Annotated in this window: 39 protein-coding genes and 1 tRNA gene (1 of these 40 running past the window's edge); 21 read left to right on the top strand and 19 right to left on the bottom strand. The window is 60.0% G+C overall.

Translation table 11 applies throughout. The features are described 5' to 3' along the window. Nucleotides 1-1,326, top strand: the 3' end of a protein-coding gene (locus BV106_RS17635; protein WP_038166895.1) for a M56 family metallopeptidase. 1,749 nt of this gene lie to the left of the window's left edge; 1,326 of the gene's 3,075 nt are visible here — the last part of the coding sequence; its start codon lies beyond the left edge, outside the window; it ends in the stop codon at nucleotides 1,324-1,326. A 24-nt stretch (nucleotides 1,327-1,350) separates the two neighbouring features. Here the strand turns inward: BV106_RS17635 and BV106_RS17630 are convergent, their stop codons facing one another. Beyond that, on the bottom strand, nucleotides 1,351-2,037 hold the full coding sequence (locus BV106_RS17630; protein ID WP_038166894.1) for a hypothetical protein: 687 nt from the start codon (nucleotides 2,035-2,037) through the stop codon (nucleotides 1,351-1,353). 309 nt (nucleotides 2,038-2,346) lie between these two features. Next, a complete protein-coding gene (gene cls, locus BV106_RS17625; protein WP_038166893.1) occupies nucleotides 2,347-3,804 on the bottom strand; it encodes a cardiolipin synthase in 1,458 nt (485 codons plus the stop codon). Between the two features lie 176 nt (nucleotides 3,805-3,980). On the opposite strand from cls, the gene trpA reads away from it, so the two are divergent. The 9 genes from trpA (at nucleotide 3,981) to BV106_RS17580 (ending at nucleotide 11,491) form a co-directional block, all read left to right on the top strand. After that, the gene (trpA, locus tag BV106_RS17620) at nucleotides 3,981-4,781 is read left to right on the top strand and encodes a tryptophan synthase subunit alpha (protein WP_038166892.1); all 801 of its coding nucleotides are present in this window, start codon (nucleotides 3,981-3,983) and stop codon (nucleotides 4,779-4,781) included. Between the two features lie 19 nt (nucleotides 4,782-4,800). Next, nucleotides 4,801-5,625: a diaminopimelate epimerase gene (dapF, locus tag BV106_RS17615; RefSeq protein ID WP_038166890.1), complete on the top strand. Its 825-nt coding sequence runs from the start codon at nucleotides 4,801-4,803 to the stop codon at nucleotides 5,623-5,625. A gap of 108 nt (nucleotides 5,626-5,733) precedes the next feature. Then, complete coding sequence (dapA, locus tag BV106_RS17610; RefSeq protein ID WP_038166888.1) at nucleotides 5,734-6,618, top strand: 4-hydroxy-tetrahydrodipicolinate synthase; 885 nt, start codon at nucleotides 5,734-5,736, stop codon at nucleotides 6,616-6,618. Between the two features lie 22 nt (nucleotides 6,619-6,640). Next, nucleotides 6,641-7,381, top strand: a complete 741-nt coding sequence (gene dapB, locus BV106_RS17605; RefSeq protein WP_038166885.1) for a 4-hydroxy-tetrahydrodipicolinate reductase — start codon at nucleotides 6,641-6,643, stop codon at nucleotides 7,379-7,381. A gap of 47 nt (nucleotides 7,382-7,428) precedes the next feature. After that, nucleotides 7,429-7,953 (top strand): 2-amino-4-hydroxy-6-hydroxymethyldihydropteridine diphosphokinase, encoded by a 525-nt coding sequence (folK, locus tag BV106_RS17600; RefSeq protein WP_038166883.1) that lies wholly within the window; start codon nucleotides 7,429-7,431, stop codon nucleotides 7,951-7,953. Between the two features lie 59 nt (nucleotides 7,954-8,012). Beyond that, complete coding sequence (panB, locus tag BV106_RS17595; RefSeq protein ID WP_038166882.1) at nucleotides 8,013-8,786, top strand: 3-methyl-2-oxobutanoate hydroxymethyltransferase; 774 nt, start codon at nucleotides 8,013-8,015, stop codon at nucleotides 8,784-8,786. Between the two features lie 393 nt (nucleotides 8,787-9,179). Further along, nucleotides 9,180-9,848 carry a hypothetical protein gene (locus tag BV106_RS17590; RefSeq protein WP_265595799.1) on the top strand — a complete coding sequence of 223 codons (669 nt, stop codon included), beginning with the start codon at nucleotides 9,180-9,182 and terminating at the stop codon, nucleotides 9,846-9,848. A 167-nt stretch (nucleotides 9,849-10,015) separates the two neighbouring features. Then, nucleotides 10,016-10,444 (top strand): hypothetical protein, encoded by a 429-nt coding sequence (locus BV106_RS17585; RefSeq protein ID WP_265595798.1) that lies wholly within the window; start codon nucleotides 10,016-10,018, stop codon nucleotides 10,442-10,444. A gap of 18 nt (nucleotides 10,445-10,462) precedes the next feature. Next, entirely contained in the window at nucleotides 10,463-11,491 is a 1,029-nt protein-coding gene (locus BV106_RS17580; protein WP_038166877.1) for a DUF4105 domain-containing protein, read from the top strand. A gap of 360 nt (nucleotides 11,492-11,851) precedes the next feature. Here the strand turns inward: BV106_RS17580 and BV106_RS17575 are convergent, their stop codons facing one another. Beyond that, nucleotides 11,852-12,496 (bottom strand): DUF6580 family putative transport protein, encoded by a 645-nt coding sequence (locus BV106_RS17575; protein ID WP_038166875.1) that lies wholly within the window; start codon nucleotides 12,494-12,496, stop codon nucleotides 11,852-11,854. A 134-nt stretch (nucleotides 12,497-12,630) separates the two neighbouring features. On the opposite strand from BV106_RS17575, the gene BV106_RS17570 reads away from it, so the two are divergent. Continuing rightward, the gene (locus BV106_RS17570; protein WP_038166872.1) at nucleotides 12,631-13,392 is read left to right on the top strand and encodes a PEP-CTERM sorting domain-containing protein; all 762 of its coding nucleotides are present in this window, start codon (nucleotides 12,631-12,633) and stop codon (nucleotides 13,390-13,392) included. 24 nt (nucleotides 13,393-13,416) lie between these two features. Continuing rightward, nucleotides 13,417-14,187, top strand: coding sequence for a prepilin-type N-terminal cleavage/methylation domain-containing protein (locus BV106_RS17565; RefSeq protein ID WP_038166870.1), 771 nt, complete (start codon nucleotides 13,417-13,419; stop codon nucleotides 14,185-14,187). Nucleotides 14,188-14,229: 42 nt separating this feature from the next. Here BV106_RS17565 and BV106_RS17560 read toward each other — a convergent pair whose 3' ends face one another. Then, the gene (locus BV106_RS17560; protein ID WP_081891870.1) at nucleotides 14,230-15,201 is read right to left on the bottom strand and encodes a polymer-forming cytoskeletal protein; all 972 of its coding nucleotides are present in this window, start codon (nucleotides 15,199-15,201) and stop codon (nucleotides 14,230-14,232) included. Nucleotides 15,202-15,390: 189 nt separating this feature from the next. Between BV106_RS17560 and BV106_RS17555 the strand changes: the two genes are divergently transcribed. Beyond that, a complete protein-coding gene (locus BV106_RS17555) occupies nucleotides 15,391-16,104 on the top strand; it encodes a hypothetical protein (protein WP_038166868.1) in 714 nt (237 codons plus the stop codon). Between the two features lie 86 nt (nucleotides 16,105-16,190). Here the strand turns inward: BV106_RS17555 and BV106_RS17550 are convergent, their stop codons facing one another. The 4 genes from BV106_RS17550 to BV106_RS17530 all read right to left on the bottom strand — a co-directional run bounded on the left by BV106_RS17550 (nucleotide 16,191) and on the right by BV106_RS17530 (nucleotide 18,499). Further along, on the bottom strand, nucleotides 16,191-16,445 hold the full coding sequence (locus BV106_RS17550; protein ID WP_038166867.1) for a hypothetical protein: 255 nt from the start codon (nucleotides 16,443-16,445) through the stop codon (nucleotides 16,191-16,193). A 248-nt stretch (nucleotides 16,446-16,693) separates the two neighbouring features. Beyond that, complete coding sequence (locus tag BV106_RS17545; protein ID WP_081891869.1) at nucleotides 16,694-17,422, bottom strand: hypothetical protein; 729 nt, start codon at nucleotides 17,420-17,422, stop codon at nucleotides 16,694-16,696. Between the two features lie 161 nt (nucleotides 17,423-17,583). Then, nucleotides 17,584-17,660, bottom strand: a tRNA-Asp gene (locus tag BV106_RS17535). A 194-nt stretch (nucleotides 17,661-17,854) separates the two neighbouring features. Next, nucleotides 17,855-18,499 carry a hypothetical protein gene (locus tag BV106_RS17530; protein WP_265595797.1) on the bottom strand — a complete coding sequence of 215 codons (645 nt, stop codon included), beginning with the start codon at nucleotides 18,497-18,499 and terminating at the stop codon, nucleotides 17,855-17,857. A 248-nt stretch (nucleotides 18,500-18,747) separates the two neighbouring features. On the opposite strand from BV106_RS17530, the gene BV106_RS17525 reads away from it, so the two are divergent. Beyond that, the gene (locus BV106_RS17525; RefSeq protein ID WP_038166863.1) at nucleotides 18,748-19,428 is read left to right on the top strand and encodes a class I SAM-dependent methyltransferase; all 681 of its coding nucleotides are present in this window, start codon (nucleotides 18,748-18,750) and stop codon (nucleotides 19,426-19,428) included. A 550-nt stretch (nucleotides 19,429-19,978) separates the two neighbouring features. Here BV106_RS17525 and BV106_RS17520 read toward each other — a convergent pair. After that, nucleotides 19,979-23,896 (bottom strand): PVC-type heme-binding CxxCH protein, encoded by a 3,918-nt coding sequence (locus BV106_RS17520; protein ID WP_063767951.1) that lies wholly within the window; start codon nucleotides 23,894-23,896, stop codon nucleotides 19,979-19,981. A 195-nt stretch (nucleotides 23,897-24,091) separates the two neighbouring features. On the opposite strand from BV106_RS17520, the gene BV106_RS17515 reads away from it, so the two are divergent. From BV106_RS17515 to BV106_RS17505, 3 genes are all read left to right on the top strand, one after another. Further along, nucleotides 24,092-24,865 carry a hypothetical protein gene (locus BV106_RS17515; RefSeq protein ID WP_038166861.1) on the top strand — a complete coding sequence of 258 codons (774 nt, stop codon included), beginning with the start codon at nucleotides 24,092-24,094 and terminating at the stop codon, nucleotides 24,863-24,865. A gap of 163 nt (nucleotides 24,866-25,028) precedes the next feature. Continuing rightward, nucleotides 25,029-26,051: a hypothetical protein gene (locus BV106_RS17510; RefSeq protein ID WP_265595796.1), complete on the top strand. Its 1,023-nt coding sequence runs from the start codon at nucleotides 25,029-25,031 to the stop codon at nucleotides 26,049-26,051. A gap of 8 nt (nucleotides 26,052-26,059) precedes the next feature. Next, nucleotides 26,060-26,581 (top strand): hypothetical protein, encoded by a 522-nt coding sequence (locus BV106_RS17505; RefSeq protein ID WP_038166858.1) that lies wholly within the window; start codon nucleotides 26,060-26,062, stop codon nucleotides 26,579-26,581. Nucleotides 26,582-26,652: 71 nt separating this feature from the next. Here the strand turns inward: BV106_RS17505 and BV106_RS17500 are convergent, their stop codons facing one another. Both BV106_RS17500 and BV106_RS17495 read right to left on the bottom strand, forming a co-directional pair. Next, a complete protein-coding gene (locus BV106_RS17500; protein ID WP_038166851.1) occupies nucleotides 26,653-28,155 on the bottom strand; it encodes a hypothetical protein in 1,503 nt (500 codons plus the stop codon). 83 nt (nucleotides 28,156-28,238) lie between these two features. Further along, entirely contained in the window at nucleotides 28,239-29,561 is a 1,323-nt protein-coding gene (locus BV106_RS17495) for an SBBP repeat-containing protein (protein WP_038166850.1), read from the bottom strand. A 208-nt stretch (nucleotides 29,562-29,769) separates the two neighbouring features. On the opposite strand from BV106_RS17495, the gene BV106_RS17490 reads away from it, so the two are divergent. Further along, the gene (locus tag BV106_RS17490) at nucleotides 29,770-30,144 is read left to right on the top strand and encodes a nuclear transport factor 2 family protein (RefSeq protein ID WP_051945993.1); all 375 of its coding nucleotides are present in this window, start codon (nucleotides 29,770-29,772) and stop codon (nucleotides 30,142-30,144) included. 89 nt (nucleotides 30,145-30,233) lie between these two features. Here BV106_RS17490 and BV106_RS17485 read toward each other — a convergent pair whose 3' ends face one another. Then, nucleotides 30,234-31,832 carry an aldehyde dehydrogenase (NADP(+)) gene (locus BV106_RS17485; RefSeq protein WP_038166849.1) on the bottom strand — a complete coding sequence of 533 codons (1,599 nt, stop codon included), beginning with the start codon at nucleotides 31,830-31,832 and terminating at the stop codon, nucleotides 30,234-30,236. 174 nt (nucleotides 31,833-32,006) lie between these two features. Between BV106_RS17485 and BV106_RS17480 the strand changes: the two genes are divergently transcribed. Both BV106_RS17480 and BV106_RS17475 read left to right on the top strand, forming a co-directional pair. Continuing rightward, nucleotides 32,007-33,011 (top strand): diacylglycerol kinase family protein, encoded by a 1,005-nt coding sequence (locus BV106_RS17480; protein WP_038166848.1) that lies wholly within the window; start codon nucleotides 32,007-32,009, stop codon nucleotides 33,009-33,011. Next, nucleotides 32,989-33,900, top strand: coding sequence for a metallophosphoesterase (locus BV106_RS17475; protein ID WP_038166846.1), 912 nt, complete (start codon nucleotides 32,989-32,991; stop codon nucleotides 33,898-33,900). Before BV106_RS17480 ends, BV106_RS17475 begins: the two co-directional genes overlap by 23 nt. A 987-nt stretch (nucleotides 33,901-34,887) precedes the next feature. On the opposite strand, the gene BV106_RS17470 is transcribed toward BV106_RS17475, so the two are convergent. The 5 genes from BV106_RS17470 to BV106_RS17450 form a co-directional block, all read right to left on the bottom strand. After that, nucleotides 34,888-35,154 carry a hypothetical protein gene (locus tag BV106_RS17470; protein ID WP_038166843.1) on the bottom strand — a complete coding sequence of 89 codons (267 nt, stop codon included), beginning with the start codon at nucleotides 35,152-35,154 and terminating at the stop codon, nucleotides 34,888-34,890. 78 nt (nucleotides 35,155-35,232) lie between these two features. Then, nucleotides 35,233-35,970, bottom strand: a complete 738-nt coding sequence (locus BV106_RS17465; protein ID WP_038166841.1) for a TlyA family RNA methyltransferase — start codon at nucleotides 35,968-35,970, stop codon at nucleotides 35,233-35,235. A 53-nt stretch (nucleotides 35,971-36,023) separates the two neighbouring features. Beyond that, complete coding sequence (locus BV106_RS38640; protein ID WP_038166839.1) at nucleotides 36,024-36,719, bottom strand: hypothetical protein; 696 nt, start codon at nucleotides 36,717-36,719, stop codon at nucleotides 36,024-36,026. 132 nt (nucleotides 36,720-36,851) lie between these two features. Continuing rightward, a complete protein-coding gene (purB, locus tag BV106_RS17455; RefSeq protein ID WP_038166837.1) occupies nucleotides 36,852-38,279 on the bottom strand; it encodes an adenylosuccinate lyase in 1,428 nt (475 codons plus the stop codon). 989 nt (nucleotides 38,280-39,268) lie between these two features. Further along, on the bottom strand, nucleotides 39,269-40,141 hold the full coding sequence (locus tag BV106_RS17450) for a hypothetical protein (protein WP_038166835.1): 873 nt from the start codon (nucleotides 40,139-40,141) through the stop codon (nucleotides 39,269-39,271). Nucleotides 40,142-40,324: 183 nt separating this feature from the next. On the opposite strand from BV106_RS17450, the gene BV106_RS17445 reads away from it, so the two are divergent. Next, nucleotides 40,325-42,847: a PSD1 and planctomycete cytochrome C domain-containing protein gene (locus BV106_RS17445; RefSeq protein WP_051945995.1), complete on the top strand. Its 2,523-nt coding sequence runs from the start codon at nucleotides 40,325-40,327 to the stop codon at nucleotides 42,845-42,847. Nucleotides 42,848-42,871: 24 nt separating this feature from the next. Here BV106_RS17445 and BV106_RS17440 read toward each other — a convergent pair whose 3' ends face one another. Together BV106_RS17440 and BV106_RS17435 are read right to left on the bottom strand one after the other, a co-directional pair. Next, nucleotides 42,872-50,221, bottom strand: a complete 7,350-nt coding sequence (locus BV106_RS17440; protein ID WP_265595795.1) for an autotransporter-associated beta strand repeat-containing protein — start codon at nucleotides 50,219-50,221, stop codon at nucleotides 42,872-42,874. A 283-nt stretch (nucleotides 50,222-50,504) separates the two neighbouring features. Next, on the bottom strand, nucleotides 50,505-57,620 hold the full coding sequence (locus tag BV106_RS17435; RefSeq protein WP_265595794.1) for an autotransporter-associated beta strand repeat-containing protein: 7,116 nt from the start codon (nucleotides 57,618-57,620) through the stop codon (nucleotides 50,505-50,507). Between the last annotated feature and the right edge of the window lie 51 nt (nucleotides 57,621-57,671).

The raw sequence follows: 57,671 nt of genomic DNA, 5'->3' as shown, positions 1-57,671 counted from the left end.
TCGATGTCATACGGCTCACGAACCTTCCTCGCCAGCATGAGCAGTCAGCCATCAGGCAACGATGGGCATTTGAAGCTGGACCTCTGGTCCCCCAACCGGAATTTCCTCGCACTCATCGATGCTCCTGGATATGCCACCGCGATTGCCAGGGTGGTACCCAGGCGCCCTCTCGAACCCGTTCGCCTCTTCCCTGAACTGAGGCTTGGAGGGGTCGTTCATGATCCAAAGAAGCTTCTCTCCAGAAGCGGGAATCCGCCGATTGTTCGGTATTACCTGGATTCGAACAGCGGCAACTCCTGGAATCTGGCCAACTTCAACATGGCGTTTGAAACTGAAGGACGTCTCCAAGGAACCGACGTCCATTTCTCGATTGGCCAGCTCAACCCAGGGGAGATTGAATTCAATTGCGATGGGCGGGAATGGAAGACGCAAGTCACAGGCAACAAGTCCGACCTGCACCTCTATCTCTCAAAAAACGGCCTCACCACGGCAGGCCCCGACCAAACCCCGCCCGCCCCTCCCCAGGAACGAACGGTGAGATTCCGGCTGCATGCACCGCCAGATCAGCCGCCGGCTCAAGGAAACTTCGTCGTCCGGGTGAGAGGGCTGGAACACCCGTTGCCGATCAACAACGGCGAAGCGACAGGGCGTTTTCAAGTGGGCGACTACATCGCCTTCCTGCGTCACGGGATCGCTGGCTACACACGTCAGGAGAGTCTGAAGGATGTCAAACTCACCCATGGCGAGGGGGATGTGGAGCTGGACATCCACCTGATCCCCTCCGGTGGCATCACGGGACAACTGGCCTCCGCCGCGGCCAGCATCGACTATCGAAGAACAACGGGAACGATTCTACGCCTCGATGACGAGGGTAAACGCGCCATCAGCCTGGAGCATGACATCCGACTCCCATCCGGCTCTGATAAGTATGCGGTGACGGGACTGCCTCTGCATACGAGCTACCGCATCCTCTTCCGCTCCGGCTGCCGTCTGGTGGAATCACCTTGGCTCAAGCTCGACGAGAGCAATCCCCTTCCCGAAGCTCCTCTTACCTTCCCCAAAGGGCAGACCATCTCCGGCAAGGTCCTCGAAGCCGATGGCACTCCGGCGTCGCAGGCCAGCCTCACCCTGGTGTATCACCTGAGGGAGTGGAGCTACTGGTACACCACCTTTGCCTGCGCCCAGGATGGAAGCTTCCATCTGGAAGGCATGAACTTCGATGTGGAAGGCTCCTACTCCATTCACATCAACAACCCAGATGGGAAGAAGGTTGGCACCATCCCGATCTCATCTTCTGACCGCTCTGTGGTTGTGAAACGCCTCTGACAACTCGCCCCACGCAGGAGAGCATCAAGGCACCTCACCCGGAGCACTGCCGCCTGCGCCAGAGGGCGATGGTGCTGCCCCCTCCGTCTTGTAATCGCTCGACATGACTCGCACCTGCCCCGTACCCGGTTGTAACTCCACCCTGAGGATGCTGGCAAAGCCTTGATTGCCTTCCTGGAAGTTCATCCCCGAGTCGATCCCTGGAGTCATCGGCACCGACTGGTCTAAATCCACATAGTAGCCGCCGCTCACATCGAACTGGTAGCGCTTCACATCCATCTGCACTCCCGCGGCCCCATCGTTGAGCACACTCAGGCGCGGGGTGAGCGTAGAGTAGTTGAACACGCCGGGCTCCACTTCGTAGGGGTCCGTCACCAAGGTCGATCCCGCATCCACCAGTTGATCAATTTGAGCCATGCGTTGACCAAAGACTCCAGGCATACCCGGAATGGGCACCGCAGGCTTGGTCTCCGCCGTCGCCGGAGCCACCTCCACGGTCGGCTTCAGTAGATCCTCCAGGTCGTCATCCACGCTCTTGGGTGCCGCAAAGGGAGCGCGGGCAGTGGGGACCACCACTGGAGCCGACTGAGCCAACTCCATGGGCTCGCCAGCCAGCCCCTCAAGCCCCAATGAGGGACGACGAGCGCCCCCGTACCAGCCGATGGCCAGGGCTACCAGGAACGCCAGGACAACCAGAAGTGCCGTTCTCACAGAATCAACGTGCGGGTTGTGCAGCCATTGTGCAATGCTTTTCGGAGGAGCGTCATCTCCCGGAATTGAATGCCCAGACGGTGAGGAAGTTGCGGAGAATTGTACGAGGAGCGCGAGCGAGTGCCCCACTTCAGAGCGCTCCGGGAGGCCAGCAAATCCTCGACACTTCCCACAAACCCCTCCGCTCCCGAACCGACGGGGACCGTAGGACTACCCCGCAGCATCGCCACACGCATTTGCGTCCAATCACCCTATTCCCATCTTGTTAATCCTTCAGAAATCTTGTTAATCCTGTCTCAAGAAGGGCCCTCACAGGAACGGCATGAACAACCGCGCAAAGCCATCCCGCAGGCGCTCAGCCAGGGTGGCATTGCGCAGCGCCGCGAGGGACTCCAGGGTACCGTTCCGCACCTTCTTCTCAAACTCCCGGTCCAGCTCCTGAGCCAGCAAGTCATCGAAGCACGCGAGGTTGAACTCAAAGTTCAGCCGCAGGCTGCGGGGGTCCCAGTTCGTGGAGCCAACAAGTGACCACAGCCCGTCCACCGTCATGAACTTGGAGTGGTCGAAGTGCCCGTCCGCCTCGTAGATCTTCACGCCCTTCTCCAGCATCTCCGGGTACAAAGTGCGTGCCGCCCAGCGCACAAAGGGGATGTTGTTGCGTTTTGGCGTGAGCACCTTCACATCCACCCCACGCAATGCCGCAAGGTTCAAGGCCCAGATGAGAGCAGGCGGCGGGAGGAAGTACGGCGTCATGATCCGCACCGAGTGCCGAGCCTCCGAGAGGGCGGCAAAGATGGTCTTGGGCATGAGTTCGAGGTCTTCATCTGGACCGTCCGGCACCCCGATGGCCGCCACTTCACCCGCAGGTTCCAGAGTAGGGTACCAGAGGGGACCGGAGAGCACCTCACCGGAGCAGAAAGCCCAGTCCTCGGCAAACACGCGCTGGAGCTGTTGCACCACCGGGCCCTCCACCTTGAAGTGCATGTCCTGCACCGGGTGGCTGGGGTCAGCCTCCAGCATGTTGCCCTGGCGGATGTTCATGCCCCCGGTGAACCCGGTGGTCCCGTCCACCACCATCACTTTGCGGTGATTCCGCAGGTTCATGGTGAGAATGCGCAGGACGAAACGGATGGGCATGAAGCGCTTGGCCTTTATGCCCCGCCCCCGCAGCAGGTGGGTGATGGGCGGCCAGGAGTAGCGGGTGCCTGCATCATCCACCAGCACCCGCACTTCCACCCCGCGGTCCTTGGCCTTCACCAACTCCTCCACGAACTTCATGCCGATGCCGTGGGCTTCGAAAATGTAAGAGCACAGGGAGACCGACTTCTTGGCCCCGCGAATGGCCTCCAGCATCGCCGGCATGGCCTCCTCCCCATTGCGCAGCACCGTGACGTGATTCCCCACCGTGAAGCCAAACCGGGAGATCATGCCCAGCGAGGTGGAAAGAGCTCGCAGTTCCTTCAGTTCCGGCACGGTCTGCCAGGGATTCACCGGGCAGGCCTCGCCCACCGCCGCGAGTTCCAGGCTGTGGCGATACTTGGCACCTCGGCGTCGCAGGCGGTTGATCCCAAAAAGCGCGTAGAAGCATGCCCCCAGGAAGGGGACGAAGGCAATGAGCACCGCCCAAAAAGCCGCACTCCGGTGATCCCGGTTCCGCAGCAGCACGTGACTGAGGGCGTACCCCACCACCACCAAGTTCAATGCAATGACAGACAGGTGCCAGACGGGCTTCACCACCGGCAGGATCTCAGAAAGGAATGATATCATGCTCGTCGCGCAACCACTGGGGCACCGATAGTCCCGAATGATCCGCGATGCAATGCCGCGAACACCAACACGCCCCCCCTTCCCACAAGTGTTGGCCCCATCCTGCCAAAAAACCCCGGAACGAGCGACATTGCGCTTTGCACCGTGGGCGGCTTCGGACTATCCGTCCCGCCCTCATGAATCGGATTGACCAATGTTTTGCCGGCCTGCGCGCTGCCGGAAAGAAAGGTTTTGTGGCCTACATCGCCGCAGGAGACCCGGACCTGCCCACCACCCGGGAGATTGTGCTGACTCTGGCCCGCTGCGGAGCCGATGTGATCGAGCTGGGCGTGCCCTTCAGCGACCCCCAGGCCGATGGTATTGTGAACCAGATGGCGGCCGAGCGCGCCCTGAAGGCGGGCACCACCCTGCCCAAGGTGCTGGCGTTCATCAAGGAACTCCGCCAGGAGACTGAGGTGCCTCTGGTGCTCTTTACCTACCTGAACCCCGTTTACACCTACGGATTTGAGGCCTTCCACCGGGACGCAGCAGCTGCCGGGGCGGATGGCGTGCTCATCCTGGACCTCCCGCCAGATGAAGCGCCGCTGAATGACGAATTGAAAGTCGGAGACGGCCTCAGGCGCATCCGCCTCATCGCGCCCACCACCCCGGAGTCGCGCATCAAGTTCATCACCGAGCAGGCAGAGGGCTTCATCTACTACGTCTCCCGTGAAGGCGTGACGGGAGCCCAGTCCTCCCTGGCCACGGGCATCTCCGACCAGCTCCAGAAGATCCAGTCCGCCACCCATACCCCTATCGCGGTAGGGTTCGGCATTTCCACCCCCATTCAGGCCAGCACCGTGGCCAAGATGGCGGACGGCGTGGTCGTGGGCAGCGCCATCGTGAAGCTGATCGAGCAGCACGGCACTCAATCTGACCTGTCCGACCGGCTCACGGCGTTCGTTAAACCTCTTGTGGACGCAGTGAAAGCCGTCTAGCTTCTCCGCCCCTTATCCCATGGCCAATCTTCTCAGCTTCTGGAAAATGAACGGCGCGGGCAATGACTTCGTCATGCTCGACAACCGCGATTTGTCCCTGCAACTCTCCGGTAAATCCATCGCCCAGCTCTGCGATCGTCATCGCGGCGTGGGTGCAGACGGCCTGCTGGCCGTGGAGCCAGCCACCGATGGCGGCGACTTCCGCATGCGCTACTACAATGCGGACGGCGGTGAGGCAGAGATGTGTGGCAACGGCGCCCGGTGCTTTGCCCGCTTCGTGAACAAGCTGCACGACAACTGCCTGACTACAGTGAAGTTCGAGACCCAGGCTGGGATGATCTCCGCGGAGTTCTTCGGCGATCAGGTGGAAATCAACATGAGCCAGCCCCACAGCCTGAAGCTGAATCAGGCGCTGGTGGTGGATGGCACCCCAATGGAAGTGCACAGCGTGAACACCGGCGTCCCGCACGCCGTCGTGTTTGTGGAGGATGTGAATGCCCTCTCCACGGCCGAAATCCGCCGCTTGGGCGCCGGCCTGCGCTACCACGAGGCCTTCGCGCCGAAGGGCACCAACGCCAATTTTGCCACCGTCGTCTCCCCCGGCTCCATTGTGATCCGCACCTACGAGCGCGGCGTGGAAGACGAGACCCTGGCCTGCGGCACCGGCATGGTGGCCTGCGCGCTCATTCATCATGAGCTGCATGGCGCATCCGCTCCCGTCTCCGTGAAGGTGAAGGGTGGCGACACCCTGAAGGTCGGCTTCAACCAGGCTGGCGACGTCTATTCTGACGTCACCCTGCACGGCCCCGCCGACTTCGTCTTCCAGGGCAAACTCGAAGTTTAATCGCCCTCTGGGAGCACCCTTTGCCGGCCCTCACAGCCGCAGGTGACTTGGCTCCCCCTTTCCTCTTTTCAGTTCTCAGTTCTCATCATCATTAACACCTAAAACGTCATGTTCGCCGGTACCCACACCGCCATTGTCACCCCTTTTCGCAACGGCCAGATCGATGAAGCCGCCCTGCGAAAGTTGGTGGACTACCAGTTTGCCGGCGGCGTGCAGGGTGTCGTGCCCTGCGGGACCACGGGTGAATCCCCCACGCTGGACTATGATGAGCATGAGCGCGTCATCCAGTTGACCGTGGAGTACACCGCAGGCCGTGGCATCGTCATGGCTGGCACTGGCAGCAACTCCACGCGTGAAGCCGTGGAAATGACCCAGGAAGCCGAGGCCGCGGGCGCCAATGCCGCCCTGCTGGTCGCGCCCTATTACAACAAGCCCACTCAGGAGGGGCTCTTCCGCCACTTCAAGGCCATCGCAGACAACACCAAGCTGCCGATCATGCTGTACAGCATCCCCGGCCGCTGTGGCATCGAGATCGGCGTGGACACGGTCGTGCGACTTGCCGAGGCCTGCCCAAACATTCGCGCCATGAAGGAAGCGGGTGGTAACGCCGATCGCGTGAGCCAGATGAAGATGCTTCTGCCGGCGGACTTTGAGATTCTCTCCGGTGACGACTCCCTCACCCTGCCCTTCATGAGCGTGGGTGGCGTGGGCGTGGTCAGCGTGGCTGGCAACCTCATCCCGGCAGAGATGAACAAGATGGTGCAGGCCGCTCTGGCTGGCCGATGGGCCGAAGCTCAGAGCATCCATGCGCAGTTCAACCCCCTGTTCTCCGCTTTCCTGAAGCTTTCCACGAACCCGATCCCCATCAAGACGGCGCTAGCCCTCAAAGGCATCTGCGATGCCGAGCTGCGTCTGCCGATGTGTGAGCTGGGAGAAGCCCAGGTCAAAGAATTGCGCCAGACCATGATCAGCGTGGGCATCCTCGCAGAGTAACCTTCACTGCAAACCGACCATCATGGCTCAGCTCAAGATTCTCGTCACCGGTGCCAAAGGCCGCATGGGCCAGGCTGTCATTCATTCCGTGGAAAGCGATGCCGACTGTGCAGTCGGCGCGACCGTGGACATGGGTGACTCCCTGGATGAAGCCCTCTCCAAGTGCGATGCAGTGATCGACTTCACCTCCCACCACTTCAGCAATGAGCTGGTGGCCGCCTGCGTGAAGAATAGGAAACCCTTCGTCATGGGCACCACCGGCCACACCGCCGAGGAACTCGAGACCATCCGCGAAGCGTCCAAGACGCTGCCTGTGGTGCTGGCGCCTAACTTCAGCGTGGGCGTGAACACGCTCTTCTGGCTGACTCGTCAGGCAGTCCGCATCCTCGGCGAGCCCTTCGACCTCGAAGTGGTGGAAATGCACCACCGCATGAAGACGGACTCCCCGAGCGGCACCGCCCGCCGTCTGGTGGAGATCCTGTGTGAGGAAACCGACGTCAGCTACGAAACGGACACCCGCCACGGCCGCAAGGGCGATGTGGGTGCCCGCACGAAGAAGGAAATCGGCGTTCACGCCCTGCGCGGTGGCGATGTGGTCGGTGATCACACCGTCGTCTTCGCCAACGTGGGCGAGCGTGTGGAACTCACGCACAAGGCCTCCAGCCGCGACACCTTCTCCAACGGAGCCGTGCGCGCCGCCAAGTGGCTCGTGAGCCAGCCCGCTGGCATCTATGACATGCAGGACGTGCTGGGGCTAAAATAGCTTCAGGCCTGCCTTATTACCCTACCCACCTTCGCAACCGGGAGTCGATGAAATACGGCATCGCTCTCGGTTCGAATTTGGGAGACCGGCTTAAGAATCTTCGCCAGGCCGTCGCCTCTCTTTTGCAGAGGGTTCCCGGGAGTCGAGTGATCGCCACCTCGGCGGTTTATGAAACAGATCCCGTGGATTGCCCTCCTGGTTCGCCGGGATTTCTGAATGCAGTGATCGAGCTGGAAGCAGAGCTCCAGCCTCTGGACCTGCTGCGGTTCACCCGGGCCATCGAGGCTGCACTCGGCCGCCCGAATGAGCACGAGCACCATGCGCCACGCACCGTGGACCTGGATCTCCTCTATGCGGATGCCGCCGAGGTGAATCACCCGGACCTCACCCTTCCCCACCCGCGCATGACCCAGCGGCGATTTGTCTTGCAGCCTCTGGCAGACATCCGCGCGGACCTGCGCTTACCCGGTGAAGACCGGTCAGTGCAGGAGATCCTCGCTAGCCTGCCCATCTCGGACGAGCCCCCACCTCGCGTGTATGCATTGGACTGGCTCGACCTCGGCAGTCCGTGAGATCATTTCCGTCGTATCGTAAGTTTCGCTCGACGCACCCTTCCTCTCCTCCTCTTGCAATGGCCGTCTCCCCCGCCCTCCTCGCCCAGCAGCTCAGCGACCGGAAAGCCGCCGGTGAAAAGCTCGCCGTCCTCACCGCTTATGACTACCCCACCGCCCGGCTGCTTGATGAAGCCGGCGTGGATCTCATCCTCGTAGGAGACTCTCTGGGCATGGTCGTGCTGGGTCTGCCAGACACCACGGGCGTGACCATGCAGATGATGCTGCACCATGCCGCCGCCGTCCGCCGCGGCGTACAGCGCGCCACCGTCATCGTGGACCTCCCCTCCGGCAGCTATGGCATGCCAGATATGGCAGTACACAACGCCCGCCGCCTCGTGGAAGCAGGTGCCGATGCCGTGAAGCTTGAGGGTGGCGTGGATGAAGCGGATCAGGTTCGAGCCATCACAGAAGCCGGCATCGCCTACATCGGGCACATCGGCATGCTGCCCCAGAGCGTGAAGCAGGAAGGCGGCTACAAGAAAAAGGGCAAGACCGACGTCGATGCCAACCGCCTGGTGGACGACGCCCTCGCTCTGCAAGAAGCAGGCGCAGCAGGCATCGTCCTGGAGAGTATGGTCCCCGCCGTGGCAGAACGCATCAGCCAAGCCATCAAGATCCCCACCATCGGCATCGGTGCCGGCCCGAACTGCGACGGCCAGGTGCTCGTGACCCCGGACCTCCTTGGTGCCTTTCCGTGGTTCAAGCCTCCGTTTGCCACCGCGCTGGCGAATGAGGCCATGGAGACCACTCGCGCCGCGCGAGAGTGGATCGCGGGTGTGAAGGGAGTGTGAGGAGTCGATTCCGCGAACCGGAACTGCACCAACGGAGCATGGAGTGTCGCAGGCTTCAAACGCATCCAAGCCCGTTACCATGTCCTCCACCTGATCCCGCTTGCGGGATTTTAGGAGTGCGTGCGAGAATCGCCGCTTTGGCTACGCCTTGTGAGGAGATCAAACCCCTTCCCTTCACCCGAGTCCAGCGCCCAACGCCTCCGCTTACAGTCAATCGGCGACCAGTTTGACACAGGCCTCTCCAAAGCGGTGATCCTCACCGCAGTCCCAAAGATGCTTCGCATCCAGGTGTTGGATGCGGCTCCTTGAAAGCCCCCGCCCTCGCCAGCAACAAAACAGTCGACAGGCCGCGTGGAGAAACTCTAAGTTGGGCGGAGCACCCACCCTGCCCCTATGAATTCACTCTCCACCCGTGCATTCTGGTCCGCGCTCGCTCTTTGTAGCTTGTCCTTCGGGGGCAAGGCTGTTGCTCAAGAGACATTGCCCGCCAAACTGGAGAAGGCGGAAAACGCCTACTACCAGGATCAGGACATCGCGAAGAAGAACTATCGCAAGGCGCTCGCTGCTGCGTTGGACGACGCCGTGCGGGCAGAGGTCTATCTCCTGGACTTTGAGACCGTCTCTTTGCCCAAGAAGAGCAATGACCCTTTTGAGAAGACGCCACCTCTCCCGGCAGACACCTTCGTTATCGCCCCCTATGACGCGACATCGAAGATCTTGAAGCAGCGGATCATCAAGGGTGCCGAACTCGCCAAGCTGTTGCCCCATCTGAAGCAGACGGTGGGAGTGGAAGAAAACACCTCCGGAGCAATGTGCCACTTTCCGATCCACGGGATCCGTGTTTGGGACAAAGACTACCGCATTCTGTTTGAGAGCTCGTTCTGCTACAAGTGCTCCAATTTTTTCATCACCTATCCAAACTATCGGGACGGCTCTCCCCAGTGGACAGGACTCTCTCAGAAGGAGTTTGAGCAAGTGATGACAGAACTGATGCCCATTCCGCAGGCAGAATTGGACCGCTTTGAGGCGAAGTTCGGAGGCGGGGAGAAGCAGAAACGATGATGCTGGAGTGGGATGCCGTTTGCCCACTGAAGCTTCTCCTAGCGCAGCAACCGAAGCGACCGCCCTGCCGCTTGCACCGCCAGACGGTCAGCCCCCCCCCACAAACCGTTCGACAGACGCCATGGCAAAACCGTAAGTTGTCGCCAGACATCATCCGCCCATCCATCATGGACTACCCGACCCACACCCTCTTGCAGGTGGCCGAGCAGGCCAGGAGTGACGTGAACGAGATTACCGGTTACGTGTACCTTTGCGCAATCGTGCTGGCCCTGGTGCCCCCCATCCCTTTGACGTGGAAGGGCATCTTCTGGAGGACAGTGTTCGTCACGGTGGTTGTTTGGAATATGCTTAGCGTCTTCCGCGGATACGAAGTCCACTGGGCCCGGACCATTCTCGATATTGAACAGAGGAACCCAAGCTACGACGGTGTGGGCGGAAACGTGGGCATCATGCTGTTCGGCTGGATCATCCCCTTCATCGAGTGCTTCGGCGTACTGCTGCTCGTCAAGCTCGCGACGCTGGCCCTTCAAAAACTTCGCAGCAAGCCGGCAACGGCTGCCCCATCTCCCCAACAGGCCATGAACTCCCAGGCCTGATCCCCCACCCACTCCATCATGCAAATTCTTCTGTGGCCCTTCAAACTGGTGCTCCGCCTGGCGCTTTCGTTGGTCCTGCTCGGCCTGGTAGCTTGGACTTTTGGAGCCCTGTACTACGACATGCCCTTCCTCAATCAGGCCGCGGCCTGGTTCTGGCTTGGCTCCGCCGCCACCATGCTGCTCTTCATCCGCCAGGCCTGGCGGAAGTCACTCTTCATCGGACTGGCCTTTGTGGGCGTCTTGAGTTGGTGGTTGAAACTCCAGCCCCAAGCGAACCGCGAATGGCAGCCTGACGTGGCCCAGCTCCCGTGGGCCGAGGTGGCTGGCGATGAGGTGACGATCTACAACGTGCGAAACTTTGACTACCGCACGACCACCGACTTCACCCCGACCTGGGAAACCCGCAAAGTGCGACTCTCCCAACTCACCGGCATTGACCTCTTTATCAACTATTGGGGGTCGCCATGGATGGCCCATCCCATTGCCAGCTTTCAGTTCAAGGATGCGCCGCCCATTTGCTTTTCCATCGAGACTCGCAAGGAAGTGGGAGAGAAGTACTCGGCCATTGGGGGCTTCTACCGGCAGTATGAGCTGATCTGCATTGCGGCGGATGAACGCGACATCGTGAGGCTGCGCACCAATTATCGCCCCGGAGAAGACTCCTATCTTTACCGAATCCCCGTCTCACCCGAGCGAGCTCGGGAACGGTTCATGGAATACGTCGCCACCATGAACGGACTGCGGGACCAGCCGCGCTGGTACAACGCTGCCACGACGAACTGCACCACCGCCATCCGAACCCAACGCCCCGCCTCAGAAAGAGCTCCCTGGGACTGGCGCATCCTGGTGAATGGCAAGGCGGACGAGATGCTCTACGAAAGAAGGGCGTTCATCACCGATGGGCTCTCTTTCCCCGAACTCCGGGAAAAAGCCCACATCAACGCCGCAGCTCAAGCCGCCGACAAGTCACCGGACTTCTGGAAACTCATCCGCGAAGGCAGACCGGGATTTGGAGCAACACCGACAGGGAACGCTCCCCCTCCTTGACCGGTTCGCGGCGTCGCCCCAAGGAGCGGCGGTTTGTGCTTGCACAACCGCCGATGCGTAGCGGAGCGCGTGACCTACAATCTCCCATCGCCGGATGCCACCTCACCGCGGATCGATGAATAGCGAGCGATCTTCCTCCGGCCCCGTCCGGCGGTTGTGCAAGCACAAACCGCCGCTCCTTGTGAGCTCACCGGCTTTTGACGCTGTTTGCGGACCGCATTCACGCCGATGGCGTGATACACACTATCCAGGGTAAGGCGAGGCACGAGCCGCCTGCCTGCAGTCAGAACTCCGAGACGAGGTCTACAAACCGTGCCTACCTCGCTGATGAGCCCTTCACCCAAGAGCTAGGAATTGGTGCTACACCGCCATCGCGGCCTGGGACTGACGCCCCCAACCGATCACCGGCATGACGCGCAGCTTTCTCACCACCGCTTCGAAATTGTAAACCACCACGATCGCCGTGGCCCCCAGCAAATCGGCGATCAGAGAATTGCGGAAGAACATCAGCGTCGGCGGCAATCCTTCCTTGCCAGTCGTCAGAGCCTGCACCCAGCCCGCCCAGGTCTTCGCGTAGTAGGACTCCACGGCCCAAGACAGGGAATTCGTCACGAGATAGAAAACGACACTGCAAAGCAAGGTGCCCAGCACGGTGTCCACCATCCCCGCCTTGCCCCGCAGGCGGGAGCCCCACCATGCGGCCAGCACATACAGGCCATAGCTGAGCAGCACCGCCTCACGACCATGTGCCGTGGACCACCACTGTGAGCCCATGCTGACCCAGTCCACCAAAATCAAGAGTCCCGCCCAGCTCCACCAGGGCAGCGATCGCGGAAAAGCGATGGCCCCGGCAAAGGCAAAAGCCATGAGCGGGCTCAAATTCCCCAAGTTGGCGGCGACGATCCCCTGCTGATAAAGCACCCGCCAGACCAAGGCCGCAACCATCAGCACGAGCGGCAGCCAAACGTAGGCAGAGAGACCTTGGGAACGAGCAGGTTGGGACATGCGGGAATGAAGCCCGAAGTGGGCAGATGAACAAGGGCAATGTTGTCTAAATAGGATGTAGACAATCATCCTGAAGGAAGCAATGTGGCTGTCTAAGTTCAATCTAGACGCATCTGCCCCGACCAGTAACAATCATGCTCCGCCATCTGCTCGCCACCGCCCTCCTCTCAATAGTCTCCCTCAGCGGCATTTTGCTTCCGACACGGACCGAAGCGGCGGTGATGGTGCATTTTTTGGTGATTGAAGGGGATTTCGACACGAACAGCACGGCACTTGAGTCGTTCAAATTCCGCTTCGAGTACGACACCGCACAGACCCCTGCCCTTCAGACCGGTCAGGACTTGCTCAATGTGCTTTTCGGCGTCCGCGGATCCACGCCCACGGTGCTCAATGGAAAGACATTCTTCAGTTCCACAAACGGTAGCTACGGTGCGACCTATGAGTACTTCTCCAGCTTTGACGCCTACATCGTGTCGCAATTCACCATCAATGGAGTCACCTTTCCTGGTTCCCCTCTGTTTACCAACGGCAAGTACTGGAACTACCAAGTAGCCGGGGGAAGCGGCGATTTCTACGAAGGTAACTATCCATTTTTGGATGAAAACAACAACCCGGCTTGGACTAGCGCCTGGGATGGCATCAGCACACGCAACCTGAGCAACGGAAGCTTCGATGCCTTTACTTTTGGGACCGGAGCAAATTCGGATATCGCTGCCAACCTTCCCACCGCGGCGAACTTTTCCAATCTCACCGCCCTCTTCACCACTGCAAACGGCATCACAGTCTATGGAAGCGCCGTACCAGAGCCGGGACGCAGCATGCTTCTGGCAGCTGGATGTGTGCTGCTGGTTTTCCGACGGAGACGCAGCAAGCTCCTGGAAAAACCTTCTGTATAGAGTCGGGCAGGCAACCATCGGTCCATGCTTCACCTTCCCCTCCAGACCAAGTCACTTAGATCATCTGCAGCATTCACGCTGGTCGAGCTGCTTGTGACCACGGTGATTATCGCCATTCTCATCACCCTAACGATCTCTGGCCAAAAGATGTACCGCGGACTGGCGACGCGCGCCACCTGCTCAGCTAATCTTAGACAACTGGGCACAGCCGTGAACATGTATGTGAGTGACAACCACGGCTACTTTCCGGCCTACGTGCAAGAAGGAAGCAATGGCGACCGGACATGGTTTTTTGGGAAAGAGAGTGGGAGCGGATCGGAGGGTGATCGCGACCTTGATCGCGAGTCCGGCCCCCTATATCCCTATATCCAGGAGGTCGGGAAAATTGAAGTTTGTCCGGCGTTTAACTATGAGGCGGCCGTGTGGAAACCCAAGTTCAAGGGGGCGAGTTATGGGTATGGTTACAACTGGATGCTAGGAGGACGATTTGGAGGAGCTCCGATGAACGTCAGCCAGCTGAAAAGCGGAGCCCAAGTGATCCTTTTCGGTGATTGCGGCCAGGTGAACACCTTCCAGGCACCTGCCAGCCCTTCGAAGCCCATGCTCGAAGAGTTCTACCTGATCAACGAGACAGACAAGACCATCCATTTCCGGCACAATGGCACAGCCAACATGCTTTTTGTAGACGGCCACATCGAGGTCTTCAAACCGTTCGAGGGTTCACTGGACAAGCGCATCAAGACGGAAGTGATCGGGCGCATCACGAAACGTGGCAGCACCATGTACCTGAAGTAGGTCGCGTTGATCCCGTCGTTCGCCTTCGAGCGTCGACTTGCGTCAATGCACCCGGAACATCACCTGCCCGCACTTCGCACGCAGCTTGACATTGGGTGACCGGTTGGCGCACCGCCACGCCACGGAGGGCGACTCCTGAGCGAGTGATTCGGGAGCACTTTGCAAGATGCGGGTTTCACCATTCAAGATGGCGCCGGGTCTCACCATCACCGAACGGGCGGCGACGGTGCCTTCGACGACACTGCCCGGATTGAGCAGCAAACAGCCCTCGCAGACAAAGTTTCCCACGGCATGCCCGTGAACGATGACATCCCGCGCATGCACTTCGCGCAGGAAATAGACCTCGCAGTTGCGATGGATTTCAATGCGCCGGGCGGCCACCACCTCGGCCACGATGTCACTGGTGCGATAACTGAGATCGGGCAGGGCCGAGACCTTCCCAGGAGACTGGGGCCGCGGTTCTGGCAGCAACTCCAAGCGCCTCATGCAGGCAGGGCAAGTAGGCGTTCCATAGTCCCCCAACGTGCCGGTCTCATAAAAGAAAGTGCTGTGCGTTTCCGGCAATTCATTGAGCCGGGCCGCCAGGATGTCAGCATCCACCGTTTCAATTTGGTATTGCCTCGCCAAGTGGAGGGCGGAGGTGGAGAAGCCTCCAGGAGCCAGAAACACACCGCGGGTGCCGCGATGCTTCTCTTTCTTCAGCGCCTGCGCAAACTGCTCCACGCTGGCCACTGTCGCCTGCCACTGATTCCACTCCGCCAATCGCACCCGGTACCGCTGTGCTTGGCCACCCTTGCCCCGAGTCATCGAAAAATCCGCCGCCCCATCCAGTCGCACGGTCGTGGAGCCCAACTCGAATCCGCCAAAAAGCGCCATGGCGCGGGCCAACTCCACCACACGACACCAGTCCAGCGACAGAAGCAGATCGGCAGTCCAGCGTGCAGACATCTCCTCGCTCCCGGTCAAGACCGGGTCGAACCCGCCGAGCATTGCCTTGTAAAGCCTTTGGGACATCTAGCGAGAGCAGTAAACTCTTCTCAAAAACAAGACACAAAGTTAACACACCTCCCGGATTTGTCTATGATGACTCTGCCCATTCCTTGATCTCCGCAGGAGTCGTACCCGGGGAGCATACTTCAAGGCTATGCTCACGCTGCCGTACAGGTCTTTTCCCAGACCAAGCTTGGAAGATGACCGTGGCACATGCTTCAGATTCTCAAGGCGGCCGATCGGTTGCGCCACCATCTAGGCGGGGTCCATGTCTGCACCACCTTGATTCCCAAACCTGAATTGGGCTCGCCTCCCGGGGTTCTAGTGGGTATTACCGACGCCATCCTCATGCCTGGCGAGTATTTCGAGGATTCCCCTCCGCCGCCCGCCACCCATACGGTTCTGACCTTTATGCTTGAGGGCATCGCACAGCGCTCCCCGTGCCAGGGCTCTCAATCACGTCTGACGCCAGGCTCCAGCCAGATAGAGCCATCCCTCGACGGAAATCACCCAACCGGCACCGCACAGCGATGGCACAATCCGTCGCCGGACAAGCTCAGCCGGCTCCTGCAGTTCTGGATCAGCCGTTGCCCTCCAGCGGGAAAGCTCAAGCCAACGGCACAGACGGCCCCCTTAGGGAATGGCGTCGATGGACCAAGACTGCTGGCCTGCCCCAAGGGTAGTGCCACTCACTTGCGCGCCCCCCTGGGCATGGCGCTCTGGCAGGCAACGCTGCACCACGGTCAGCGGTGGCGGAGGACTCTAGGGAATGGGCACCATGCCTGGGTCACTGTGACCGCAGGGGAAGTCTGGTGCTGTGGGAAGCTGCTCTCTGCTGGAGACGCGGCGCTGGCCCATGAAGAACCGTGCTTGAGACTTCAAGCCAGGCGTCCCGCACAATTGTTTGTGCTGGAGTTCGATGTCTAACATCCGGCCGGGGCGGGGGCGCCACAGGCCAGAAGCCGGGCTGGAGGTTGAGTCCTCCAGCCCAACGGGGCTTTTTTAGAGGCGGATCAGCCTTTTCTGGATTTGGCCCAGCGCGCCTTTTGGGCGGCAGCGATGCGGGCACGACCTTCAGGCGAGATGTTGCGCGCCTTCCGGCCGCCTTCAGCCTTGACGGCCTTGGGCTTGCGGCCACGGGTGACGACAGGAGCGGGGGGTCCGCCGCCGAGCAACTCGGAGAGCTGGGTCTCGAGTTCTTTGATTTTCTCGGCGATTGCGACCGCCTTCTTAAGTTGTTCCACGGTTGGTTGCTTGGATGAGCTCATACAATTGTTACTCTAGTTGCCATGACAAAAAACGCACTACTTACCCTATATAGGACTCCCCCTTAGCCTGCAATCACGTGGAGATACAAGAAGTTTGTGCAGGGATGATAAAGACCAGATGGAAATAAGAACACCACCCAGACGACAAACTTGGGAGGTTATGCCCCTTGAAATTCTCATGAGGGCAGCGAATCCGGCGGGGCTAGGGTGGCGAGGCGGGACAGGCAGGCAGCATCTGGACTTACCCATCAGGCTGCGCGGCGTCCGGATTCTTCCCTAAGGTGGATCACCCCCGGCACCTGCCCAGCACGAACCACATTGATAAATCCGCCCCCACCTTGCACCGCCTCGACCGGGGCCAGACACTTCAGCCAATCCATCGTGCGCCGCCCTTCTTCGTAAGTGGAGTCCCGGTGCTTGGCCACAATGCCCGGCTGCCCTGCGATACGCGCCTGAGCCAGCAGCTCCTGAGGAGTGCCAGTGAGATCACCTGCGGGGACCACGCCCACTGGGGCGGTGGCGAGCAGAGCGACCATGCGTTGTTTCCTGACATGGAGAGGCAGACCCTGAATATAACACCCATCGAGTTCCAGCAGATCAAATACCACCAAACGCACCGCCGCAGGCCGTTGCCCCTTCCCTGACATCTCGATCGGACAGCCACACACGCGGCCTTCTTCGTCCAATGCCACCAGCAGGCCATCCATCAGCACCTGATCGCAAGGGAGAGCCTGCAATGAGTTGATGATCTCCGGAAACTCCGATCCCAAGGACAGGTGGTTCCGGGAAACCAGCCAGGCATCCCCGTCTGACTTCAGCGCCGTGACTCGAAATCCCTGCCACTTCATTTCGTAGATCCAATCTGGACCGGCAGGCAGTTCTGTGACCTGACGACAACACATGACATCCAGCGAGGTCATCCGTTCCGGAAGAACCGGGACGTGACTAGCCCGGAGGAGATCAGTGGGAGGTTGCATGCCGGTAAATCGCCGTCGCCCTGGAAACTGCGCTTCAAAAACTTCCCGTCGCACGCAGATGAGACAACGTGAGCCTCGGATTCGAGGAAATACTCAGTGGAGTACCGGGTTTGTATCGTTCCGGTTTGGGGCATCTTTGTTAGCCCCTGATTTGCGAAGATTGGCGGAACGGACGGGACTCGAACCCGCAACCTCTGCCGTGACAGGGCAGCGCTCTAACCAATTGAGCTACCGCTCCAACCTTCGCCCCGTTCGTTGCCGTTCGGGAAGGTCATGAGAGTACATGCATCCCAGAAATGTGCAAACTCTAAATGCATCTTTTTCGACTTTTTTTCATCCCCCCTCTTTCATCTCTATAGGCCTGAACGAAAACACCTTCGGGCAGATGGCGATCCGCGTCCGAAGGTGTCTCAAGCACTATGGAAGTAAGAGCTACTCGACTTCGACTTTCACATCATCAAAGAGGATCGGCGTGTTGGAGAATGGGGTGCCCCAGATGGAGCATTTGCCCTGCCCTTTGAGCGTGGTGTCTTCCACCATGAACTGTGCTTCTGCAGGCTCTGCTTCGGTGGCAGGCCACACCTTGCCAGTTACTGTCCATTTGCCTTCTGCGACTTTCTTCGCTTCCAGCTTCATCTTCAGCCAGGCGTCACTTGTCCACGTGTAGGGAATGGACTTCACCACTTCCTCCTGTTTGATCAATTGAAGTTCCTTCTTCGCAGGAAACACCGTCAGCCGATAACCGCTCTGCCCATGCACGCCGATGGCAAAGCGGGGAAAGCTGCGCCCTTGTTTGCTCGCGAACACCTTGGCCTCGATGCTGGCGCTGCCGCGGGCAGAGTCACCCAGCAGCGCGTTGGCTTCCACCAGTTCGCCAACGCCGATCTGAATGCCCTTGTTGCCGTCCTTGGCAGCGATGCTGAACTTGCCTTCCACAACAAACACCTCGGCGGGAGGCTCGCCTTCCTCCCAGGCTTCGCTGTCGAAGGAGAACTTCTTGGGTTCAGCAGAAAGGGTCAGAGGCAGCAAGAGCGCCGCGAGGAGAGCAGAGGTGCGTGAGGTCCAGTGGTGTTTCATGGCGAAGATCAGTGAAGAAAGTAGCAGAGAATCCTTGGAGAATGCAAAAGCCAGTGCAGGCCTCGTGTCCGGGCGGATCCAGATGATGGCGGGAATGGGGACGAGAGAAACGCGTGAAGAAGCCTGGACCTTGCGGGCCAGACCTACTCCAGGAGAGGACACCCCCTTTACATGCTCATTTGGACATATTGCATCGTGTTTTCGCTGCAAAGTTGACCTACCGCCGGTATGCCCTTCATGTTCCCCGCATGCGATCACGTCTGGTTGAACCTGAGATTCTGGATTCCCTGCCCCATGATCATCCCGATGCGCTGGTCAGTCGTGGAGACATCCGTTTTCTAAACACCATCATGGGCAGCTTCCGCTGGATCCGGAAGGAACTGGGACAAAACGCCCGGCCTGGGGAGAAGGCCGTGGAGTTGGGCGCGGGAGACGGTGGCCTGGTCCGCTACGTGGCCCAATCGCATCCCGAACTGGCCAAACGCTGGGCCGGACTGGACTTCGCCCCCGCCCCGCCCCCCGGCCACCTCCCCGAAGGCACCGGCTGGCTGCAAGGAGACTTTCTTGCGGAAGGCCCCGCCGCCGATGCCCTGCGAGGGGCAGACGTCGTGGTGGCCAATCTGATCCTGCACCATTTCCAGGATGATCAGCTCGCCCTTCTCGGCCGCCGGTTGCACCGCGCCCGCCTCCTGGTCATCAGCGAGCCCGCCCGACATCCCTCCCACCTCTGGAAAGGACGCCTGCTGAATGCCATCCTGGGTTTCAACTATGTGACCATGTTCGACATGGCCCGCAGCATTCAGGCAGGTTTCAGAGTAGGTGAGCTGCCCAAGCTCCTGCGTCTGGATGAAAAGATCTGGACCGTGCGGGAGAGCATGTCCCAGCTGGGCGCGTATCGGTTGGTGGCGGAAAGGGCGCTAAGTTCCTAGTTCTTGGTTCTTGGTTCTTGGTTCTTGGTTCGTCGTGAAGTTTGAAGTTTGAAGTTTGAAGTTTCCTCCACTCTCAACGAAAGCAATCAATCAAAGACGCCGCCACCCGTGCATCTCACGTTTCCTGAACCCGGAGAGTTCACCATGCTTAGCCATGGGTCGACCGAGCTATGCGAGGGCTACCCACGAAAAGCTGACTGCATGCTACCGCGGAGCGGTAGGCCCATCGGGTGACCAGCGTTGCTGGCGGAGCCTATCGGGAAGACTGCTATAGGGCTAGCAACGCCATGGGCTTACCGCTCCGCAGTAAACTTCTCTTGGACGGAAATCCATGGGCAGTCCTCGCTATACTCGGCCGACCCATGGCTATTCATGGTGAACCCTCCGGGTTCCTGGAGATTGATCGTTACATGCTATTCGTCGGTTCCCAGTTGCAAGTGTGGTTGTCATTCACAGTTGGCACAATTCTGCAATCCTACTTCCTAGAACCCTATATCGACACACACCACTCCACCACTCCACCACTCCACTGGTTTACCGAATTACTGAATCACCGAACCACCGACAACCTTCCCCACATGATCACCCAATGCCCAGGGAAGGTGCAGACATAATCATACGTGCCAGGCTCGGCTGGCGCGTTGATCTGAAGGCGCTCCTTCTGGCCAGGCTCGAGCATCTTGCTGCTGGCAAAGATCCCCTTCCCTTCCGGAACATACATCTGCCCTTTCTTGTCCGGCACGGCGGGCATGGTCTGGGCGGCGGTGCCGATGGCGGTGCGGGAGTCACCGGGGGCAAAGACGATGTTGTGCGGCATGATGTCGTTGTTCTCAAAGATGACCTCAAACGGCTTGCCCGCCTGCACAACCAGCTCCGTGGTGTCGTACCGCATCTGCTCGCGTACGGTCTTGATGACAAAGACACTGACGCCCAGATCCTGCAGGGCTTTGCGTGCCGTGCCCGCATCCGCTTCTGGCAGCAATGAGGCGAGCTCCTTGCCGAGCTGCACCACCTCGACATACGCCTGTTGCGTCCGCTGGTTCACCGGGACGCTGCTGGCATACTTCAAGATGGACTCCACCACGCGCGGTGCCTGATCCTTCTCCCACGCTGCGCGAGGCAAGGCCAGGACGGCCCGCGCCGCACTGTCCCGATACTGCCCCTTCACCAGCACCTCGCTCAGCAACCCAAAGTTCCGCGGGGCGGCCGCATCACCGGTGAGAGGAGCCGCCGCCAGGGCCGCTTTCCGCACCGGGGCGGGCAGCAGCTCACTCGGCAGGGCTTGCTCGATGAACGGCTGAAACTTCTCCCGCAACGCCACGTCCGGCACGAGGTGAATGCTTTCCAGCAGCACCGCCAGCGTCTCGTGATTGTCCTGGCGGCTGGACCATACCTCCGCAGGGTTCTGCGTCATGGCCACATACGCGGCCATCCCGGCGATGCGGGCACTGCGCACCCCGTGATCCTTGAACGCCAGACGCGTGATCAGATCGCTGGCCTTCTTCAGCTTCTCCGGCGGACTCCCGGCGAGCATCTTGCCCAGCTCGGCCGATGCAGGGGTATCTTTCTCCTGATCGTCCAGCCGTTTGATGGCCGCGGCCAGCTCCACCTCCCGCGTCGTCTTGTGGAGTTTTGCCAGCTCCACCGCCGCTTGATCGCGGGTTCCCACGTCCAGTCCTTTGCGCTCGAGCTGCGCGGCGAAGACTGCCTCCACGGGTGGAGCCGCCTTCAGCTCCTCATTGGTCATCTTCTCCAGCACATACGGCAGCGCCTTCGGGTTCGCGGCAATATCGATGTCCTTGGGCGAGGGCTTCAGAGCCCGCATGGTCTCGCCCAGGGTGTATTCGAGGTAATAATCCATCGGGTGCTGCAGAATCGCGAGGGCGACGTTGGCCGCCTGTTTCTCGCCTGGGAAGAAGCTCGCCGCACGCACCGCCTCCAGCCGCACCAGCGGGTGTTCATCATTGGCCTGCTCCTCCAGTAGTGCGATCGCATCCGGCAAGCGATCCCGCCAGTAGCACAACACCCGGGTGGCGGCGGCGCGAGCCTCAGGCTGCGGGGAACGCAGCGTCTGCTTCAACAGCGGCTCATTCACTACATTGAGCCACTGGTGCACCCACAGTGCTTCCAGCCAGAAGCGCTCCTTGTCGGGCGAAGTCTCATCCACCCCATCCGCCCAGAGTTCCAGCGCTTGCAGCACCTCCTGCTGTGGCCGCAGGCTCAGTTCCTGCTTCACGCGCTCCCGCGTGCGGATCTCCGGCTCCTCCAGCAGTTTCACCAGCTCCTTCACACTGGCCTCGGCCAGATTGGCCACTTTCAAGAGCGGCCGACTGGGATACGTGATGCGCCAGATGCGGGCGTGCTTCTTGTCCCGCAGCGGGTCTCTCAGGGAGTACTGCATATGCCCCACCAGGGCATCTTGCCAGTCGATCAGGTAGAGGGCACCATCCGGGCCGAACTGGAGGTCCACCGGGCGGAAGTTCGGGTCCGAGGAAAACAACAGCGGCTCGATCTCCTTGCCCTCGTATCCACTGCCCACGGGCTTTACCTCATGCTGCAGGATGCCCTGTACACCGATGCAGTTGTTCAGCAGGAACCGGCCCTGGGCCTCATCCGGGAAGTGGCGGCTGCTGACAAACTCGCAGCCGCTGGTGGGGCGCACGCGCTTGGGAAAGAACTGCTGCATGCTGCTGTGCTTGTCCGGGTACGGCAGATGACCGGAAAACGCCGTGGCGAAGTAGTTGGCCCCACCGGAGGCATCGCTGATGAACGTCTGCCCCCACTTGTCGAACGAGATACCATGAGGGTTCGCGTAGTTGTAGCTGACGAAAACGTCCAGTTTCTGGCTAAGCGGTTCGTAGCGATAACTCCCCGCATTCTTGCACCTCACCGGGCCATAGGGGGTCTCTACCTGCGTGTGGTGGAAGGTGCCCTCCTGGAAGTAGAGATCCCCTCCTGGGCCATAAGTGAAGCAGTTGATCACATGATGCGAGTCGGCTGAGTCAAAGCCACTCAAGATGACTTCGCGAGAATCCACTTTGTCATCGCCGTTGGTGTCCTTGAGGAAGAGCACCTCCCGCTGGTTGTTCACAATGACCCCGCCATTCGCCAGTTCCAGCCCGATCGGACACTGCAAACCGCCAGCGAAGGTGTTGCAATAGTCCGCCTTCCCATCGTGGTCGCTGTCGTCCAGGATGAGCACCTTGTCATTCATCTCATCCCCCGGCCGCCATTGCGGATAACTGGGCATGGTGGGCACATACATGCGGCCGCGGGAGTCAAACGCCATCGACACGGCGTTCCCCAGCTCAGGAAACTGCTCTTCACTGGCATAGAGATTGACGGCATAGCCCGGGGCCAGTTTGAAGGACTTCAACGTCCCGGCGCTTGGCAGGATGTCCGCGCTCTCCCCTTCTGCGGTCTTGCTGGTCTGTCCGGTGTTGGCTCCTGCATCCTTCTTGCGATTCACCCCAAAGGATGTCTGCACCTTGAGGAAAGGCGGCACGTTGGCATCGTCCGCCTTGCCACTCACTTGCTGGCCCTGGGCCCGTTTCCAAATGCGAGCGTCCCGGTTCGCGCACATCACATCCAGCACCTCCCGCTCCCGCTGCATCACATCGCGATTGGTCTGGTCGCCATCGGCAAATTTCAGGCCCGCACGGCCGCCGTACACATAGTAGCTGTCCACAATACGATAGCGGTGGTACCAGTGCCAGGACTTGTCCTCCACCTCCTGGCGCAGGGCATCCTGCACCGGCCCGGGCGCACCCGCATTGCCAAAGAGCGACTTGTCCAGGATGGGAGCGAAGGCCTCGTCCCCCTGCGCCGTGAAATGCACCCCATTGAGGGTGTAGTGCCCCTTGCCTGATGCGTAGAGCTCCCGCGTGGACGCGAAGACATCGGCAAAGGTCACCCCTGCCTTGTCCGCCACTTCTTTCATCGCCTGGGTGTAGAGCTCAATGTTGCGATTGTTCGCCACACCGTCAGGCAGGTTGGGATTGTTCAGATTCTCATGGGCTACGGGTGAGACGAGGGCAATCCGCGGTGCGCCCTTGCCGCTGTAGTTTTGCGCCCGGGTGTCGGCGATCCACTTCTCAAGGTCTGCTTTGAACTTGGGGAGTCCCTCCGCCCCGCCAAAGGACTCGTTGAAGCCAAAGAAGGCGATGACCACGTCTGCCTTGCTGAAGCTCAAATGTTCATCGGGCGAACCAAAGCCCTCCGCTCGCGGACGCAAGTCCACCTCATCCGCCGGCCAGGAGAGATTCCGCACCACGAGGTTGTGCTGGGGGTAGCGCTGGTAAAGCAACGCCTCCCAGTGGTTGTGCCCTTCAAACTGCATGCGCTCGGCCAGTGTGTTGCCGATCAGGCAGACATGATCCCCTGGCTGAAGTTGCAGTGGGGCGGCCCAAAGACCACCGCTGAGCACGGCAGTCAGAGTCATCAAGGCGAGAGGGGTGATCCGGTTCATGGCAGCAGCGGAGGAAGAGGAAAGCGAAACAGGAAGGTAAATCGGCGCGGGAGACCAGTTTCCTTCAAACACCCGTGGGCGGGAGAAATTCATCGCGTGCGCCGTCACGCGAGCCCGCAGGTTTACATACAAACGGCAAAACCCCACTCACACCACCACCTCGCCACTGATCCACCCGCCGACTCCGACCCGCTCATGAACCAGAATCCGTCCCTGTCATCTCCTCCCCAGCCCCCGAAGAAAAAAGGCATGTCCGGCCTCGCCGTGGCGGGCATTGGTTGCGGGGCCCTCCTCCTGCTCACCGGCATCGCGGGTGGGCTGCTGGTGATGAAGGGCTGCCAGAAGATCAAAGAGGTGGCAGGCGATCTCGACTTCGAAAAGAACCCGACCAAGGCGGCGGCGCTGATGGCGCTGCGCCTCAATCCAGATCTTGAGATCGTCACCGTCAATGACGCGACGGGTGAAGTCACGGTGAAAGAGAAAAAGTCTGGCGACACCATCACGATGTCGTTTGAAGACATCGCGCAGGGCAAGTTCACCATCAAGAATGCCAAGGGCGAAACCGTCACCATGGACGCATCAAACGCGCAAAAGCAGGGCGTGGTGGTGACAGGTCCAGAAGGTCAGACCGTCATCGGCGGCAGTCAGAGCGCGCCTCCGGAATGGGTGCAACTCTATCCCGGTGCCTCTCAGAATGGCGGCATGCGCAATGAGAAGGGCAAATCCGTGAATGGCTCCTATGCCATGGAGACGGCGGACAGCAACGAGAACGTCAGCAAGTACTACGGCGAGCAACTGAAGGCCGCTGGCTATGAAACCAACTTCACGGCTACCAGGACGGCTGACGGAGACATGACCATGATCAATGCCACGAAGGACGCTGGCAAACGCACGCAGACGGTGATGATCCAATCCACCGGCGGAAAGACGCATATTGGTCTGAGCTACTCTCTGGAAACCGAGAACTGATCTTTTTTCCCCACCCCAAAACCGGGACCTGAAGTGCGCCGCGGGTGTGCTTCAGGTCTTTTTTATGTATCCACATTTCTCCATGAAGAAGCATTGCAAATCTCCGCTGATTGGCTAGAGCCTGCGGCATCCCGTCATGCGCTTGTTCCCCCGCCCTTTTTTCGTGATTTCAGCCCGTGCCGCGGCTCTGGCGGCGCTCAGTCTGCTTGGTCATTGGGCCAGCCCCTGCCCGGCGCAAAGTCCGGCCAAGGCTCCCAAGAGTGTCCCCCTCATCACAGGAATCCGGACCTGGAGATTTGTGGATGGTACTTCATTGAGGTTTGCGGTGCTGGAGGTCCGTGGTGAGGTTGTGAATTGCCGCGTGGCAGGAGGCAAGCGCGCCAGCCGTCCCCTCTCTGCCTTCGCTCCAGAGCACAAGGCGGATCTGGAAAAGATTCGCAAGCAGGAAGTGAAGGTGGCGGAGGATACGGGAGCCGGCATCCCTCGCCATTCCATCACACCCGTGGGTGTTCCTCCATTTGCCCCCAATTTGAGCGAGCGCCCTGAGGAGTACATGACGAGGAACCCCGTCGGCCTGCCCAGGAAGTGGACCCGTACCGACGGCAAAACGGTCGAGGGTTGCCTCCTGAATGTCACGGATGACCAGGTGGCCATCTGGATCAACAACCGCTCCTATCCCGTGCCGGTAGACATGCTCGACAAGGATTCTCTCGACTACCTGCAACGAACCCTCAAGGGGGAGGAGCTGATGATTCCGCTGAAATTCGAGTGGGGCAGCGCCTCGCTCGCTGAGGCGGAGGGCAATTGGACGTTTCGCGCCTATGTGCCAAATGATCGGGCCGCTATCGGCTACAAGAACGCTGTCACTTTCGAAGTGGCCTTCACCAAAGCACGAGAGTTCATGGAAGAAAAGGTTGGCGATCTGTCCTACTGGAAACTGGAAAAAGTTGAGGAGTTCAACTGGTGGAACCACCCCAATACCATCTACCAGCCTCCCGCTTGGAAAGAAGCCACGGAGCGCCCTTCAGCAGGGAGGATATTCTGGTTCACCACGAAAGACACGAAGGCCCTCAAACTGGCTGCCCAAAAGATCCCCAAGTATGCCGTCCCCTTGCGACAGAGCGCGTACGCGATCATTCCAGTCTTTGCAGACGGAGACATTTCACTGTGGGATTCACAACGTTGACATTGACTATGCGCACCTTCAGCTTCCGTCCCTTCCGTCCCTTCCGTCCCTTCCGTCCCTTCCGTCAGGTAGCCGTCATCGCCCTGATCGCCATCGCATGTCCGCTGGGTGGCCTGCGGCTCCACGCCGTCGTGCCTGATCCCGTGTTGGTTCGCAGCTTCGGCACCAATGACGCGCAAGGAAGACCTGTCGGAATCTACTATGTGGCCTCCCTGTCGTCTTTGCGCAAAGTGGGTCCTTGGTCGGTGCAAAGCCGCACACTGCCTCCTCTGACCCGCAACGCTGCCCTGGCCATCGCGGTCGCGTATTATCGGCAGGTGACGAGTTACAAGGGAAGGTTCGAGTCGCTCGAAAGTGAAATGTTCTGGTTCAACAACGAATCGACTCCTACAGACATCTGCCAATATGCGTACGAGTTTGACCTTACGGAATCGACTCCCGGACACCCCAGCCAGACCATCATCGTGACCATGGACGGACTTGTGGCTGAAAAGTTGTATGACGCGGAATACAACAAGATCAAGAGGTGAGGCATCCTTGCGTGGCCCCTGTAAGTTGCCATGCCCAAGGTTCATATCTCGATGGCTAACCTCCAGTTCCATCAACTCCCTCCCACCGCGCTGCGCACCCGCTCCACCAACTCATTGTCCCGTTCTCCGGAACCCCGAAAATAAAACACGCTCGATGCCAGCAACTGATCCCGCCACGGGCGGCTGAGCTGGCCGTAGTCCTCCAGCACCGCTGAGCTGAATTTGTAGTCGTGTGAGTTCGTGCCCTTCATGAACACCAACCTGCGGGCGGCATCGGAAAATGCCCGCGCATCAGGACGGTCTTTCAAATACCCTAGAACCTTCCTCGCCGCCGTGAGCCGATCCTTGCCGATCTCTGCAAAGATCTCCGCCACAGCCTCGTCTCCCTTTGTGGAGGGCATGACGGGTTCCAACTGGTCGATGTGCACGCCATTGTCCGCCCGGCCACCGCGATACAGCGGGAGAAAGGCCGCATTCTGCAGCAGCAGCAATCGCCTAGTTTCATCGCTCCGCACCCGCTGCCAGGCGTAGTGAACCGCGTTGGTGAAAGTCATGGCATGTAGAGATACAATGCCCGGAGCCTGAATCAGATACTCCCCCGCTCCATCGAAGCAGCCTTCAAACAGCGACTGCGGCGACACACCGCGGTTCAGCAGATCCAGGGTCAGCTGGCTGGCATCTGATGAAGATCCCGCGCGCAGCGTTTGCAGCACTTCACGCGTGGCTCCACCATCCATCTTGCCCGCTGTCCAACCGTCTCTCACCTTGGCCAACCGCTCTTGATTTTCCCGAAACGGCCTGTCCGCCGGAAGATCGGCCTGGGCAGGATTCACATTCGCCCCGGAGCGATCCAGCAAGGCGTAAGCCAGTGAGCGCAACACCGGCTCCGCATGCTGCCAGCCGATCACCTCCAGGGTGCGGAAGCTGTTGGCCACGTAAATGGCCTTGTGTCCGATATCCCGAAAGTCCCGCACGCCGTAGCGGGTGAAGAGTTCAAACAAGTCATGCGCACTGCTATGCCTCACCAAGCTGACAATGGCGGCATCCGCAGCGGATTCATCCCAGTTGTCCATGGCGTCGATGAATGCCTGGCGGGCCGCATGCGCAAGTGGCAGCTTGGATTCCTCCACCGGTTCCATCACCCAGTTCCCCTCCCGCACATTCGCCGCCTGGGAGGACTTGAACTGGTCCAGCGCCCAAAAGATAGGCAGCCAACGATCCGAGTCCGGCGAGGCCAGACTGGCCAGGTGCGCGGAGTTCACCACGAGCACGGCGTGGAACTTGAACCCCACCGGGCGCGGCTGCACGCTGCGCACACCCGCCAGCATGAGCGCAGCAAGCACCTCCCTGTAGCTGAGTCCACGTTGGATCCGCGAACCAAACTCCTCCAGCACCCGTTCTCTGGGAGTCTCTTCCAACAAGCGAACCAGCGGCTCGATCTCGGCGTCGAACCGCACCATGTGGGTGGGCACGGTCGCCTCCTGGGCGGAGACAACCGGCAGGCGGGAGAGAAAGCCCAGTTCCCCGAGCGCGGTCAGGGCGGCGCTGTGGCCCAGAAAGGTGCGGCGTTTCATAGCAGAATGGCAGGGAGTGTGCCCTGATTCTACGAAACCCGCACCCGCCTGAACAGCGTTACTTTACCCCGCCCCGCTGTGGGTCACTTCAGCCGTACCTTCACCGCGTAAGCATCGGCCCCCTGCGTTGCCGCCATCGGCACCTTGCCAAAGGCCGTCGGAGCCATCGCCGCTCCTCCCAAAACGGCCGCGCCTTTGCCATCCGCCACAATCGTGTACGCATTGCCCGCCTTGTCCCCGATGGCCAGTTGGTGCCACTGCAACGCGCCAGCGCCATCCAGAGAAGCCAGCAGCACGCTCGTGCGAGCAGTGCCCTCCAGCTTCTGCCCGCCCGCCAGGAGGGCACCAGGACTGGACTCGCCCGTCACCAGCACGCCCCCTGTGCCATTGGGAGCCACGCCCAGCAGATAGTCTGTACCCGCCCCCTGCAACGTCTGGCACCACTTGAGTTTTCCATCCGTGCCAAACTGGGCCACCCAGCCATCACTGTCCTTGTCTCCGGTGGTGGTCCAGCTCTTGTCCCCGGCCTGGAGTCGTCCTTTGAAGATGCCCGCCACCCAGACCGTGCCAGCAGCATCAGCCGTGATTTCATGAACCACAGCTGATGGTGCACCCGGCACAGTACTGAGCCATTGCACATCCCCTTGGGCATTCAGCTTGGCCACCAGCGCATGGGTTTCTTTTCCGGCGGTCAGTTCACGTCCGGAGAAAGAGCCGGTACCAGACACCAGTCCACCGAGGTAGATGTTGTCCGCCGCGTCCAGCGCCACGCCATGGCCACTGCAGGCCGCCTTGCCCTCGCTCCCCTTCACCCACAGCAAGCGGCCGCTGGCATCGTATTTGGCGCAGAAGATGGGACGCGTGCCGGTCAACACTGTCTCGCCGAACTTGGCCGGTCCGACAACCGCCCCGGTCACCACGATGTCACCTTTGCTGTCCACTGCGATGCCATGACCATAGTCATAGCCACTGCCTCCCGCCGTACGCACCCAGAGCAGTTCCCCGGCCGGGCTGTACTTCGCCACAAAGACATCATAGTCGCCGGCATTGGGCAGAGGCTGGCCGAGCGCTTTGGCGTCTGTGCTCTGATGATGCCCTGTGACATAGAGATTGCCCTCGGCATCCGCCGCGACACCGTAGCCGCGATCCACCAGACTGCCGCCCAGAGACCTCGCCCAGAGGAACTTCCCATCCGGAGACGCCTTGGCGATGAAGCAGTCCGTGCTGCCCGCCCCGGGCACGGTGATCTCCCCGAACTTCAAATCGCCATTGGCCTCCCCCACCAGCAAGACATTGCCCTGGCGATCCACATTCACAGCCCGGGTTTTATCAGACTGCGCTCCGCCACCGGAGGCCACCCACTCAAAGGTCTGGCTATACGCAGCACAAGGAAGAAGCAGGGCCATCAGCCCAGCTCGTGCACGGGTGGGCAAGGAACGGGACAACAACGAGGAGGTCAGGATCATGCAGCCGATACGGCCGGGCAACCCGCAGGTTTCACCCAGGGCCGGACTCGGTCACGAATCTACCAGAGTCCGTCACGGGAAACGATTTCTCCACTCAGCACCACCCTGCTGACATAGGGCTGTCAGTGCCCTGTCATAGACTGGTCCCATGAATGCAACTGCCTGCGAAGCCCCCCGCCCCCTGGCCACCAATTCCCCCGCTGAGCTGCTGGCTCAGAAATACGTGGCCGCCATGAACTCCCAGAATCCAGACGCCGTGGCCCGCTGCTTTGATCCCGATGCCCTGGTGGAAGACGAGCATCGCCGCCACACGGGCACCATCCAAATTCACACCTGGATTTCGGAGGCGTTTGAGAAGTACCACCCGGTGCTGGATGTGCGAGAGGTCACGGGTGGCGACGGCCGGATCACCATCACGGGGCTGGTCTCCGGCACCTTCGATGGCAGCCCGGTCATGCTGCAACACCAGCTGGAGCACGATGGCTGGCTCATCACCCATCTGGAAATCCACCCCGCAGAATGAGCCCACCCCAGGCACTGGGTTCATGAGCCAACAAGAACGCCCCTCCGGTCGGGAGGGGCGTCGCAAAGTCAGCAAATGCTGGAATCCTCTTAGTGAAGGGAATCCTGGGTCAGCCCCCCGTCAATCATGCGCCACAGCCCAGTGGGATTCGCGTTTTGCAGCGGAGCGGGGAGGCTCTCGTCAGGGAAGCCCTGGTAGCAAACCGGACGGACAAAGCGGTAGATGGCCGCGGTGCCGATGCTGGTGAAGTAGCTATGAGTGGAGGACGGGTAAGGACCGCCGTGATGCATGGACGGACAAACCTCGATCCCGGTGCCGAAACCGTTGAAGATGATGCGGCCAACCTTCCGCTCCAGAATGCGGATGAGGCGGGCGTGCTCGCGCAAATCTTCAGGCGTGCCGTGGATGCTGGCGGTGAGCTGTCCCTGTAGGGACTCTGCCACCTGCTCCAGCTCTTCCTTGCTCTGGCAGCGGGTCACGATGGACGCCGGGCCAAAGACCTCCTCATGCAGGTCTTCGTTGGTACGGTAAGTATCCAGATCCGTGGAAAACACCATCGCAGAGGCCTGTGCGGCATTGCCACGGGCGGTGCCTTCTGACATACCCAGCAGATCAATCCCCTTCACACGGCTGATGCGCTTCAACCCATCCTTGAAAGCCTGGGAGATGCCGAAGTGCAACATGGTGGAGGGTGGCCACGCGCGCACCAGGGAGGCCGTCTTGTCTGTGAAGTCCTGAAACCCTTCGCTCTTCACCCCGAAGACCACGCCGGGGTTCGTGCAGAACTGACCGACGCCCATGGTTAGGGAACCCACAAAGCTCTCAGCAATCTGGGCGCCACGCTGTTGCAGTGCGCCGGGAAGAAGAAAGACAGGATTCACGCTGCCCAGCTCACCGTAGAAGGGAATGGGAGTGGGCCGGGCATTGGCGGCGTCAAAAAGCGCTCTGCCACCGCGGAGAGAGCCAGTGAAGGCCACGGCGGTGGTCAGAGGATGCTGCACCAGGGCCATGCCGATCTCCACGCCACGACCATGCACCATGGAGAATGTGCCTGAAGGCATGCCGCTGCGGTCCGCCGCCTCGGAGATGACCCGGGCAATCATCTCACACGTACCAGGATGGCCAGGGTGGGCCTTAGCGACCACCGGACAGCCCGCGGCGAGAGCGCTCACGGTATCCGTACCGGCCACTGAGATGGCGAAGGGGAAGTTACTGGCACCAAACACGACCACCGGCCCCACCGGCTGCATGAAGCGGCGGATGTCCGGCTTGGCCAGTGGCTGACGGTCAGGGATGGCGCGGTCGATGCGGATCTCCTGCCAGGAGCCCTCCCGGATGAGACGGGCAAAAAGGCGGGCCTGCCCCGTGGTGCGGCCTCGCTCTCCTGAGAGGCGGGCGAGAGGCAGCCCCGTCTCAGCTTGGGCGCGCTCCAGCAGGGCATCCCCCAGCGCTTCGATGCCATCGGCGATCGCGTCCAGAAAGGCGGCTCGTTCCGCCGGGGTCTTGCTCCGCAGAATGTCGAACGCCTCATCCGCTGCCTGCAGCGCCTGGTCGGCCAATTCCACCGGAGCCTCATGCACAGGAGGGGCCAGATCAGCGCCCGTGGACGGGTTGACGGGAAGAAACGTCACACCCGACTCGGAGCGGGTGACCTTGCCTGCGATGATGGAATGGCCGTGGAGGGTCATCCGTAACTAAGCATCTAACTCGGGTAGAAATAAAGCAGTTTTGTGAGATGCCCCACCCGGTTTTTCGCCCGGGTTGGACTGCCCCCAGCCGCGCAGACAGAAGCGCAAGGCTGAACCTGGAGGCGAATCAGGGAGGACGCCCCCCAACTGCGGCGTCACAACACCCTCCCCCACATGCCTGCCTCCGACTCCTGCCGCTGGACCCGTCCCGTGGTGATCCTCAATCGCGAATCTGGAACCATCTCCTCGCTCGGGCCCGAGCACGTCGCCACACGCTTGCGGGAAATCTTTGCCGAGCTGGGAGCCGAGGCGGACGTCCGGCTCGTCCGCGGAGCGGAAATAGAACCCACGCTGGTCGAGGCCCGCGATGGGGACGCAGACGCCGTCATCATTGGCGGCGGAGACGGCTCCGTGGCCACCGCGGCCAGCGTACTGGCCGGGCATGAGAAGCCGCTCGGCATCTTGCCACTGGGGACCTTCAATCTCGCCGCCCGGGATGTGGGCATGAACCTGGACTGGGAAGAGGCAGCGCGCCAGCTCACCCAGGCCCCAGAGGGCGCCATGGACCTGCTGGATGTGGATGGCAGCATGTTCTTCTGCGTAGTGGTGCTGGGCTTCTACCCGGCACTCGTTTTAGGCAAGCCAGAGTATCACGGCAACTGGCTGGTGAAGGCCTGGCGCACGGCCACGGCGTCCATCAAGAGCGCCGCCACCTTCCCACCACTGGACCTGGTGCTAAAAGACGATGACGGTCGCGAGGTCCGCCGGCGCACCCGCATCGCCCTCATGGCGAACAATGACTATGAGGACCTCTTCGGCATCATCCCGCGGCGTCGCTCGCTGGATGCCGGTTATTTCACCGTGTATGTTTCCACGCACCGCAGCCGCTGGGGACTGCTGAAGTCCAGCCTGGCCTGGCTGATGGGACGCTGGAAGGAGGACAAGGAGCTGACCGTGATTCACACCACAGAGCTGGAGGTGCAGGTAAAGCGCAAATCCAGAATCCCGGTGATGCGGGATGGGGAGATCGACAAGCTGCGGGTGCCCTTCCGCATCCGGATCCGCCCCAAGGCCCTGCGCGTGCTGGCTCCCCGACTGGCGGAACCTGTGACAGAGTCAGTTGACCCAGGAAACAACCAGCCGGAGCATGCCACCCATGAGGCTGGTGCACCTGTCTGACCTGCACTTCGGTGCCATCACCCTGGGGCGACCGGAGGCCCTTCGCGAGGCCGTCCAGGCCGTCGGTGCCGACCTCACCGTGATCAGCGGAGACCTCACTCAGAAGGGTCGGCATCGTGAGTTCGTGGCCGCCCGCGACTTTCTGGACACTCTGCCCGGACCCCGCTTCGTGGTCCCAGGAAATCACGACATGCCCCACGGAGTGCACCTCTGGGCACGCTTTGACCACCCGTGGCGGATCTATCAGGAGGTGCTGGGGAAAGAGCTGGAGCCCACGCTGCACGCCCCTGGCATGGTGGTCGCCGGCATGAACTCAGGGAGACCCGGTGGACTCTATGTGGACTGGTCTCGCGGACGGCTTTCCGCAGGGCAGCTCATCCGCCTCCGCCAGCAATACCTCGAAGCCGCCCCTGAGGCCCTCAGGGTACTCGTGGTCCACCATCCCCCCGCTGCTCCCCCCCAAGGGACGCGCCGCCACCTCATCGACAAGCGTCCAGCCCTCTTCGGTGCCCTGAATGAAGCCGGTGTCGACCTCGTGCTCTCCGGCCACTTTCACCTCAGCTATGCCGTGCCTGTGAAGCTACCCGGCGTACATCCCCGCCACTTCGTTCTTTCCGTCACCTCCACGGCCACCTCCCATCGGCTCAAGGGGGAGCCCAATGGATTCCACGTGATCGAGGGCGACCGACAGCAGTTGCAAGTCCAGGCCTGGACCTGGACGGACGCGGCCTACGTGCCGACCCGCACATGGCAGTTCCACCGGGGTGAGGATGGGGACTGGACCGAAGCCAAACCTCCGCCCCGGGAGCACAAGCTGATTCAAATCCAGCGAGACCGGAACCCAAACCGACCGCGTGTGGCAACTGAGGGCGATCAAGGAGCGGTTTGAAACTCAGGGAGCCATAGACAAGCAGATGCTCAGGGGCGCAGCCCCGGCTGCATTTGGCGGGAAGGGAGGCCGTGGACTTCCAGTGTTTTTCGCTTCCTCTTTCTCTTACTATTCCTATTTCCTTTTCTCTTACTATTACGTTCAACGCCGTTGGCAGTTCCGTTGAACGGAATTCCAGTTTCCGTTCAACAGACGTTCAGGCCCTCCGCCCCACTCCCAGGCCGATTCCAACGCCATGCATTTTCAGAAATGGTTTTCAGGTTCATCTTTTTCGCCGCTGGTGTGTCCGACCGCATTTACCAAATCTTGAGCTTTGTTCGCGCCGAAGTGGGTCTCGAACGAACTGACGTCCCCCCCCAGAGCCGGCCTCCCCTCATAGTCCACCAATCCAACCGCCACCCGATGGGCCTACCGCTGCGCGGTAGAAGCGACGTTCTCCTTACCATGGGTTGCACTCGCTCCGCTCGCTTCACCCATGGCTACGGATGGCGAACCCTCCGGGTTCAGGAAGTCACGTATCGAGAGCCAACCAACGACGCTGCCGCCAAGGAACCATCACTGCTCCGTCATTCAGGCGACGCTCTTCCTCGAAGTGGATATTCCATAAGCCCCACATTGGCGAGCTTCGAGCGAGCCTACGTGGGTATGGGACGATTCAAGTTTTTACTCCGAAGAAGTTGTGGCGGTCGGCCTGCCTTTCGCATCCAAGGTTCCCTGGCAGGAAGTCCGGCCCGTCATGCTTTGCCGACCGAGTGAAGCGAGGACTGCCCGGGGAACAACACACGCTACTCTACCGCGGAGCGGTAGACCCATATCACGACCGGCCCCACATCGCACTTTGCCACTGTAGCTCAGGGCCGCCAGTCACGCCGGACCTGCCGCGGCATGAACCAACTCGCGGCACCACTCCATCACTCCATCACTCCATCACTCCATCACTCCATCACTCCATCACTCCATCACTCCATCTCTCCACCACTCCTCCTCCTACCTCCTCCTGAACCAGATCTCCTCCACCCGATCCTCCTTCTTGGCAGCCAGCATCCGGTAGAGCAAGACGCCCCCGAGCACAAAGAGTCCCCACCGCTTCCAGCCGTGCTGGGCGGCACCGCTGCGCAGCATGCCCACCCCTGTGGCCAGGCAGGCCAGCTTCCCGGCCCCGCTCGCAAGCTGCGTCGCCCCGGGGTGTTGCTGCTGCCATCGTCCGCTCCCAATGTGGGGAGCCACCTTGGAAATAAACTCAGACACGTTCATGCGTCTGAATCGGTCCCCGGAAACACACCGGACGTCCACACGTGCCGTGAGTTCCAGATCAGATCAGATCAGATCAGATCACCCCACCTTGCCAATCCAGGCCAGGAACTCGCGGTTCCCATCGGTGCCTTGAATCGGAGAATCGGTGAGCCCCTTCCAGACCCAACCGGGCTGGCTCTTTACAAAGGTCTCAATCTTCAGGCACGCCTTCTCATGGAGTGCTGTCTCTCGCACGATCCCGCCCCGGCCAATTTCTTCACGACTCAACTCGAACTGAGGCTTGATCAGCACCAGCGCCTCACCGCCCGCCTTCAACACCTGAAAAGCGGGTGGCAGCACGAGGGTGAGTGAAATGAACGAGACATCGGCGACAATGATGTCCACCTCCTCGCCCACGTCCTCCACCTTCAGATGACGGACGTTGTAGTTTTCGCGCGAGACCACTCGCGGATCGCTGCGCAGTTTCCACACGAGCTGGTTGGTCCCGACGTCGAAGGCGAAAACCTTGACCGCTCCATGCTGGAGGAGGCAGTCGGTAAAGCCTCCCGTGGAAGCCCCCACGTCAAAGCACACCTTCCCCTCGGGAGATACGCCGAAGGCTGCAAGAGCCCCTTCCATCTTGAACCCACCCCGGCTCACATACTTGGGAGGCTCTTTGACGCGAATAACGCAGTCCTCTCGCACAAGCTGGCCAGCCTTGGTGACCGGCTCATCGTTCACCAGTACTTCGCCAGCGAGGATGAGCCGCTTCCCCTGCTCCCGGGAAGTGCAAAGACCACGCGCCACCAAGAGGTGATCAAGCCGCTGCTTTGCCATTCGCCGGAGTCAGACTGGGGAGAAAAAACGATCTCTACTCTATAAAGAGAGAATCAGAGAGGAGGCAGATCCTGAATGACGTCGTCACCCTGCTGGAGGCTCACCCCCACGGGCACGCTCTCCCTCACGATATCGGCCACGGCATTCCCCTCTTCCACGAGGGTAACCTTGACACGACCGACAATCGCATCACCCCGACGGATGGCAAACGGCATGCCTTTTTCGATTTTGCGACCGGAACCGGAACTGATAATGACAAAGCCGGACTCAAGCTGCACCTCGCTCACCTTGGCAATCGCTGGGGCGGCCACGACCTGACGTTGACGCGGCGTGGGTGGCAGCGGTGCCACGGGTGCCGGAGGGGCACCGGGAACAGCGGCCAAGCCGGGGGCCCCAGGAGTACCGGGTGCACCAGGAGCTGGTGCCCCAATGGTGCCGCCAGGGGGCATTGTGGGGATGCTGGTGGCAGCGCCTTGCACAAGGGCTTCGCTCTCACGGGCAGCGGCGGCCAACTGCTCCGGCGTCGGAGCCGGACGTTTGCCCTTGCCCGTAGCCCCAGGAATCTGATTCACAGCGGGCGCCTCGCCAGCCTGTCTCTCGGCGGCACGCTCCGCCTGATCGGCCGCCTGCTGACGGCGAATCAGCTCCAGCTCATTGGTCACCCCTTTGGCTTGGTTCCGGGCATCCATCATGAGATAACCCATGCCCCCAAAGAGGACGAGCGTGATGATAATGGCAACGAATTTCATGTAGGAAGGGAACGGTATTCAGAGGTCCAGCCAAAGGGCAGCGGAGTTTGAGCCCGCTATTTTGCCCGTTTGGCAGACAACTGAAAACCAAAAACTCTCAATTTGGCGAAAGAGATGTTGCTCGAGGGACCATTAGAGGATCGCCCCGGGCTCATACGAGGCACCTTCAGGGCAGTTCGCGGCCACGGCGTCCACACGGGCGGCGAACTCGTCCACCTGAGCCCCGGCATCGCCTGAGTTGGCACGTCCCTGCTCAAACACGGCTTCGAACTGAGCTGGGGTGAGCCCCAGACGGGCGTCCGCAGCGAGACGATCAAAGAGGTCATTGGCCCGCACCTTGCCGGTGCGGAGATCCTTGGCCACCGCCACGGCGTGCTCCTTGATGGCTTCATGAGCGCCTTCGCGCCCAGCACCTGATTTGACCGCCTCCATGAGGACGGTGGTCGTGAGCAGGAAGGGCAGATAACGCTGGAGCTCAGTCGCCACCACAGCCTCGAACACTTCCATCTGATTGAGGATGGTGAGGAGGGTTTCCAGCAGACCGTCCATGGCGAGGAAGGCATCAGGCAGCATGACGCGACGCACCACTGAGCAGGAGACGTCCCCTTCATTCCACTGGTCGCCAGCCAGGCCGGAGGCCATCGTCAGGTAGCCCTTCAATACCACGTGCAGACCATTCACCCGCTCGCAGGAGCGGCTGTTCATCTTGTGCGGCATCGCGGAGGAGCCGACCTGACCTTTGGCAAAACCTTCGCTGGCCAGTTCGTGACCGGCCATCAGGCGCAGGGTGCGGGCAAAGTCGCCAGGACCGCTGGCAAGGTCCACCAAGGTGCCCACCACGCGCAAATCAAGGCTGCGAGGATACACCTGACCCACGGAACCGAATGCGAGCGGGAGACCGAGGTAAGCCACCATTTTCTCATCCAGCGCACGGGCCTTGGCGGCGTCCCCTTCAAAGAGGCTGATCTGGTCCAAACGGGTTCCGACCGCTCCCTTTAGGCCACGCGCAGGGTAGCTACCGATGACGCTCTGAAGCTGGTGATAAGCACCCAGCATCTCTTCACCGAACATGGCAATGCGCTTGCCGACCGTCGTGACCTGCGCGGCGACGTTGTGCGTGCGGGCCGTCAGCGGGATGTCGCGGGTCTCTTTGGCACGGGCAGCCAGTTTGACCAAGGCGGCCACGCTCTTGCGCTGCACCACCTGCAGGCTGCGGAAGACCTGGAGCTGCTCCACGTTCTCCGTGAGGTCACGGCTGGTCATCCCTTTATGGATGTGCTCATGCCCGGCCAGATCACAGAACTCCTCAATACGGGCCTTCACGTCGTGACGAGTCACCCGCTCACGCTGCATGATGGACTCCAGGTTCACCTGATCCTTCACACGCTCGTAGCTCTCAATCACACCATCCGGCACCGGGATGCCGAGGTCCTTCTGAGCCTTCATCACCGCGATCCAGAGTTCACGCTCAAGCCGTACCTTTCCCTCTCCCGACCAGATGGCGCGCATCGAGGAGGAAGCGTAACGTTCGGCAAGGACATTCGGGATGGCGTCGGACATGGGGTGCGGGAGGGACAAGGGTAAGTGAACGAGGGAAAAGGGGGATGACAGGGATAAGAGAAAAGGGGGCGGGGTCAAGAAAGAAGGCAGGCCTCACGCCAGCGACAGCCTGCTAACGAGGTTTACTGGGCTGCCCTCAATGCCCCCGTCTTGAGGTGATCGCGGAGACCAAGGGGGGATCAGCAGCAGTCCCCCTTCTAACGGTCATCTAGACCAGAACCGGCGGGTGATTTCTTTTTACGCACGTTTCATAAAAAGACGCATCAGGATCGCCCTCCCCTTCCCCGGCATTCTCCTGATCGAGTGAGACAAGGCTGTGAATAATAACTGGTTCACAGAAGTTCCCAGAGGTTCTACACTTCTTCCTCACACGCTTTTAAACGTAAATTACGTGTAAACAGATATTCACAGCCGCAGCTCGTTATTGTGAGCAACTCCAAGCAGCCTACCCGGATCGGGTATCGTGTGAGATCACTTGCCTGTTAATTCTTGATTCGACGTATTTATCTATTTCAACTCTCTTAAGATCAAATAGATAGCGTAGCTTTTTACGTTTTAGAATGAGATCCGAAATTCACAATTTGAGCAAACAGCCGGGATATCTAAAATGCAATCAAAGCAATCTGCCCCCGAAATTCTGAAGTCATGAACAGGCTATTTGTGAATATCTCCAGAGCGATTAAGCCATTGAAAAAGTAAATATTTAACCATGAATATCAAGGTTAGTTAATAAATCAAAGCTGTCAAATTCTAAGAAACAACTTGGATAAAAAATGGCACCGGGAGGGAGGCTGACTGGCCTTGGCCACGAGTTATCAGGGACGGAAATCGAAGTTCAAAACGGACGGTCGAAGGCATCAAAAACGCCGAAGGATGCCCCCTCAAAATGGAAGGCGATCATCCCGACGAAGCCGCAATTTCCCAAGGCTGACCGACCTCATAACATCATTCGAATTCTGCCGTCGGGCGAAATCTTGAGAGCTCAAAAATCAGATCGAGTCAGCCAACGACTGAGCAGCGGCCCCCAATGTCAAACGGACGGCCTGAGCGGCATTCGCCAAATTTTGCTGAGCGGCTCGATACTCAGCCCGACCGGATTCGTTTTCGATCCGGATAGGCTCGAAGCCCAGATCAGCCAACTGATAGGGGCTGGCTCGCATGTCCATGGCCCGCCCCATCAAGGCGACCTCAAAGGCATCTGCCACCAGATCGCTGCCGATCCAGGGCCAGAGTTTGTAGGCCCATTTATAGAGATCCATGTTCGCATGGAGGCAGCCCCCCTGCTCCATTTCCTGCCGCGTTTCAAAGGTGGGATTGAAGGTGTTCAGCGGCCGGGCCTCCGGCGTGTAGAAACGGTAGGCGTCGAAGTGGGTGCAGCACACGGTCTGGCTTTCGACAAAGGACGCCAGCTCCTCGGCGGGCAGGCGCAGGTCGTACCCCGAGTGGCGCACCTGCTCAGCGCTCTGCTTGTACACCATGGCCCACTCATGTAGACCGTGGCAGGCGAATCGGGCAGGTCGGGACGTGATATTCTGGCAGAGCTGCGCCACCCAGCGGGCCTCGCGCTGCACGCGGGCCGGCATCGGCGGCGAGTCCCAAGTCACAGCCTCGGCTCCTTCCGCAAGATCCCACGAGAACCCCAGCCCCGGCACCCAGGTCATGAGTTTGTTGGGCGAGAAGCTGTAGTAGGTGAAGAGGAAGTCCCAGACGGGGTGCTTGGCATTCTGGCTCCGCCGCTGGACGAAGGCCTCCGCGTGCTCCGCCACCCGGGCTCGATGTTGCTGCGTCTTGGCATCCCAAGTTTCCCTCGGCACCACGATCTGCCGCACTCCTGCCGCACTCACTGCGGAAGATGAAGCCATGGGGAGATCGGGGACGGACGGAGTCACAGGGCGGGCACCTTACCCCAGGTGACGACATTTTCCAGCAATCCGGTCATGGCAGGCATGGAGTTCCCCGGGCGCCCACGCAACAATACCCATCCACTTCCCGTTGATCCTCATCATGCTGGCCCACCAGCGTTGCCCGCTTCCGACATCTTCAATATGCCTGGATTCCGCAAGCCCCACACCTTCCTGATTCCAGTCCTGCTGTGCGCAGCCGCACCCTCCTGGGCAGCGACACCTCTGGACTTCAATCGGGACATCCAGCCCATCCTCTCAGAGAACTGCTACCACTGCCACGGCCCGGACAAGGCCGAGCGCAAGGGCGGGCTGCGCTTGGACGAGGAAGCGGCTGCGAAAGCGCTGGTGGACGGGCATATCGCCATCCGGCCCGGAGACAGCAGTCAGAGCACGGCGATCCAGCGGATCTTTTCCACCGACCCGGAGGAGGTGATGCCCACACCCAAGAGCAATCGCAAGCTCACCGCGGCGCAAAAGGAAATGTTGAAGCGCTGGGTGGAGGAAGGAGCCCCCTGGGGCAAGCACTGGGCGTTTGTGAAGCCCGTGAAGGCTGCCGTTCCGGCGTTGCCCGCCAATATCTCCGACGGGAACACCATCGATGCCTTTGTGCTCGACCGGCTGAGCAGGGAAAATGTCGCCCCAAGTACCTTAGCCCCCAAGGAGACGCTGATCCGCCGGGTGACCCTGGATCTGACCGGTCTACCTCCCACCACCGAGGAGGTGTCCGCCTTCCTCGCCGACACTTCCCCCCAAGCCTATGAACGCGTGGTGGATCGCCTGCTGAAGTCGCCCCGGTTCGGCGAGCGGATGACCTGGGACTGGCTGGATGCCGCGCGGTACGCAGACAGCAACGGCTACCAGGGCGATCCCGAGCGCACCATGTGGCCGTGGCGGGACTGGGTGGTGCAGGCCTTCAACTCGAACATGCCCTATGACCAGTTCACTCTCTGGCAGATGGCAGGCGATCTGTTGCCCGAGGCCACGCCGGTGCAGAAGCTTGCGACTGGATTCCATCGCAATCACATGATGAACGGCGAAGGCGGCCGCATCCCGGAAGAAGCCCGGGTGGAAAATGTGATGGACCGCGTGGACACCACCGCCACCGTCTGGCTGGGCCTGACTCTGGCCTGTGCGAAGTGCCACGATCACAAGTTCGATCCTCTCACCCAGCGGGAGTACTACGCGCTGTACGATTTCTTCAACCAGACCTCTGAGGATGGCGCCATCCGCGGGGGCAAGGCCGCCCCCGCCATGGACATGTCCACCCCAGCTGAGCTGGAGCGGGTGAAGAAGGCGGAAGCCCGGGTCGCTACTGTCGCGGCTGACGTGGAGGCCTATGAGCTCAAGAAGTTCCCTCGCGCAGAAGGGGTTCCCCTCATCGAGTCCGATGCGGCCAAGCTACCTGGCAATCTCCCCGCCACCTTGGCGAAGGTGCTTCCGGTGAAACGCAACGTGGACGGGCTGCTCGAAGCCGTCGCCCATTTCAAAAATGAGGGCACGGACCCGGAGTACGTGAAGGTGCTGGAGAAGCTCCTCTCCGCGAACCGGGAACGGACCGCCGCCGCCAATGGCGTGACCAAGGTGATGATCATGGACACGCTGCCGCAGCCCCGGGAGACCTCCATGCTGGCCAAAGGCGCATACGACAAACCCACTGACAAGGTTCAAGCCGGCACTCCCGCGATCCTCCCCGCCCTACTCACGCCCTCGGGCAGTCCCCGCCCCACCCGCCTGGATCTGGGGCGCTGGCTGGTCTCCCCCGAACATCCTCTCACCTCCCGTGTCACCGTAAACCGGCTCTGGCAGGGCCTCTTTGGCATGGGCCTAGTGAAGTCCACGGAGGACTTTGGCGTTCAGGGTGCCAAGCCCTCCCACCCCGAGCTGCTGGACTGGCTGGCTGTCGATTTCATCGAATCCGGCTGGGATGTGAAGGCTCTCTGCAAACAGATCGTCATGAGCCGCACCTACCGGCAATCCTCCCGGGTAACGCCAGAGTTGCTGGAGCGGGATCCTGAGAACCGCCTGCTCGCGAGAGGTGCCCGCCATCGCCTCCCCTCCTGGATGATGCGTGATCAAGCGCTCTTTGCCGCTGGCCTGCTCAATGAAGCCCAGGGCGGTCCACCTGTCCGTCCCTACCAGCCAGAAGGCATCTGGGAGGAGGCCACGTTCGGCAAGATCAGCTACAAACAGGATCACGGCGACGCCCTCTATCGCCGCAGTCTTTACATCTTCTGGCGGCGCATCGTAGGCCCCACCATGTTCTTCGACAACGCGGCCAGACAGACCTGTGACGTGCGCTCCCTCCGCACGAACACGCCTCTACATGCCCTGACCACGCTGAACGACATCACTTACGTGGAGGCGGCCCGCGCCATGGCCCAGCGCGTGCTTCTGACAAGCTCCCTCCCTGACGACCGCACCAAGATCGACCAGGCCTTCCGTCTGGTCACGTGCCGCGTCCCCTCTGCCGAAGAGCGCGACATCATCCTCAGCCGGCTGGACTACCTCCGCACCCAGTATCAGGAAACTCCTGCCGAGGCCGTCAGACTGCTCGCGGTGGGAGAATCACCCAGGGACAAGTCACTTCCTGAAGCCGAACACGCCGCGTGGACCGCCTTGTGCCAGCTTCTGTTGAATCTGGACGAGGCGATCACCCGCGAGTAGGGCCCTGTTTGCGACAGCGAACGGCTACTTCCTTCTCCGGCGCACTAGCATGAAGCTGAAGCCCAGGAGCAGCAACACCATGCGCCCTGGTTCAGGGACCACGGTGATGGTTCCGTCCGTGTAGAGCTTGCTGAGATCCCAGAAATAACCACTGCCCTGCAAGACGGCATCGAAGCTGGATCCAATCGTGAACTCCTGCTGCGACCCCTCGGCGAAAGTGACTCCTGCCCAGTCAAACAGCTTCCAAGTGTCGCCGTAAGCCCAACTCGCAATTCCGTTGGCATTCGCAATATTGAGCGTTGCTCCTGATCCAAGAAAGAGCTGTCCGTCGAGATCCAAGGCATCGCCTTCATTCAGACCTCCAGTTCCGGCCGTCGTCAGATCAAATTCCAGTGAGCTACCCGACTCAAAAACCAGTGCTCCACTGCCCATTGTACTGACCGTCAATGTTCCCGCCTGTGCAGACCCGAGCGTAGAATCTCCCACGGCCAGCTTACCCCCAGACTGAATCGTGATGGACTTTCCTTCATCAAGATGAATTCCACCGGTGCCTCCCAGGACCGCACCGGAGGCCACGTTGTAGCTGCCCGCCTTGCGATAGTAAGACTCCCCGGCATCACCATGGGTCCCATTCACCAGCAGAGTACCCGCACTGACCGTAGAGTCGCCGTAGAAGTAGTTCGAGCCTTCCAACTTCAAAGTCTTGCCTGCCCCGGTCTTGGTGATGCCAGCGTTAGTGTTGATGGAATCTACGTTTTTCAGCACCCCGCTGATGAGGTTGAGCTCATTGATGACGTTCACGTGATCACCGATCACGTTGTTGTGCATGTCCAGCGTGCCGCCGTCCAGTGTGATACGGCTGAGGCCACTTCCCCCACCATCTTGAATCTTCACCCACGAATTGAAGACACCACCGGTGAGATTCAGGTGACCGTTCGTGGAGTCGCCTGAAGCAAGGATGATGCTGTTGTCACCGAAGGCATAAACAGTAAACTCCCCACCGCTGACGTTTAGTTGACCACTGACATTTCCGCCAGCCGTCCGGCTGGCTATATTGACCAAATTGGCAAAGAACTCTCCTTGGCTGAAACTGACCGTACCCGTAGCACCACCAGTGCTTGCCCTTGTCCGCCGTCCAATATTGAGTTCATTCGCATAGACAGTCACATAGTGTCCGGCCAGATTGAGTGTGCCTCCAATGGTAGCCCCAGTGTCCACTTCGGTAGCGACGCCTACGTTGATGTTGACCGAGCTTCCTGAAACACGCCCTTCAATCACTGCAGTTCCGGACGCGCTTCCAAATGTCAGCAACGCATTGGGTGTTTTGCCCCGCCCGATGTCGAGGGTGTTGGTCTGGATGATGTTGACTCCTGCGCCCAAATACATCTGCGCGTTGGTGCCTGCATTGTTACCATTGCTGTTTCCGATGGTCACCAGATTGGCGATGATCGTATTACTGGTGTTGGAGAGGCGGAAGACAGAGTTATTTCTCGACTCATACCCAACCCTCAGCGTTCCAACTGTGGCGGAAAATGATCCCAGGTCCCGCAGATCAAGTTCCGAGGTATTCTCCCCGTTGTTCTGGTCCACATTCTGTATGCCTACTGAGAAGGTGCCTGTGCTGTTGTTCACCACCAGGGAACCGGCCCCATTGATTGTGGCCTTGGTTGTGCTCGTATTGATATAAGGATCAGCAACCGTTCCGGACCCGATCCCTACCTTGAGACTCTCCGCGCCATTAACGGTCAAGGTCTTTCCTGCAGCGATCGTAACCGTATTGGAGGTGGCCGTATTGCTTCGGAAGCGAAGACTGGCGATCGTTTGATCTTCGTTCACCTGCAGAATGCCAACGTTGGCGGCATCTCCCACCACGACTGCACCGGTCGTGGGAAGCGCATTCACTCCCGCCACCACCAAGGTGCCCTGCTTGATGTTCGTTCCGCCGCCGTAGATGCTCTGGCCGGACATGGTCACTGTTCCAGCCGTGGTCTTGTTCACTGCCACATTTCCCGCCAGCCTCGCGCTCACCAAGCCATTCAACAGCTCAAAGCTCGTGGTGCTGGTGAGCAGAGACGCGGCAGTACCCGTGATGGAACCGTTAGTCAGGGTCACCTTGCCCACGGTGTCCGTGTAGGCGTTGACATCGAGAACAGCCGTCGCGCCGTTGACCAGCACATCCCCCGCGCCAAGCACATTGTTGCCCCCGAAGCGGAGCGTCCCGTTGAGCACTGTCGTCAGCCCCGAATATGTGCTGGCCCCTGCAAGCGTCTGGGCTCCGGTGCCAGTCTTGGTCAGGGACATGCCGCCGGTGCCATCCGCAATGACCCCAGAGAAACTCCCGTCTTCATTGCCAGCGCCGAGCACCATCGTGGTTGCGGCAACGCCTCCGTTGGTGACCGTGCCGTCCCCGTTCAAGCCGTCGATGGACTCCGCCTTCCCGTTCAGGTCGAGCTGCCCCCCTGCTTCGACGGTAACATCCGCTGCATCTGCAATCTGATTGCCATTCAGCAGCCTGACCGTACCGCCGGACTGGATCCGCAGGTCATCAGAGATGGAGGCGACTCCATCCGCCTTACCAAGCAGTAGAGTTCCTCCACTGACAGTGAAAAGACCAGAGAAGGTGCTGGCATGAGATCCAGAGAAGGTCAACGTTCCCGATCCCGTTTTAGTCACATTGGCACCCGATACGCTCAGGCCGAGGGTGAGCGTACCGCCGGCCCCGACATTGAGCACAGGGGCGGCATGGGCGAGCACCAGGTTCGTATTGAGCACCACTGGCCCCGCGCCGTTCACCGTGATGGCGTTCTGCCCGTTGATCCGCAGCTGGTTCGTTCCATCCGACAATGTGGCCGGAGTGGCGTCATTGAAGGTCAGGGATCCGATGCTCATGTTGGCTCCAAGCACCATCGGCACATTTTGATTGGTCGCGCCTGAGGCGGAGAAGATCACATTGGTGTTGGCGCCTGGTACCAGGGGGGTATCCGCACCGACATCCGTCACCCAGTTGCTCTGTGTGGTGCCATTGGAGACAGCCCAGACGTGACCGAGGGCACCGCCCCCGCCTGTGAAGCCACCCTTCCAATAGGCGGTGACGAGTTCCGCAGCAGCAGCCAGGTACACCGTGACGGCGGTGTCCGTTTTGCTAATGCCATTGGTGCCCTGGGCGGTATCCACCTTGAAGCCCGTCATGTTGTACACGAGGCCCAGATTGTAGGTGCCGGCATTGAGGCCGCTGCCAGCAGTGATCACGTTGTACGCACCAGCCGCATAGGAGTTACCCGAGATTCCAAACAGGTCCAGCGTCACGGTCGCACCGGTGGTGGTGGCACCGCCCGCACCTACGACGATCGAATTGCCCAATTCCGCCCCGATCCGGCTGGTGTTGGCCAGGGTCAGCCCCGCCACTGTCAGGTTGTTTCCAAGAGCTCCGCTCTGGTAGTGGAAGGTGGCACCGCCGGACACCGTCAAACGGGAGGTGCCCGAGAGGCCGTTCTTGTTGGTCACTTTCAGCGTCCCTGCAGTAACGGCCGTGGCACCCGTGTAGGTATTGGCACCAGTGAGGATCCAGGTCCCCGATCCACTCTTCGTAAGCGGGAGGGCGACGGTGGCGCCGTTTTCGATGACCGCATTGATCACCCCGTTACCGGGGCCGTCCAGCGCCAATGTCCGGCTGGTATCCTGGGCGCGCAACCGGGCCGCATTGATGATCAAAGTGCCCGCCTGGGAAAAGTAGGTAGAGCCTCCATTCCCTGCCGTGAGGCTGATGTCGCCTGTCACGTTGAGGGTGTTGACCCCTGAAGCGTTATACAACACACCTGCAGTCGCTCCGCTATTGCCCGCACCTGATGTCCGCATGGCTGCAATGGTCACATTGACCCCGCCTTCAAACCAAAGCGTAGGGTTGCGGCTCTGGGCGGAGTCCCCGCTCAGCTCGACCGTATTTGCCACCGATCCGAGCGCCTTGTCGGAAAGCACCTTGAGCACACCCTGGTCAACCTTCACAAGACCGGTGAACGTATTGCTGCCGGAAACGGAAACCGTTCCCGTCCCCTCTTTGCGAAAGCCGGACGCTCCGGCGAGGTTCGCGGAAATGTTGCCGTTTCGCACAGTGTAGGCACCTCCCGCAGTCAACATTCCGGTCCCCGTGATGTCTCCGTTGTCCAGAGTCACAGCGCCCACGGAATCATTGAATGCGCCCAGTGCCAGCACCCCGCCGCCCGTGATCGTCACGGCCCCCGTGTTGACGATCTGATCTGAAGCAAGCAGCTGCGCGGTGCCTCCATTGATCGTGAGAGCCCCGCCGATGGCATTGGTCCCGGCCGTTTTGTTCAGCGCCAAGACGCCGCCGAGCACTGTTGTCAGGCCGGTATTCGTATTCGCCGTCGTCCCCGTCAGAGTCAGGGTCCCGGCACCTGTCTTTGTCAGCCCTAGTGTGGCGGTGCCGCCGTTGCGAAGCAGACCTTCAAAAGTGCTATTGGCCCCGCCAAATCCGACCGTAAGCACCGATGCTACCGATCCCGAGATATTTTCCACCGTGCCCACCCCGTTCAACCCACCGATGGTTTCATTGAATCCGTTCAAGGACAGCAAGCCTCCCGTGTTGAGTGTCACAATGGAAGTGTCCGCAATCTGGTCAGAAGCACGCCAGAGCACACGGTCTGTGCCCGATCCATCGCCAGCGGAGAGATTGCCCGTGATGGCATTCATGCCCGCTGTCTTGCTCAGCTCCACGGTCCCCGCGATCACTGCCACGGCTCCCGTGTATTCATTGGCTTCTGCGCCACTCAAGATAAGCGCGCCAGTTCCCGCCTTGGTGAAGCCAGCCGAACCCGTCAACACGCCTGACAGCGTCAGTGCTGTGGTGCTGTTCACCGTGATAACTGGCGCGGCGTTGGCTAGATTCAACCTGACGGCCAGGTTGGTGGCCCCCGCTCCAGCGTTAGTGGTGATGGCGTTGCTCTTTGTCAGAGACAGCTGATAACGCGCATCCGTGAGGTTGGCCGCTCCGGTGCTCTGCACGGTAATGCTGCCCAATGACATGTCTGCACCGAGTGACATGCTGGTGGCATCCCCACCTGTTGCAGAGATGAAAACGTCCGTTGCCGCACCGGGCACCAAAGCCGTGGCGGCACCTGTGGCATCAGCCCCCCAGTTGCTTGTGGCGCCGGTCGAAACCGCCCATTCACCTGAGTTTCCAGTCACGCGTCCGCCCACCCACCAGGCCTGGGTCAGAGCAGTGGCCGCCGTGAGGTTGGCCGTGATGGCCGTATCCGTCTTCGCGTTCAGGGTCGCGGTGAAATTGGAGTTGTTGTAAACTCGGAGCGAATAGTTGGCCCCGTTCAATCCACCTCCAGAAGCTTGTAGAAGGGTTGTGCTGGCTGGCAATGAACCCAATGACGAATTGGCAAACAGTCTCAGGCCCACATTGCCCGCTGTAAGAGCCCCCACTGCGCCACTGTTGACGGTGCCACCGACCTCGACCCCGACGAAACTGCCATCCCGCAAGTCAAGGTTTTGACTCGAACCCTGGGCCAGATTCATGGTACCACCCGATCCGGTCACGAAATGGAATGCGCCACCCGCCTCTACGATCAGACGGCTCGACTGTCCCAGTGCGGAGCCGGAATTCGCCTGAAGCACGCCTGCCTTCACCGTCGTCGTCCCCGTATAGGTATTGGTGCCGGTCAAAATCGTGCGCCCCGTCCCCATCTGTTCCAACTTTCCGTCTGCCCCGGTGATCGCATTGCTCACTGTGGTGCTGTTGGAGCGATTGAAGGCCAAGGACGCGCCCGAGCCAAGCGTTACCTGACCAGCGCCCAGCACCCCCGTGAGGCTCCCAGATCCCACTTGGAGCCTACCTCCCGCCGCCACGCTTGTTCCACCCGTGTAGGTGTTCACCCCTTCCAGCACCAAGACATCTCCCACCACGGCAGTGATGTTGAGGCCCGTCTGCCCCCCGTTCACTTCACCGAAGTTTTGCAGCCGGCCGCTTTTGAAATTCAGGGTGGTGATGCGGTTCGTTGCATCGCCGATATTGCGCCCTTTCATGTCCAGGGTGCCGCCCGTCACATTGATGATGCTCGAAGCTCCGACGCCACCGCCATGGCTGATGTCCACGTTCGAGATCAAGGTCCCACCGCTCAGGTTCACAATCCCTTCAGCCGTTGCCGTTCCGGTCGTTCCCGTACGTGTCCCCAGAATGAAACTTCCCCCAGCATTGACGGTGAAAGTGCCCCCACTCACGTTCAGAATGCCGCTGGCTTTTCCACCGGTTCCGGCGGCGTCCTGCTGGCGGATCCCCATGCTGAGGTTGTTCACGGTGAAGGTCCCGCTGTCGAATGAGATGGTCCCGGTGGCGCCGTTGCCGCCGTTGCCGCTACGACGCCCCATGACAATGTCCCCGGCCGTCACCGTGGCCACGTGACCTCTCAAATCCAGCAGACCCACCAGGTTTGCCGCCGTCGAATCCGAAGCACTGGCGAGGACGAAGTTCGCCGCGGTGCCCGCGGTCTTCCCTCCGATCGTCACCGTGCCTGGACTTCCCGCCGTCTGGGAGGCAAACCGGAGAGTTGCATCCCCTTTGGAAATACCGAGATTGATCGTCGTCGCACGGATCACGTTGGTCCCGTTCCCCAGCACCATGACACCGGCTGCAGCATTTTGCCCACCCGTGTTGGAAATCTGAATGGTGTTGGCCGTGATGTCATTGGCCGTATTCGAGAGATTGAGAGTTGCCTGATTCAACTTGCCCCACGCCACCCGCAGTTCATTCACGTTGGCTGTGAAGGAAGTCAGACCGGTCATGTCCAGCGTCGTCTGATTGAGGGCCGCATCCGCAGCCGTGGGCATGCCCACTTCGAAGTTCCCGCCAGTATTATTGACCTGAAGCGCGCCCCCGCCAGCGATGGTCACGTGGGTACGCGTATTGTCATTCGTTCCGATGTTACTGGCATTGTAACTACCAACTCCCACCTTCAAACTGTTGGTCCCGTTGACCACCAAAGTGTTGCCCGCATTGATCTGAAGGGTGTGAAAGAGAGCCGCCCCATTCTGCTGAAACCGGAGCGAGGAAATGGTAAACGTACCCGAAGCATCCATGATGCTGGTCACCGTCCCCGCCGTGCCGGCGTTCCCTGCTGTGTCGAAGACAACGGCTTGCGCTGCCTGCGTCGCATTGTCAGACCAGTTGGCAAGGCTCGTCCAGAGGTTGTCGCCCGCCTCATCATCCCAGGTGGCAGCTGAAGAAGATCCCGCAACGGCCAGACACCCTAATCCTACCCATCTGAGGCCGGAACGTGCCGAAGCAAGAGCCTGAACCGACGATCTGGTTCTAGGGACGACGAGGGAGCACAAACGGCTCAGTGCGGCGATCATGGGGGCTGGGGGGGATTTTTTGGTGCCGTGGGCACCAAACAAGTCAACGATCAGGTACGGGTTGCACCGACTGGTTCTTTGCTTTGTGAACATTTTTAGCCCCTATGCAACTCCGCTCATTCTTTTTCTGCGGAAATAACGCTTCACGTCGACACAAACCGCTTCAACACTAAGCACACCCCTGATACCCCACCAAAGATCACCTTTAGACGCCGCTTCTGCGGAACGGAGAGCATGACCTGTACATTTTGTTTTGTTTACGGCAGCAACTCTCTACGGCCCTTCATGCAGTCGCCCCCGCCCGTCGGCGGCGCAGTGCCCAGCCCACCATCGCTGCCAGCAACAACACCATCCGCCCCGGCTCCGGCACGGTGGTGACGATCAAGATGCCGTGGTTGGTGAAAAGGGAGGTATCCCATGCCAGCCCGCTGCCCAACGTCGGGAGCAGCAAGTTGCTGCCGGTCTCTCCACCTACGCGGTAGGTGCCGCCGGCACTGAACCCGGTGCCGGTTACGCTGGCCCAGTCGATGAGATTGAAGACATCACCTGCTTTCGCTCCGGTCAGGTAGTTGAGATCCACCACAGAGATGGTGCCCGCTCCGAGGCCGCCACCTGAGAGATCCATCTGGCCGTTGATCTCCAGGTGGTCGTGCATGCCAGTCGTGATCGTTCCCGATAGCTGGCTGGCCCCCGGAAGTGCCAACAGTGCCGCGCTGTAGGCGCCGGTATTCGTGACGTCCGCCAGCCCGCTCACCCAATGAGTGGCCGAAGTGATCTGGAACTCCAGCGTGCCTCCTGCATTCAGCACCAGACCGCCGTCCACGAAGAGGGTGCCCAGGGCCGCGCCAGCGGCATCGCCCGGAGCGAGTTTGCCGCCGCTGTTGATACTGTGAACCACCCCGGTGCGAGCCTGCACCACCCCGGTGCCGGAGAGCACCCCGCCGTTGTTCACGGACAGGGCACCCGTTCCTGAACGCCCCACGCCATCAGCTGAAGCCCGGGTGCCCGTGCCTCCCTTGCCCACCTGCAGATTGCCCGTCTCCACCACCGTCGTACCGGTATAGATGTTCAGCTGCGTCAGCACCGCAGTCCCGGCACCTGCCTTCACCAGATTGAGCCGGTTCGAGTAAACAGCCGCGGACGCAGAGCTGTACCACTCCGGTGTCACACCGTCCTGAAAGAGGATGTCCCAGTCGGTGTTGGTGGCCTGTACCACCCTCAAAGTGCCTTCGTTGTTGGAGGCGTTCTCCACATAGATCTTGTTGGTGGCGGCATTGCCGGCCACCCTAGCCTTGAGATCCCCAATGGACACCGTCTTGCCACCCAATTGGAGAGCGCTATTGTAGCCCAGTTCCACCTTGTTGGCGCCAGTCAGCGCCAGATTGTTCCCCATGCGGATGAAGTGCTCCTGCAGGTTGTTCAGGCTTGCATTGCCAGTTGTCAGCGTCCCGGTCCATGCGGTCTGGCCATTGGCACTGGAGTTGTCGCCATTGATGAGGAAGGTGACCTTGGCACCGTTGGTTGCTACGCCAGTAAGAGTGACATCCGTGTAGAGATTTCCCGATCCACTGAAGTGGCCGTTGAAGACCAGGTTCCGGTAGGCGCCCGTGACGTGGGAATACTGGAGTTCACCGGTGATCGGAGCAAGCGAAGTGGCGGCACTGCTCTCGACAAAGACCAGATGAGCATCACCATTGAGGGTGATATCTCCCTCGAAGAAGAAGGAATCTTGATTCCGTCCATTCGCTGTGGCTGGGGAGAGTCCGGCTCCGATGTTTCTCACCTGGGTCCCCGCGTTGGCCCTCACAATGATGTCCTGATTGATCCGGTATTGCGAGGTGAACACTTGGTTGGCAGAAAGGAACAACGAAGCTTCACCACTTGTGGCAGTAATGCTGCCTAGCGTGATCGTGCCCCCTGCCCCCAGGGTCATGCCCTGACCAAAACCATTGACCCTCCCTTGCAGGATGTCCCAGTTGCCCGTGTAGGTCACATTGTTCTGGTACAGAAAGAGCGTCCCTGTGCCAGTCTTCACCACATTGCCCGTACCTGCCAAGAAGCCGTCAGCCGTGCCAGCTCCGTTCAGGCGCAAAGTGCCACTGCCTGTGATGTCGAACGTTGCCCCTTTGGAAGCAATCGTCATCACACCGTCAATGTATCCGTCCGTGTGGGCTGCCGTGGTTCCCAGAGTCGCACCATCGAGGGTGATCCACTCTTTAGTGCCCGCTGCGGCAGACGTCATCTGCACATCAAGCCGGGCGCCCTCCTCGACCACTGTTCCATCGATCGTGGAGTCGTTGCTTCCCAAGATCCCAGAGTCCGCTGTTGCCGCGATATTCACTTGAAGAGTTCCTGCTTTTACAATGGTCAGCCCGTAGTAGGCGTTCCAGATCTGCTGGGAATTGGGCGTGGAACTGAAGGTCGTTGGAATCGCCTCATGATTGGTCAGTATCAGTCTGCCCGCTCCCTCTTTAATGAGGTCTCCCACTCCAGGATTAGCCGACATCTGAGTGGAGGCAATATTTCCGGAAAGGATGTTGTCTTCCGAGCGCACTGCTCCACCAATCGTCAAGATCGTGCTCGCATGCGTCACGTCAATGTAGCCACCGTTCCCCCCCAAAGTTACAGATCTACCAAAGTTGAGACTTCCCAAGCTCTGAGTTTGCGGCGTTGACGTATGCGCAAACCGCAAGCGACCTCCATTAAGGTGCACGCCCCCTGAGCCTAGTGACTCCACCGATCCCACCCAGAGCGTTCCCACCTCCCACTGATTGTTTTCGGCCATGGCCCCGCCGCTGACGTAGGTGGTGCCAGTGTAGTAGTTGGTCGCCTTTTTCAAGAGGGTGGTACCCGGCCCCGCCACGACGAGATTCAGCTTGGTCACGCCCGTTAGCGCAGTGACGGCCTGGTTTGGACCGTAGTCATGGTTCTCAGTGAAGTCCACAATGGTCGAGTCAATAGTGAACACGCTTCCCGTGTTGTAGTTATGGATGATCAAGTCACGAGCAGTCGGCCCTGGCAGCGCCGTCATGCTGCCGGGAGCGACGGCAGCAGTGAAGTAGGTACTGGGGAGCGCGGATGTCAGATAGCCCCCGCTGATTCCCGCCGACGCCGCACCGACAGAGTTCGAAACCAGAATGGCCCCGCCGTCCCCGGTCGTCCACCCCGCGCCATCCCAGCCATTCAGGCCTTGTGTTCCCAACACCAGGCGATCCGCGCTCCCTGCACCGGACCCGATGGTGATAATGCTGCCGCCTGCAGCGCTGGCGGCGAATCGAATGGCGCGCACGCCCACGATGTCCAGGTAGGACGCATCGCCAGTGCTGTACTTGTTGCCCGTCACTGCACCGGCAAACCCATTGGTCCCGCTGAAATCGTCGTCGGTGAAGTATCCGTTGACGTTCGTGTCCTGGACCAGTGTGGTCCAGGTGCTGACATCTGGTGCTCCGGCTCCAGAGTTCACGGAATAGACGCTGGGGGAATTGGCCACATAGCCCGCCGCATCGACGATGCGAGTGTTCCCGTTCATCTCCAGGAGGAATGCAGCAAAGTCCACGTACGCAGTTCCATTTTCATCCAAATACTTGTAAGTGCTGTAAGGGATGATGGTTCCAGTTCCGAGCCCCAGCCCAGCGAGACCCGCGCCTTCCGGAGCATTCTGGGAATAATAGAAGTTGGCTGCGCCCTTGACCCGCGTGTTTGAGAAGAAGTTGACGGTAGCCCCGGCGAAGCGGTCCGGCGCCCGCCAGTACCAGCCGGGATTCAGCCTGTTGTCAATTATCTGCGTGACGGGGTTCACCAGCCCCAGATGCAGGTTCAAGGTCTTCTCGTCGCCAGGGTTCAAAGTGATAGATGAGTTTCCGGCACGGAAGGTAAGGACACCTCGCATGTACTCCGTGTTCGTGTCCCCAAGCGAGCCTTCATTCGTCAGTCGCAACTCCCCTCCCGCCATGGTGAGCTGATAGGGATTGTTCTGGTTGGTTGTCAGACCGCTGATGTGAGAGAACCCCTCCGCCTTGCCGCTGTAGTTCAGCACCAGAGTCCCGCCGAAGACATTGATGCCACCATTGATGTCGGAACTGCTGGTACCGCCGTTGAGCACCACCGTACCCCGTCCCACTTTCGACAAGGCGCCAGTAGCCTGATCCACCCTGTAACCGGCCCCATCTGTGAAGGATGTGTTGAACTCTGCGGTCCCGCCTGCCATCTGATACAAGCGAGCTTCTCCAAAGTTTTGAGTTCTGGTTGTCCCCGCGACGGTCACAGGCGCCGCCACAGTGAAATTCAACGCAGCCGTGGTAATGGCCGCATTTACCGGAGCACTCAGTGTCACAGTGCTCGTGACCGCATCAATGGCGGTGATCACGGTGCCAGCACGGATACCTGTGCCGCTGATGCCCATGCCGACCTGTAGATTCGTCACATCGGCAAGCTGAATCGTGCTAACCGGGCTGGCAAAGGAGAGCGAGGTGGAGGTTGTCACACCTGTTCCGGTCAACGCCTGATTCAGTGTTATCGTTCCGGCTTGCACAGACAGCACCTGGGTCCCGGCAGGCACACCAGTACCCGTGACAATCATCCCGACGACTATGTTGCTCGTGTCGATTGCAATTACCCGGGTATTTTGCGCGCTGCTTGCCGTTGGCAGCTTCGTCGCCACCACGTTGGTCCAGGTTGTCGCCTTCGCCTTGTTGGTCGGGCTGATGTTCAGGCTGAAGGTGAAGGTGGTTGACCCATTGCTATTTCCAAAGTGGACGGTGCCTGAGGTATTCTCTCCACCAATCAACAGCGCCGAATTGGATGAATATGCCGCATTCGTATTCCCGTAAACGAACGCACCCGTCCGGAAGGCAGCACCATCTGAACCCAGCAGAATGGCGCTGATATTGCCAGCCCGGTCCATCTCAGTTGTGCCGTCATTTTGGCGGATAATCGTACGGTTGAAGGTTGTGCCATCCACTCCCAAACCCTTGTTGAAGTGCACATATCCCGAAGTAATGCCCAGGCTGGCATTGCTGTTTGTAGCATCTTCAAAGAACACATTGAACTTGTTGTGGGTCATGGTCTTGTTGGAAGCTGTCGCCGCAGTGTAGCCCGCGATGCTTATCAGCAGCTTTTCACTGGAATTCAGAGCCGCTCTTCCGTCGATATCTGCCAGTTCGCCGTTGATCACCAGATTGCCATTTACCCCCCGCACACTGGTAACCGACGTCTGATCATTCTGAATGGTGAACCCACGCCCTGAATCCAACCCAGTATTGAGAGCCGGATTGGTCGCACCAGTTCCCGTAATGTTTCCATTGATGACCATGGCCGCGTTCGCACGAACCGTGAATGTCAGCACCTGACCGTATTCTCCAGATTCCAAGGCATTGTCCAAGTAGACATCACCGTTCCAGGAATTGGCCTTGCCACCGGCGCTATAGAAAACGCCTGCACGAAAGAGCATGTCTTTGCGCAAAGTCTCATCGGTCATAGAGCCGATATTGATGCCATTCATGATCAGGAAGGTTGCGTAGTTAATCACTTCGTTGCCCACGCCCCCCTTCCCAAGAGCAGTGTCCGTGTAGACCCACAGTTCGTTCAAGGCATGAGTCGTGATGCCGCTGTAATTGTTCCATCCATAGAAGTGAGCTTGCCCGCCCCCTGTTTTCGTCACTCCCCCCGTGCCAGTGATCGTGGTGTAAAAGGTGGCGGAATTTGTAACATCGATGTAGATGATCGCCTCCCGGCTCCCAAAGTCCAAGGTCCCTCCACGAATGAGAGCACCGCCGTAGAGACCGGAGCCGCCAGCGTTGAGCCTGCCGCCGTTGAAGAACAGTGTTCCAGAACCTCCCGTTACCTCTGAATGCAGGTCATCCCCTTCATAGTCGCCCAGATGTACCACGTTAAAGTCGGCAATCCGAATGCTGACACTGGCGGCGACCGTGGCGCTGGACGGCGCTTCCACCCACAAAGAGTTGAAAGCCAGGTGCCCTGCCAGCGCGTTGTTTGCAGGCCCCACTCGAATGGTCAACGGGATCACAGCCGTACCACTGACACCGGTCACCTTGACGTTGTCATCCGGGTTGATGGTGAGTGTGCCACCAGCAAGGTTGCTTGAGGCGATCACCTTTGTCGTCGCACCGCTGCCAAGCTCTCGAAACTCCGTGCTGTCCAATGGGCGAACGTAGTTCACGTTGTCGATGGTTTCCACCGTCATCAAGCGGTTGCCGAACCGGTTGAGAACCGTATTTTCCGACACGTTGCCAAAGGCACCGATGAGCACCTTGCGATTGTATCCGGTCGATCCATCGCCCCCCACCAGCCACTGACTTGGCAGATTGTTCAGGATGATCTTGGTCAGCGTTTGCGCCGAAGACGGGGCGGTGGCGCTGAAGTAACTGTACCCAGTAGGGGCTTCGGCGGTGGCCATTTCCGCGAATGCCACAGTGCCCCCCACGCTACGGGTGTAGTTGTTCATCTCCAGTGTCAGAACATTGGCCAGGATGGAGGTCGCATTCCCCCCCGCCGAATGGTCGAACCTCACAACATTGTGTCCGTTCTGCACTGAAAGGGCACCGATCTCTTCATGAGTATTCACTCCAGCAACGTTGTTGCGACGCATCACGAGACCGTTGCTGCCAAACCCTTGGGCCAGCGAGACCGTAGCCGTGTCGCTGATCCTGTCATTGTTGTTGGCGGTGGTGTTGTCCAGAAGCAGGGATCCGCGCACCATCCTGATCAGTTGCGTGTCCACAGATCCCGAGGTCCCCCCCAGTGCCAACGTGCCGCTCAAGACAACCAAGTCACCCGTGAAGGTGTTCTCTCCAGTGAGCGTCAACGTCACACCCCCGGTCTTCCGAATGGAGACAGTTCCGTCGCCGTCCTCGATGAGCCCGCCGAATGTCGTGTTTGCAACAACAGACTCCCCGACGGCAATTACGGAGGTGGTGCCCACCTTCGAGTTCCTCACTTTCCCTGTTCCAAGCAATTGTCCGATGCTTTCACTGTTTCCGTTCAGATCCAGGGTCCCAAAAGCGTTGAGCGTCACGATGGTCGCAGCCGTGATTTGATCGCGAAAGTTCGGGAGGTGCGTACTGCCCAGTCCTGCATAGGATCCACCAATCTGGACCGTCGCCGTGTCAACCGCAGTCGCCCCTCCGACATTCAACGCCCCGGTGACAGCCCGAACCAACGTCGAACTGCTCTTCGCAAGCACCACCGTCCCCTGCTGTGCATTCAGCAGGTTGAGCGCATTGTTTGCAGTCCCCGTGATCAGCAACGTGCCCGCGCCAGTCTTGGTCAGGGTGCCCGCCCCGATGGCTCCGTCGAGCTGCAGGCTTCCGGCAGCATCCACCACATTGACATTGAGCGCAGTGGATAGGGTGAGGGCATTGCGAATGATGTCCAGCGCCACCCCCTGCTTGGTCAGAGCATTGCCTCCAACCTTGTTGAAGGTGATGGTGGA

It is taken from the genome of Verrucomicrobium sp. BvORR106 (assembly GCF_000739655.1).
Classification (GTDB): Bacteria; Verrucomicrobiota; Verrucomicrobiia; order Verrucomicrobiales; family Verrucomicrobiaceae; genus Verrucomicrobium.
Note: the sequence above shows the minus strand (reverse complement) of the source record. Positions and strands in the feature narration are given on the sequence as shown.

What these genes read in the sequence shown, in the direction of transcription:
- BV106_RS38640 (WP_038166839.1), bottom strand. Translation starts at nt 36,719, where the DNA reads ATGAAATTCGTTGCCATTATCATCACGCTCGTCCTCTTTGGGGGCATG.
- BV106_RS17480 (WP_038166848.1), top strand. Translation starts at nt 32,007, where the DNA reads ATGCCTGCCTCCGACTCCTGCCGCTGGACCCGTCCCGTGGTGATCCTC.
- BV106_RS17490 (WP_051945993.1), top strand. Translation starts at nt 29,770, where the DNA reads ATGAATGCAACTGCCTGCGAAGCCCCCCGCCCCCTGGCCACCAATTCC.
- BV106_RS17475 (WP_038166846.1), top strand. Translation starts at nt 32,989, where the DNA reads ATGAGGCTGGTGCACCTGTCTGACCTGCACTTCGGTGCCATCACCCTG.
- BV106_RS17470 (WP_038166843.1), bottom strand. Translation starts at nt 35,154, where the DNA reads ATGAACGTGTCTGAGTTTATTTCCAAGGTGGCTCCCCACATTGGGAGC.
- BV106_RS17590 (WP_265595799.1), top strand. Translation starts at nt 9,180, where the DNA reads ATGAATTCACTCTCCACCCGTGCATTCTGGTCCGCGCTCGCTCTTTGT.
- BV106_RS17545 (WP_081891869.1), bottom strand. Translation starts at nt 17,422, where the DNA reads ATGCAACCTCCCACTGATCTCCTCCGGGCTAGTCACGTCCCGGTTCTT.
- BV106_RS17505 (WP_038166858.1), top strand. Translation starts at nt 26,060, where the DNA reads ATGCGCACCTTCAGCTTCCGTCCCTTCCGTCCCTTCCGTCCCTTCCGT.
- BV106_RS17495 (WP_038166850.1), bottom strand. Translation starts at nt 29,561, where the DNA reads ATGGCCCTGCTTCTTCCTTGTGCTGCGTATAGCCAGACCTTTGAGTGG.
- BV106_RS17560 (WP_081891870.1), bottom strand. Translation starts at nt 15,201, where the DNA reads ATGTCCCAAAGGCTTTACAAGGCAATGCTCGGCGGGTTCGACCCGGTC.
- BV106_RS17485 (WP_038166849.1), bottom strand. Translation starts at nt 31,832, where the DNA reads ATGACCCTCCACGGCCATTCCATCATCGCAGGCAAGGTCACCCGCTCC.
- BV106_RS17570 (WP_038166872.1), top strand. Translation starts at nt 12,631, where the DNA reads ATGCTCCGCCATCTGCTCGCCACCGCCCTCCTCTCAATAGTCTCCCTC.
- BV106_RS17450 (WP_038166835.1), bottom strand. Translation starts at nt 40,141, where the DNA reads ATGGCTTCATCTTCCGCAGTGAGTGCGGCAGGAGTGCGGCAGATCGTG.
- BV106_RS17530 (WP_265595797.1), bottom strand. Translation starts at nt 18,499, where the DNA reads ATGAAACACCACTGGACCTCACGCACCTCTGCTCTCCTCGCGGCGCTC.
- cls (WP_038166893.1), bottom strand. Translation starts at nt 3,804, where the DNA reads ATGATATCATTCCTTTCTGAGATCCTGCCGGTGGTGAAGCCCGTCTGG.
- panB (WP_038166882.1), top strand. Translation starts at nt 8,013, where the DNA reads ATGGCCGTCTCCCCCGCCCTCCTCGCCCAGCAGCTCAGCGACCGGAAA.
- BV106_RS17445 (WP_051945995.1), top strand. Translation starts at nt 40,325, where the DNA reads ATGCCTGGATTCCGCAAGCCCCACACCTTCCTGATTCCAGTCCTGCTG.
- BV106_RS17550 (WP_038166867.1), bottom strand. Translation starts at nt 16,445, where the DNA reads ATGAGCTCATCCAAGCAACCAACCGTGGAACAACTTAAGAAGGCGGTC.
- BV106_RS17525 (WP_038166863.1), top strand. Translation starts at nt 18,748, where the DNA reads ATGCGATCACGTCTGGTTGAACCTGAGATTCTGGATTCCCTGCCCCAT.
- BV106_RS17465 (WP_038166841.1), bottom strand. Translation starts at nt 35,970, where the DNA reads ATGGCAAAGCAGCGGCTTGATCACCTCTTGGTGGCGCGTGGTCTTTGC.
- BV106_RS17520 (WP_063767951.1), bottom strand. Translation starts at nt 23,896, where the DNA reads ATGAACCGGATCACCCCTCTCGCCTTGATGACTCTGACTGCCGTGCTC.
- purB (WP_038166837.1), bottom strand. Translation starts at nt 38,279, where the DNA reads ATGTCCGACGCCATCCCGAATGTCCTTGCCGAACGTTACGCTTCCTCC.
- folK (WP_038166883.1), top strand. Translation starts at nt 7,429, where the DNA reads ATGAAATACGGCATCGCTCTCGGTTCGAATTTGGGAGACCGGCTTAAG.
- BV106_RS17500 (WP_038166851.1), bottom strand. Translation starts at nt 28,155, where the DNA reads ATGAAACGCCGCACCTTTCTGGGCCACAGCGCCGCCCTGACCGCGCTC.
- BV106_RS17565 (WP_038166870.1), top strand. Translation starts at nt 13,417, where the DNA reads ATGCTTCACCTTCCCCTCCAGACCAAGTCACTTAGATCATCTGCAGCA.
- BV106_RS17580 (WP_038166877.1), top strand. Translation starts at nt 10,463, where the DNA reads ATGCAAATTCTTCTGTGGCCCTTCAAACTGGTGCTCCGCCTGGCGCTT.
- dapB (WP_038166885.1), top strand. Translation starts at nt 6,641, where the DNA reads ATGGCTCAGCTCAAGATTCTCGTCACCGGTGCCAAAGGCCGCATGGGC.
- BV106_RS17585 (WP_265595798.1), top strand. Translation starts at nt 10,016, where the DNA reads ATGGACTACCCGACCCACACCCTCTTGCAGGTGGCCGAGCAGGCCAGG.
- trpA (WP_038166892.1), top strand. Translation starts at nt 3,981, where the DNA reads ATGAATCGGATTGACCAATGTTTTGCCGGCCTGCGCGCTGCCGGAAAG.
- BV106_RS17575 (WP_038166875.1), bottom strand. Translation starts at nt 12,496, where the DNA reads ATGTCCCAACCTGCTCGTTCCCAAGGTCTCTCTGCCTACGTTTGGCTG.
- BV106_RS17440 (WP_265595795.1), bottom strand. Translation starts at nt 50,221, where the DNA reads ATGATCGCCGCACTGAGCCGTTTGTGCTCCCTCGTCGTCCCTAGAACC.
- dapA (WP_038166888.1), top strand. Translation starts at nt 5,734, where the DNA reads ATGTTCGCCGGTACCCACACCGCCATTGTCACCCCTTTTCGCAACGGC.
- BV106_RS17515 (WP_038166861.1), top strand. Translation starts at nt 24,092, where the DNA reads ATGAACCAGAATCCGTCCCTGTCATCTCCTCCCCAGCCCCCGAAGAAA.
- dapF (WP_038166890.1), top strand. Translation starts at nt 4,801, where the DNA reads ATGGCCAATCTTCTCAGCTTCTGGAAAATGAACGGCGCGGGCAATGAC.
- BV106_RS17555 (WP_038166868.1), top strand. Translation starts at nt 15,391, where the DNA reads ATGCTTCAGATTCTCAAGGCGGCCGATCGGTTGCGCCACCATCTAGGC.